Source organism: Deltaproteobacteria bacterium (assembly GCA_016930875.1).
GTDB lineage: Bacteria > Desulfobacterota > Desulfobacteria > Desulfobacterales.
Genome location: JAFGFW010000041.1, coordinates 1 through 47,153, shown reverse-complemented (window position 1 = coordinate 47,153; position 47,153 = coordinate 1). Strand labels below are relative to the sequence as shown.

The window sequence follows — 47,153 nt, the reverse complement described above, 5'->3', positions numbered from 1 at the left end:
TTTCTTCAAGCTCTTCCTTATCCTCCTCCCTTCTTTTCAATAAGACTCGCAAGGCGGTATTTACTTCCTCAAGATTGTTTGCCTTAACCCTCAATTCTGCGTCCTTTTCTCTCAGGGCCCCCTCCGCTCGCTTGCGCTTGGTGATCTCAACCCAGTTTGCCAGGTAATACTTGAAATCACCTTTACTACTTACCGGTGCGGAAGTTATCTCAACCCAGAATCGCTCCCCATTCTTCTTTTTGAAAAGCTCCTCGAGCCTCTGTGCTCCCTTGGCCATAGCTTCTTCCAAGTCCCGACTGGTTTTCTTAACTGTTTCTTCCGTCCACCAAGGGTATGGAGCTTTGGCCCCAATAAGCTCTGAAGAAGAAAAGCCCGTTAGCTTTTCCAGGGAAGGATTCAGATATTTTATCGAACTATCCGGATTGATAACTATTATAGGATGGGGAGAATGAGTCAGCAGGCTCGAACTGAACTGCTCACTCTCCCGCAGCGTCTCCTCCGCCTGCTTGCGCTGAATTATCATTTCTAACCGACCTGTAATTTCATTGATCAGACGTCTTTCTTCCTTGAGAAAAGGGCCTTCATAATCCTCTGGTCTTTCCTCCAGATAAAAGACCTCCAACGTCCCGATTTGTTTGCCGGTTACAAAGATTTCGTTGGACTGATTCCAAGTAGTTTCTTTGAAGTTAGATGTTTTGTACTCTTCATCGTCAAATATGATTCGTGAACAAGTAATCTCTGGATATTGCCAAGACGGGGGAATGAGATCAACTACACCCTGAAAAATCTCTCCTAACGAGATATCTGGTTTTTCAACAAGACTTGAAATACCATAGAGGCAATTCAGTTCCTTGACTCGCTCCCCAAGGTCATGTGTCTTCTGCCGAAGCGCCTCCTCGGTTCGCTTGCGCTCGTTGATGTCCGTTATGGTTCCGATAAAACCCGTTGTGTCTCCCTGAGAATTTAATATGGGAACGGCCTGCCCGATAGTCCAAGTTACATTGCCTTCACGATCAACGAAACGGTATTCTGATCTGAAATTTGTTCTGGCATTGGTGCTCTCATACCATTCATTGAACACTCGTTCTCGATCTTCAGGGTGTACACCATCTGCCCAACCTTCACCTGCCCCCTCTTCTGCGGACATGCTGGTGATTTTACATAGCATGTCATTCCAGTACTCGGTCTTTCCGTCGAGATCGGTGATGAATATCCCCACAGGCGAGATCTTTGATAATTGACGAAGCCGTTCTTCGCTCTGCCGCAACGCCTCCTCTGCCTGCTTGCGCTGGGTGATGTCTGTGAAGAAACCGACGTTGCATTTTCTTCCATCTATCAACATATTGGTTGCTTTGATGTTCCGCATACATTAATGTCCCATCTTTTCGCAGAAAAGGGATGCCTTGAGCTAACTCTGTTTCTCCTTTGCCTATGGCCTCGAATTCAGAAGTTACACGCTCCATATCTTCTTTGGGGTGAATATCAAGGATACTCAATCGTCCTATTTCCTTTTCAGTATAACCCAACATTCTACACATGGCTGGATTAGCATATTTGAACTGCTTTGTTTCAATGTCTGCAACCAGTAGTCCCTCAGCCGCACCTTCAAAGAGAGTCCGATACCTTTCTTCAGATTCTTTCAGCGTCTCCTCTGCCTGCTTGCGCTCGGTGATTTCGGCCTTCAATTGTTTGTTTGTGGCTTCCAGTTCTATAGTACGTTCCACGACACGCTGTTCTAGCGTGGCGTTGAGCTCTTTGATTTTGTCCTCAGCCTGCTTTTGTTCTGTGATATCAATGTTCGCGGAGTAATATCCGATTTGATGGCCTGCCTCATCCCGCACGACCGAGGCGAGCCCGCGGGAGATGAAGATTGATCCATCTTTCCTCTTGGCCTTGAACTCTCCCCTCCAAAAGCCAGACTTATTTAGTGCCTCTAAAACTGGGATAGCATCGTCTGGGTTTTGGAAGAAGTGCGGAACAGGGTTTCCTGTTGCCTCTTCCTTCGTCTCGTAGCCCCACATTTTCAAGAAGGTTAGGTTCACATAGTTGATCACACCTTCCTTATCTGCCGTGCTGTTGGCTGCAATAGACATATCAAAGACGATGCTCTTGAGGATCAACTCATTCTCCAGAAGCTTGCGCTCGCTGGCTTCTTTCTCCAGCTTCCTGACCCTTTGTTCCAATTCTTCATATGTTGGTTTCCTAGTCATGGGAAGATCCTCCAATCGCGCCCAAAAAACAGAAGGCCCCAAGCATTCGTATCTTGAACACGATGCATGGAGCTTTTGTCAGTCCCATTAAGAGAAGTCATCGTAAATACATCAGGGGGGCATAAGTAGATCATTAAGTTTCCATGAGCCGACGGTTGTTTTCTTCAGCATACTGTTCGCCTCTTTTTACGGCGTACCCCACTCCGGGCTGGGTCATCCCGAGACGCCTGGATAAGTCCGTAAACGCGTAGCAAATCACCTCACATTATGTCAAACTAATTATATTATCTCGGCTTTCTCCTTTGGCGACGCCGATAGGCAGTTAAGGGTTTGCCGCGTAGATCGTATGCAGTGACCACAAAAACGCTGTTTGGCTGTGGATCAGAAAGATATATGAGTCTGAAGTAACGTCCTCCGGAAGTTCTTCCAAATTGGCGCCAAGCGGTTTTACTGATTGAGATTCCAGTCGTAGTAGATGTACTCAAACTGAAGTGTTTCCCCCTTATCCTGGATGCATTGCCGAGCGTGTTCGTCGGCCATGTAGTCGTACAGGAAATCCAAAACGCCACGCTTGCCGCCGAAATCGGATTGGTACCAGCGGAAGATCTCGGAGAGAAGCACCTTGCCTTGTTCAGGGAGAACAATAACTTCAGAGGAATTGACGAAACTCTTGGCCGCATCGTCAAGCTGATCGTATATCGTTGCAGGCTCGTAGTACCTTATAGGGGCACACGACCGGGAGCCACACACCAGGGCAAAGTGAACGCGCGGGTCAAGTGGTTTCAGGATCCAGGCCTTGCGCGGGTCCCTTGGCCCGAATTGCTTGAGCACGTGAAACCAGGGCCGGGCATTGCCCCGCAGGATACCGTGTTCCATGTCATCGGCAGAAAAAAGGTGTCCCCCTATTGCGTATTTCAAGCGAGTGAATATTTGCGGGGCTTCCTTCACCGATTGCCTGATGCCCAGGGCGACGATGCCATCGACTATGATAGTGTTATAGAGATTCACCCAAAAGGCCAGTTTCCGCCTCCGCCCAACCAGTCGACGCAGGTCAAAGTCGCGGAGACCGTTGGTCAGTATCCGGTATTGCTGATACTCAGGGGACTTCCGGAGTGCGGGGTAGTCGATGCGGCTTCGAGTCGCGTCGTAGAATGCGTCCCGCAGGTCCCGGATGCTTTGCATCAAGGCGCCGGCGAGGTCTGGAGGGGAGATCCGGGGCATGTTCTCCCCGCTGTTCAGGATTAGATCCGAAGATAAGAACCCCCGTGCTTTGGCCGCTATTTGTCTCGATGCCCTCTCGCTTTCGTAGAAGTCGTGCACAAGATCGATAAACAGGGCGGCTGTCCAACCAAAGTCGTCACTCCCGTAACCTGTGCCATGGAAAGAGTCGAAGTACTCGTGGAAGCCGAATCGGAGAGGAAGCTGTAAGAGGTCCTTTTGGAGGGAGTCGGCCTTCAGGGTATATCCGTATCGACGCAGGCCATGAGCAAGCATCCAATTGATATTGATCCACACAGGTCCTCGCCAGTAGTTTGTGCGATCAAAACCCTGGCGTTGGGTGTCGTAGTTGGGCACAGTGAAACAGTTGCCCTGGTGGAGACCACAGAACGAGGCGGAGTCGAGATGCTTGCTGGTAGAGAAACTCCGCCTGCTCTTTGCTCGCTGCTCCTGCGAAGAGGGGCAGGAAGCCTGCGGCGGTGTCTACTTCAATGGGCGTGTCGGCCACAAGATCGTAGCAGTCGAATATGTTGTGCTCGGGACGCCAGAGCTTTTGGCGGATGGCGACGGCCGTCTTCTCCGCCCAGAATCGGGGCAGATCCGGAGATTCTCCGATAAGCGTTGCAATTTGGGCCAATGACTCATTTGCTCGACACAGTACTGAGTTGAAAAGAGGGTCTTGAACCAAAAAAGGACAAGACTCGCGGACCATGTCCTCATCGTAGTCACACCGACGAAAGAGGTCCACCAGGTAGACATAGCGGTCGTAGTCTTCGTCCGAGGGGCGCATCTTTGGGTCTACCCCGTGGTCCAGGTCCTTGCGTTGATATGGAGGCAAGGCGACCCGGTCTACCTCAATCCGCCTAAAGGGCGCATCCCAAGTGGGCGAGTTATCCACGCCCGACTCCCACGGGTGGCGGATGTACACAAGCCCTTCATCGTTCGGGTCCCGCTCCCGGTAAAGATAAGCATGGAGCGCCAACAGCTTGGGGTAGATGCGCTCCAGGAAGGGCAGCACCCCACGGGGGCGCCGGGCGTTTCGGTAGACCCTCTCCACTGCCACGGCGTGGATCGGTGGCATGGTGATACCTGAGGTGAGCTTGCCCGGGGGAGCGTGTGGAGATCGTTCGGTCTGCCAGAGGTCGGGCTCAGGAAAGTAGTGGCCAAGGGCGTCAGGGCTAAAGACGATCTGGGGCGCCATGCCGTTTTGCCACTGGGCGTCAAAGAGTGTTTCGATCTCCAACATCGCTCTAGGGGTGTCATAGTGAGAGCGACCCATGGCTATGAATGCCGAGTCCCAATTCCACTGGTGGGGGTACAGGGCGGGGGCTGGTTTTGTATACGAGCCTGTCCAATTCTGGTCCAGGATACGCCTGGCCTTTTCTACGTAGTTGGAGAAAACTCTGGACATGGTTCAGTTGAATTTCACCACGATTTCGTCAAAGGTTTTTCTCCACTTGGGCGGATACAGTTCTTTTGTCTCATCAAAGTAGCCAATGGCCAGCAGAAGGGGAACCCAGTAATTTTCTGGAATGTTAAACGCCTTACGTACACCGTCATGATCAAAACCGTCCATGGGATGGGTATCCAGTCCGAGACTTTTGGCCGCAAACATCAGAGCCATGGCGAAAAAGCCAGTGTTCTTGCACGCAAAGGCCTGTTGCTTTTCTTGGCTTGCGCCATAAAGGCCCTGACAGGCATTGACAAACCACTCGTGCTGATCCTCTGACATGCCGCCCGCCTTTACCATCTCCCTGAAATTCTTTTCCACTATTGTATGTCCCCCTTTCCAGCCGTCCCGGTCCGCCAGCACGATGAAGACAACAGGGGCCTCGGTAACCTTGGGTTGGTCCCAAGCGAGTTTTCTCAACCGCATTTTTTCTTCCGGATCATTGAGTATCATCACGTTCCACGGCTGAAGATTAAAGCTGGAAGGCGCCTTTGCTGCCATATCAACCAACTCTCTCAGGAGTTCATCGGAAACAGTCTTTTGGGAGTCGAAATAGTTGACAGCCCGCCTCTTGTTAACAACTTCTTTGAAGTCCATCATGTCCTCCTTTCATGCGTGTTCATCTTCTCCTTTAATCTTCTTAATGATTTTCGGGATAAAAAATGAGAAAGCGAACAGTCCCAGGGAAAAGAAAACCTTAAAAGAAAGTAATTCTGCCCAGTTGCCGGAGGCCCAAACCTCCTTGACCGTGCCTATGAAGAATGTAAAGATAAAAGTTCCGACAATAATGCCCAAACCTGTACCAAAGCAGTAGTCCCGGAAGCGCACCTTCGTCAATCCCATGCCAAAGTTCATTGGCGTAAAAGGGAAGTATACAAGGCGTAGGTAAAGGACCGTGGCAAATCCATTACGCTCAATGGCCTCGTCATACTTCATCAGTCTATCCCCAATCAAGGAGGCAGCAAACTCCCTTCCGAGGGTGCGGCCGATCCAGAAGGCGGCGGTGGCCCCTAACATGGCCCCAATCCATACATACAGAAATCCCCAGTAGGCCCCAAAAATAGCCGCGCCCAGGCCGGTCAACAAGGTTCCGGGCAAAAACAGACACACCCCCCCAGCATAGACAAGCATAAAGACCAAAGGCGCCCAAAACCCCGCTTGCCCTAGGAAACGCCCCAATGCCTCAGCTGTTAGATAGCCTTTTACGGGCGTAAATCGCACCAGGGCGATGGCTGCAATCATAAAGGCGGCAAAGATAGAGGCCTTTATGATGGCTCTCCCCCGGTTTTGCGTTTGTCCTTGAACGACTTTCTCCATGAATTTTCCCTCAGCCTTGTCTCAAGGTCTCGTGAAGTTTGCGCCTGAAAAAGACAAAGTCTGTGTTTTCCACGGTTCTCGGCCGTGGCAAGGACACAGGAATTTTTTCACGAATACGTCCTGGGGCTCGATCTACAAGCAGGATTCTGTCCGCCAGTTTGATGGCTTCGTCTACATCGTGTGTCACGAATAATATGGTCTGAGCCAGTTTCTCCCAAAGGGAAACAAGTAGATTGTGCATTTCTTCGCGGGTCTGAAGGTCCAAGGAGACAAAAGGCTCATCCATGAGTAAGACTGCGGGCTGAAGGATAAGGACCCGTGCCAAAGCCACTCTTTGCTTCATACCCCCGGAGATTTCCCGAGGAAGATATCCCTGAAAAGCGCTCAGTCCGGCGAGAGACAGGAAGCGGTCTACCTCTTTGTTGAGATACGCCTTGTCTTTGGTGCGACCTTGTAGGCCGAAGGCGATATTTTCCCGAACCGTCAGCCAAGGGAACAGGGCATCTTCTTGAAAGACAACGCACCGATCAGGACCTGGGCAATGCACTGCTTGATGATTCAAGAGAACCGTGCCGGAAGTAGGAGGCAAAAAGCCGGCAAGGATATTTAAAAGCGTGGTCTTGCCACATCCGCTACGTCCGAGGATACAGATCATCTCGCCGGCTCCGGCAATAAAGCTTATGTCGTCAAGGACTCTCACCGAGGCATGGTTGATTTCAAAATCCTTCGTCAAATTAATGACTTCAAGGAAAGGCTGCCCCGGACCGGCCCCCGGTTCTCCGGGTGTCCTTGCCGTTTTAGTGGTTATGACATTGTCTTGGCGCTTTTGAAACACAGTTTTAAGCCCCCAATCAAGAGTCGGTCACTCAACCGACCGATGACTGCAATAAGCATCATGCCCACCACGATCATATCGACCCGGCCAAGCATCCGTGCGTCCATAATAACCGCCCCCAGTCCATTGGGAACCCCGGTCAATTCGCCCAGCACCAGGTAGGCCCAGGAAATGCCCAGGCCAAGCCTGAGCCCTGTCACGATATGAGGCATGGCGCCGGGAAGCAATATCCTGAAAGTGCCGCGTAATCTTTTCACGCCCATCATGGCCCCTGCCTGCAATAGCAGCGGATTGATTTGCCGGGCCCCTGCAGCGGCATTCAGATAAATGGGGAAAAAGGCTGCCAGCGCTACCAGAAAAACGGTAGTGCTCGTCCCTATACCGAACCAGACCATGGCCAGGGGAAGCCATGTGATGCCAGGCACAGCCCTGAGCCCGTTGACCACATTGTTTAGCAGAGCGTTGACCAACGTGAGTCGCCCGGAGAGGATACCCAGGGGCAAGCCGAAGAGGATGGCAGAGGTGAATCCCACACTTACCCTGACTGCGCTGGCCGATGCGTCGGTCACGAACCGACCCGCATAAGGGGAACTGCCCAGATCATGGAACATGTAGCTATAGCACATTTTCATGATGTCCATGGGGTGAGGGATCAAATAGCCGGGGAAGATGCCGGTCTGGCTCATTGCGACCCAGACCAACACCAAGCCAACGGGAATCATCCACGGCAACAAGGCTCGAAACATCTTTGCTCTTCCTGAATATTTTTCCATGTGCTATCCCCGTCCCCGACCTCCGTAGTCGTTTAATCTTTTTCCAGATGTTCCTTGACCTTCCCGACAAAGGACAGGTTGAATAGTTTTCCGTAGTCAGGTTGTCGATCAATGACTCTCAAGGCCTGCATTCGTTCTCCCAGGGCGCGCGCCTTCTGAACAAAAGACATATCCATGCCCCACGCCAGTTCCATGTTGCTAGCGGCCTGCTCCAAAACTGTCAGAGGGGTCCCAAATGTGGATGCCTTCTTAAGCCACTCTTTTGAGTGGGCCTTGAGATAGTCGGTAGCCAGGGCGTGGGCCAGCACCAAATCATAGACTCGGCCCGGATCTCGATCAATAGTCTCCTGACGAACCAGCATGCCCGCATTGATCGTCCCGATGGACTCCCCGAAGTATGGATGAGACAGAATCTTGCCGTAGCCTTGTTGCACCGCAACCGACGGGAATGGTTCGCCAGACAGAAAGGCGTCGATCCCCCCGCGGGCCAAAGCGAGCCCCATGTCAAAAAAATCGACCCGGGTCAGATGTACATCTTTCTCCGGGGAGAGACCATTGCGGGTTAGTGTCTCTCTTAGAAGAATTTCGTGCATTGTACCGGGAACATAACCGATCTTCTTGCCGCGGAGATCCTTGACAGTCCTAACAGGGCCATCTTTCTTGACCACCAGGGCCGAACATTTGTTACACAGTGCCGCCACTACAACCACGGGCTCTCCCCTTGAAGCCGCATGGATGGCATGTGCCAATGTTGTCCCGCACATATCCAGACTGCCTGCCAGAAGGGCTACTTTCTGATCAGCCGGGTTTGTAAAAGAGTAGGTAGAGGCGTTGTAAGAGGGCGGCAAGAATTTGTCATAGTAAAAAGGCTGAATGGTCTGAGCCGTCTTCCAGGTTCCCACTTTGACGTTCTGGCACCTGCCTGGGGGGACATGAACAAATAGGAGCGACACAAGAAGGAGAAGTGGAATCCAGAGGCGTTGTCTTGACCTGTTCACATGCATCTTGCCCATTGACTGTACCTCCTGTCCTTTTTCTTATCTGCAAAACAATTGGACGGTAAATCCGGATCCCATCCCATTTCAATAAACATCTGCCGACAAGCCGCCAGGCTTTTCCCGCGACCTTCCCCTGTATCCGCTCTAGCGTCACGGGGGCTGGCTCCCACCTCGGGAAAAAACAAATTGGCCCCGGCAAGCAGCGAGGCGGAGTGAGGTTCGTGGGTACAGTGAGCCTTTGGAACGTCGCCCATGACCAACCGGCTCACGGCTACCATTCTGGCCATTTCCAGTTCGCTGATCATGCCTTCTTTTTCAAAAGGCGATCCGGGGAAGTTGATCCGCCGCATCACCCCGCTGTAAGTGGCGCCATATTGTCGTGCCAAGACCATGAGATAGGCAATTTCTCTAAAATCGTGTTCAGGACCCACGGGTTCTACGCAATTCATCCAAAGGAGTCCCACGTCTTTAAAAACAGTGATGGTACGAATACGTTTTTCGATCTTAAAGGGTGTGTCTCTGCCCTCACCCAACCGCACCGCATGATATGCTCCAACAAAGCCGGCCTTGAGGAGCGCTTCGCCTTCCCGATGACTTATGTCTCTTGTATTGGCTACCAGAGGTGTCGAGACCTCCTTATTCAATACGCTTCCAGTCTCCAGCAATCGGTTGAAACCATAGGTTCCTGTTGTCATAAGGTTCAAGGCATCGGCATGTTGAGATTCGGCCATTCTGGCCCATGTGACGACTTCTTCCCGGGTGAATTCAACGTTGCCGGTAAAGATGCCAGCCTCTTTGGCAAGGGAACAGAAACGACAGTTGAAGGGACAAGGCTCGGCATTGAGCCCGATATGAAAGTGGTTTTCGCCTTTTCCCTTGAATTGCTCACGGGATACGGCATTGGCCGTCTCCATGAGTGCGTAGACTTCTTTGCTATGCAACTCCAGGGATAGAAGCGCGACAGCTTCTTCATCGCTCAATCCTTCCAGTCCTGCACCCTTTTTCAGAATGTCTTCAATTTTCGGACTAATGCGCCAGGCCACTCGCAGGCTCCCTTTTCACTCAACCCCTTACCCCAGAAAACCAAAAAGAAACTTTAAGATACTTTTGACTCTAGGACTAAAAATCTTCCGGGCATAATATTTGCCGGCACTCTTTTTGTGTATTTCCGATAGAGTTGGATAGGCAAAAATCTGGGTCGCCAGGTCGGATAGTTTCATGCCCTTGTTTAGGGCAATGACCGACGAACCGATGAGTTCCCCGGCATGCAACCCCACGATCTGAACACCAATAATTTTATCAGATCCTGCTTCGGTGAGGATCTTGATCTTTCCCTGATATTCGCTTTCTGCCAACGCACGGTCCACCTCCTCAAAGGCTTCCACGTGGATATCGTAGGCAATGTCGTCGTTCTTGGCCCGTTGTTCATTGTAGCCAACGGAGGCAATTTCCGGGTCCGTAAAAATAACCCATGGGGTCATGTTGTAGTCAATCTTGCCTGGGATGTGCATGATGGCATTTCTCACGATAGCCGCCCCCTCGGCCCCGGCCATATGGGTAAAGGGGAATTTGCCGTTTACGTCTCCAGCGGCATAGATATGCTTCCGGCTTGTCTTCATGTGGAGATCTGTCTCGATCCCCTTGTTCGTATAGCTGACGCCTGCAGCTTCCAAATTTAAGCCTTCAACATTAACTCTTCTTCCTGTGGCCACCAGTATCTCATCACATTGAATGGCTTCTTCTTGTCCTTCTCTGTTCTCAATAACCATTACTTTGTGGTTCCCTTCTTGATGAACCTTTTTTACCTTTGAACTCATCCGAAGGGATATACCATCGTTAACCATCTGTTTGATAACGACTTCGGCCATATCGTAGTCTTCAACACTCAAGGGGTATTCGACTAAATCAATGAGAGTAACTGTACTCCCAAGTCTGGCAAAGGCGTGGGCCAGTTCCGCACCAATGGGACCTGCGCCAAGGACCACGAGTAGGGGGGGTAGCTCTTCCAGGGAGAAGGTCTCAACATTAGTAATAAAACCTATCTGTTGCAATCCTTCAATAGGAAAAACCATGGGGCTGCTTCCCGTAGCAATCGTGAAGCGGCTGCCGGACAACGTTTTTGCGTTTACCTTCACCTCGTGTTCGGACACAAACTCCGCACTCCCAAAAATCACGTCTACACCCAAGCTTTCAAATCGCTCCACAGAATCGTGTATCGCTGCCTTATCAATCACCTCTCTAACATGATTCATGACCGATTTCAGGTCGCAGGGGGGGACATCTACCTCCGGCAAGCCAAAGGCCTTCAAGTTTCTTGCATAGTGGTAGACCTTTGCCGTCTTTATCAGGGTTTTACTGGGGACACAGCCGTAGTACAGACAGTCTCCTCCTAGTTTATCTTTTTCGATCAAGGCTGTCTTTGCCCCAAGCTGAGCCGCTCCGGCCGCTACGGTTAAGCCTGCCGCACCTCCCCCAATAATGATCATGTCATAATCGTACTTTGACATCCGCTGTACCCCTCTTATGGATGAAAATTAAACATCCCGCCATGCACGGCTGTCACCTGTTAACCGGTCATCAGCCTCCTGGGGCCCCCATGTCCCTGCATTGTAAAAACGGAGCTTTTGTTCACGATCTTTACATCTTTCACAGGCATCCAGAATCGGCGAGAGAAAAGCCCAGCACTGCTCCACTCCGTCCTGCCGGACGAACAACATATGGTCCCCCAGCAGACAATCCGACATGACCTTTTCGTAAGCGTCCAAAAATAAGGCTTTTTTAACGGAACTGTAATGACAATCCATGGTCACCGGTTGCAGGCAAACTTTTGCACCAGGAAGCTTTGTCTGAAACGTCAAGGTGATTCTTTCGTAGTGCAACTGAATTAATACAGTAACGAACTCCCGTTGGTGGAGGGCCGTCACTGAACACATGTCCGAGATGGGCGTCACATCTCTTACACAATACCTCAGTCCTTTTCACAAAAAGGCTATTATCTGCCGCCGTTTTTATGTGACCCTCTGATATCGGCGCCTAAAAGCTGGGCCAACCTGTCCCGGAATCAAACTTTGCTTCTGAACTAAAGAGGTCCAAGCCACAACATACATACTGATATATTCCTTTCCCTTTAAAGTTGTGGTATTTTCCTGTGAAGGATCGTTCAGTTCCTTTTCTGCGAGTAATTCTGTATTGCTCAGGTGTCAGTATCCTCCTCCAGTCTTCATCGCTTTTCACTATCTTGTCAAGCGTGTTTGACTCCTTCTCAGCGGGAGGTTCAAGAATCTGTTCCGCCAACGTTTCTGTTTGCTTATCAGCAGTACAGAGAGCAATCACTACAATGATACCTATATACATTAGAAAAATGGGCAACCGGTTTGACATACAAATCCCCTTTTCTGCAGATAGAAAAATAGACATTTTAGTTGAGGACTTACTTTGGAAACCCAATACTGCGCTTTGATAAGTCAAGGCGCCGAGTTGGTTTGACATGGATGAGGTTTTGTCTCGGCAAAAAGATCCCGGCCAACAGCTCTCATCTAACCGGCAACCGCTCAACTTCCTTGACAGGCGATTAGCCACGCTTAGCTTAATTCATTGGGGATGGATAAATAGAATATATTCAGGCCGTTCCTATCGGGTGTCGGGATAATGGCGGGCCAAGGCCAGTGGAGGGACTCTCATGTAGTATCGAATCATTAGGGACCAATTCCTCAACGTTGTGAAAATCAAGTTTTCCCTTTCCCAGCGTCGGGCCGATGTCTGTACTGAGCTATGGGCCAGCCTGAAGCCTCCAACGCGGTTCAACCGACGAACGAGGTCCACGTCTTCCATGATGGACCAATCTTGAAATCCGCCCACTTGGAAGTAGGAGTCTCGTCGCACAAAGAGGGCTTGGTCTCCATATGGCAGCTTTAAAAGCCGCGATCGCAAGTTGGCCATGAATGCAATAAAATCTAAGACAGGTGTGGATCGGTGAATGCCCAGGGAAAAGGCGCCAAAAATGACGCCCGGATCATGCAATGCTTGATGAATGAGATGCGGATACTTTCCGGGCAGTTGTGTGTCTGCATGGAGAAAAACCAGCACGCTGCCATGTGATTGACGTGCCCCTGTGTCTTGCTGAAAGCCGCGACCTGCGCGCGCAACGAGAACGTGCGAGGTGTATTGACGGGCCACCTCAACAGTACCGTCCCTGCTGCCGCCGTCCACTACAATGATCTCGGCAGGTGGCCCCTTAAGGCTTTCGAGGGTGTTTCCCAATATCTGCGCTTCGTTCAGTGCAGGTATGATAATGGATAGCTTCATAAGGCCGTGAACTTAGGGCTCGCTCAAAAATAACTTCACATTTTGATGCGCCGACCTGCCTGCCGGCAGGCAGGTCCATCCCACTTGGCTGCGTTGCTCGTCGGTTAAATGGCTTGCTATTCGCCCTCCTCGCGCCTCGACTCCTGAAAATGTCAATGTATTTCTTCGCGAACCCTTAACCAACACATCTTGTGCCCATGAAGGAATGAACTCGCGTGTCGATGAGAAAGGATTTTCATTGATCCGAGCCTTGTGCGATCTGTTACGTACCTTCTTTGTATCAGAGGGTATACGTCTGCGGCAAGCCAAATTCTTCCTCATATGACCTTCTGTCTTTTTTCCGTCTTCCGGATTTCTCACGAGACACATTTTGCCTCCTATAGCCCCTTTTACCAAGATTACTACGAACAGATTGACAATCTTATGGAAAGCTATTATTTGGAAAGAACTAAAACTTTTCTCTATACACACTTTTTCTGGCCAAAGAAGTCCGCCGCAAGGAGGCTCCAAGCCTGTGGCTGATCTTGACACACGTCTGGATGAAATGATTGCTAGATTGAGAGAAGAGGGCTATCGTTTGACCCCTCAGAGGCTTGCTGTGCTGAGGATTCTGGCCGCTAGCCAGAAGCATCCCGGTGTGGAAGGGATTTACGAGCGCGTAAGAGGGGATTTTCCGATGACCAGCCTGGCCACTATATACAAGACTGTAACGTTGCTCAAAGAGATGGGACAGGTTATGGAACTCAGCTTTGGTGGTATGGGTTGCCGCTATGATGGGAGAAACCCACATCCGCACCCGCATCTCATATGCTTGCAGTGCAGAAACATCGTTGATGCGGATGTCGGCGACGTGACTGGACTGTGCGAAGAGGTATCAAAAAAAACGGGCTATCGGATCGTGAGCCATCGTCTCGACTTTTTCGGCATCTGCCGCAAGTGTCAGGAGAAGGAGTAGCTCGACATTTGGGCGCTCCTTTTTTTTTGCTTTTTGGGGAGAATAGTTATCCACTAACATTGTTTATTTTACAAGACGTATTATTAATAACTAAGAGTCTGCCAGAGGCGGCCGCTGAACCGATATTTTTCCAGGATACAGTGGCCTTGGGAAACGGTAACAAGCATCAAACACCATAGTCGTCACCTGCTGTTTCTGCGCTCAATCACCCTCTTTGGGGCGGACAGGGGCTTTGGCTGAGGTATCTGGTCACGATACAAAGGATCTCTGATTTTCTTGATCCGCAAGGGCGAAGAACCCTTGGAGGACGTAGCATGCCAAGCACTGCTCGTGTGTTTTTCCCTCGTAGTAATTTCCATCCTGATTGTTTGAATCTGGCTATGGAAAAGCCTATCAAGGGATCGCCGGATCAGGATGACGAGGAATTGGACAGTACTATTGTTGGGCAGGCCCCGGCTATGGCGCAAATAAAGCGCCACATTTTGCGCTTGGGCCAATGTGATTTGACCGTGCTCATCACCGGCGAGAGTGGGACAGGCAAAGAACTGGTAGCCCGTGCAATTCACAAGTGTTCGCCCCGTGCACAAAAACCCTTCATCAAGGTCAACAGTGCTGCATTGCCGACAGATCTTTTTGAAAGTGAATTGTTTGGATTTGAAAAAGGGGCCTTCACTGGGGCCTTCAAGAAAAAGCCGGGAAAGTTCCAACTGGCTCACTCAGGCACCATCCTTTTGGATGAGATCGGGGAAACTCACTTGCCTATGCAAGCCAAGCTGCTACAGGTGCTTGAGGATAACGAATTTTCACCTCTGGGGAGCACTACCAATACAAGAATAGATGCCCGCGTCCTGGCAACTACTAACGCCAACCTTGGTCAGATGCTTTCCCGGAGGCGCTTCAGATTGGACCTTTATTATCGCCTGAGCGTTGTCTCCATTCATATCCCGCCCCTAAGGGAACGCAGGGACGACATTAATTTGCTGTGCCACCACTTCCTGAGGAAATATGCGGCCCGCTATGGCACGGAGTATAAGCCTCTTTCCGACCAAGTCCGAAAGCAGTTTTATGAGTATTGGTGGCCTGGAAACGTTCGCGAACTGGAAAATGTTGTCCAAACCATCACTGCGCTCGGAAACGAGGAGATCTTTTATGAAAAGACCAGAAATCATGCTCCTTCAGGGGAACCGCGGAATGGGAGGGGACCTATGATGACTACAGGGGCTGTGACTGAGATCGCGGCCAAGCTGCTGACACAATACAGCTTAAAGGATGTCAGCAAGAAAGCTTCGCGCAAGGCCGAGAGGGATGCCATTGCTGATGTACTTTGCTACACTGACTGGAATCGCAGGAAAGCGGCAGCTTTGCTAAAAATTAGCTACAGAACCCTTCTTTACAAGATTAAAGAATGCGCAATTGAGGAAAGTAAGCATAATGACCCCGAAAGGGTAGCAGTAGAGCCGGGATCACCAGGTTGCCTTCGGCGACATGATTGTACCTGACAGTGATAGCTGCTTCGTTCAGTCTTCTGGATGTCTCACGAGACACATTCGTCTCATATTTGTCGATGAGACACTTTTGCTTCTTCCTCATGGCCTTACTTTGAGAGGAGACTCACAGGCCCATCTGCTTCGACATACATATAACTGCCTTTTATGAATAACGCTTGACCGATTTCCCTCCTCATGTCCTTTCAAAAGATCCAATGTTAATGATTTCCCCCGCTCACGCACTTCATAACATAACCTATGCCGCGGTGTGCAAAATAGATTGCAATATCAAGAGGTTAACTTTATTTTTCTGGTGGTGACACAGAGCGTCTCAATGGTGTCTCAGGTTTCGCGCACGAAGCTACTGCGTGTCAACCCGGTAAATGCCCGTTAACCATCTAATATAACAGTCGGTTTGCCCTATCATCTTGTCGAAATTTGATATGGCACAAATCTTGATAACTCAGGATCACAAAGATTCTTAGAGAGAGGTTCATTCGAAGGGGATAACATGATCAGGGCGTGTGATGAGAGCATTAAGAAGACGTTCAAACTGGTGAAAGACATGCTTGACATTGCAGATGAAGGGGACGCGGTACGCGAAGACAATGGTTGCGGCGTGCTCTACGGTGTTGTGAGGGATTCAGCCTACAAGATCAAGAAACTGGCAGAAGCAGAAAAGGAGGCCCACATAAGAAAGGGCTGGTGGAAAGAGTGAGAAAGGAGGAGTCAATGGGATTAGAGGAGATTCGAAACAACAGTGAAATCATCAGCGTGATAGATTGGGACATGACTCCTGAGGAGGCGGTTACCCTGTACCTTGAATGGGGCAACAACTGGGCACACGGCAAATATGTGATTAGATCGAAAAACGACGTATCTTACTATTTTGTGGTGAACACATGGGATGAACCCCCGAGGACTTACTTCATACGCCGCAATTCAGAAGATGCGGTTGAACTGGCTACCATCGATATGCCGGAAGCGCTTAGGGACCGCTTTCTGGAAACGGTTGGTCACAACAAAGGGGTTTACACTATAAACGACGAAGTCAAGGCCTGGTTGGAAAAGGAGCTATATGCCGAGAGTTCTAACGTTCATTGATGTGAATGTGACAAACTCAAAAACACAACAAAACTAAGGAGGCGCCAACATGACGGAAAGACTGCAAGTGTACAAGTGTGAAGTGTGTGGGAACATTGTGGAGGTGCTCCATGCGGGTAAGGGCGAGCTTGTGTGCTGCAAGCAGCCGATGAAGCTTTTTGTCGAAAATACCGTGGATGCAGCAAAGGAAAAACATGTGCCTGTGGTGGAAAAGACGGAAGAAGGCGTCAAGGTAAAAGTCGGCAGCGTTTCCCACCCCATGGAGGAGAAGCACTATATTGAGTGGATCGAGGTGATCGCTGACGGAAAGGCCTACCGTCAGTTCTTAAAGCCTGGAGAAACCCCAGAGGCGGTTTTTGATATCGATGCAGTCCAAGTCACAGCCCGCGAGTACTGCAACCTGCACGGTTTGTGGAAAGCATAGGAACCAGGCGGAGGCAAGTGATGCAAGGAATACTCATAGTCTATGCGACAAGGACAAGTAAAACAAAGGATATCGCGGAACTGATTGCGGAGGGAATCCGTTCTGCGGGTGCGGAGGCCACCGTTGTCAACGTCACCGAAGTAAAGAAAGAGGCAGATCTCGAGGGCTATGACGCGTACGTCTTTGGCTCTGCCACTTACCACGGCCAGATGATGGCCGGCATGAGAACCATGCTGTTTTTGGCTGAAAAGGCGAACCTGCAAGGGAAAGCGGGCGGTTCTTTTGGAGCCTATGGCTGGAGCGGCGAAGCGTCGGGTCGTATCTACGACACGATGAAAAACATCTTTGGAATGGACCTGGTAAGCGGACCACTGAGACTGAAATCCGCCTTGTTGCAAGGCGGGACAAAGATGGCCCAGGATTATGGACGCAAAATCGGGGAAAAGCTGGGCTCGTCTTAAATGCTGGTTTCAATTTACCTGGAGAAGGAGATTCCTTCGCTTCGCTTGCAATGACAAAAACCGACCTTACTGAGAACTAGGCGTAAGGTCACAAAAAAAGGAGGTAGAAAAAATGGCAAACGAACAAGAAAAATGGGTATGTGCCCACTGTGGCTACACAGCTTCAGGCAAATTTGTTGGGGATATCTGTCCTCAATGCAACCAGAATTACTGGAAATGTGGCAAGTGCGGGTTTCTGATTACGGCCACAACACCACCCGGTGTTTGTCCTAATTGTGGCGAGAAGTGTGATTTCTTAAACGTCTCTTGCTATACTCCGGAGTGCGGGGGGCCTGGCCACATTGATCCCAGGTTATAGACCAAGTGTGAATATGGAAACCTGAAGAAAAATTCCGTTTACCACGGCCTGGTTAACAAGGAGACGAGGTAAAAATCATGAAAAAAGCGTTCATCTGTCAGTTGGCAGCCGTTTTGATGTTTGTTTTAATGTTTGATTCTGGGCCGGTTGCGGCCGGGTCGACACCGAAAAAGGGCAGTGCTCTGCCGGAAATATGCCTGTCAGTACCGAAAGACCCAGGGCATAGAGAGTATCTGGGCCTTTCAGGTCAAGGTCTGTTTAGGATAGGACAAATTAAGGCAGAGGCGGTAATCATAGAGATCTTCAGTATGTATTGCCCCCATTGTCAGGGTGAAGCGCCCCGTGTAAACGAGCTGTATGAGTCAATAGAGAAAAGCTTGAACGCCAAAGGCAAACTCAAGTTGATAGGCATTGGCGCGGGCAATTCAGCCTTTGAAGTGGGTATATTCAAAGAGACATACAAAGTTCCGTTTCCGCTTTTTGCAGACGGCGATTTTTCCATTCACAAAAGCCTGGGAGAGGTCAGAACGCCGTACTTTTTCGGTGTGAAGATCAAGGACGACGGAACCTATGAGGTCTTTTATTCCAAACTCGGGGGTTTCAACAATGCCGATGAGTTTTTGCAAATGATGCTCAAATTGTCAGAATTAGATTAGGGGGTGTCCCATGAGAAATAAGAAAACTCTCCTTTTGCTATCTGGGCTTGCAGCAATATTCTGCTTGAGTACCAGCGCCTTTGGCCTTTCGGATGCATTCAAGAACAATATCTATAACCCGGGCATCATGAAGCCCACGGACAGTGTGTTGAAGGTCAAAGTGGGAGATCGTGCTCCTGACTTCACGCTTCCGGCCGTTTCTGGCGGAAAGGTTTCTCTTGGCCAGTATTTGGGGAAAAAGAATGTGGTTTTATCCTTTGTCCCCGCCGCATGGACCCCTGTCTGCTCGGATCAGTGGCCGGGTTACAATATCGTGAAACAGATTTTTGACAAGAACAATGCCATCCTGCTCGGCATCACAGTAGACAACATCCCCACCCTGTTTGCCTGGACCAACCAGATGGGTAAGTTATGGTTTGACATACTTTCTGACTTCTGGCCCCACGGTGCTGTGGCTGCCAGGTACGGGGTATTGCGCTCCGGTGGTGTTACGGAAAGAGCGCTCTTTGTCATCGATAAGAACGGTATTGTTCGATACATCGACGTGCACAATATCAACGAACGGCCTCGGCTCGAAGTGCTCGTCAACGAGCTGGAAAAGCTGGGAAAGTAGGTGCGATGCAAGGCGCAGGTACTAGCAAGTGTTCAGGGGGTTTTTTGATTCCACGAACAAGAACTGCTTGGAGGCTTTCTTTCGGAAAGGAGGTGGGAGACGAGACCGGATTGCAGGCGAAGTAAAGCCCTTCAGGCCGAAAGGCCGGAGGAATCCGTATAATGCGTTTCATTGTGCAAAGAACGCGAGGAAAGGAAAAGGTCTAAGTCATATAGGAGGATCAAAATGCCAAAGAAAAGATTTGTAGTAAGAGCCAGATGCCCGGCATGCGCCGGCTGTGGGACCATCGACAATATTAGCCCGGAAGTCATGCGCGAAAAGTTCATAGGCGATGAAAAAGAGATCGATATTCTATGCCCTCTCTGTGGGACCAAGCACAAGGGGACATTACACGAGGAGGAAGAAGAAGCTGGTTCCAAGTAAAGGGCGAAGAGCGGACACAGATGAGGCCTTTCTTCGCAGGACGCAGATTTTTGACTTCCAACGGGAAAGGCCTCTCGCCTCATCGGGAGATTGTGCAAGAAGAATATCAAGGGGCAGAGATCGAAGACTGTCCAAGAACAAGTAAAATTCCGTTATCTAACGGACTGTTGCGCTGCTTTAAAGGCGGAATACGGACAGGCAAAGGAGGTAAGGGATGCAAAAGCCTGTTAATATCTATACGCTTAGTACCTGCAGTCATTGTAAAGCCACAAAAAAATTCCTGAATGACTGCGCTGTAAAGTACGATTTCGTTGATGTGGATTTGCTTGATGGGGAAGAAAGGGCGGCTATTCTGGAAGACGTAAAGAGATGGAATCCGCGGTGTACCTTTCCTACAATCATCATTGGCGACAAAGTCGTTGTCGGATACAGAGAAGACGAGATCAAGGAGGCTTTGGGATTATGAACGACGTGGAAAGGCTATATGAGACGTTAAAGAAGGTTCAAGAGCCAAAAGGTTACTACTTTAACAAGGACAAAGAAAGGGTCTTCGAACTTCTTGAAGCTCTCCTTATCAACAAAAATCGCTATGGCTACATGTCCTGCCCTTGCAGGCTGGCCTCTGGTGACCGTGAACTGGATAAAGACATCTTGTGCCCCTGCGAGTACAGAGCCCCTGACGTAGAAGAGTATGGGAGCTGCTATTGCAACCTTTATGTTTCAAAGGCCTGGAATGAGGATAAGGTCCCTCGTGCACATGTGCCGGAGAGGAGGCCGGCGGAAAAAATCCCGTATTAATGCAAATGCACTACAATTTTCTACATCCTCATTGCGAGCCCAACGGGCGTGGCAATCTCAGTCTGCCTGTAAAGATGTGCCAGATGACTGGGACCTGCCCGGTCTGTGGCGCCTCAAAAGATGAGTTCGAAAAGGAAGAATAGAAAATAGGAGAGGGTCGCTATCGTGATTTATAGATTTAATGCAGATGAGGTTTTCCAGATAGCTATTGACATAGAGGAAAACGGCAAGCGCTTTTATGAAAAAGCCATGGATATCGTTGATAATTCTGATGTAAAGGCTGTTTTGCGCTCTCTTGCTAAAGATGAAGCGAAACACTTGAAGAGATTTGCCGAGCTAAAAGCCCAATTGCCCAAAATAGCCACTGAGGATACTGTTTGGGATCCTGAACATGAGATGAATCAATACCTAAAAATGATGGCTGATATGCATGTCTTCAGATCGGATTTGGATGTGGAAAAGAAATTATCTCAGGCCAAAAATCCTGAAGATATACTTAAGCTCGGCGTTCAATTTGAGAAGGATTCCATAATATTTTTTGTAACCATGCAAGATTTTACTGAAGAAAAGAAGGGACGTGAATTTATCGGTCAGTTGATTGATGAGGAGAAAGAGCACTTAAAAAAGCTTTCTCTGGAGCTTAGAAGGCTCAACGACTAGCAATAAATAACTGCATATGAGAATGACCAGGTCATTCTAAGTCAGCTTGAACTGATGCAGAAAGGGGAACTTGTCATGACTACGATCATGATAAAGGGGATGTCGTGCAATCACTGTGTCATGGCTGTTACCAAGGCCTTGAATGAAATTGATGGGATCAAAAACGTCAAAGTGGACCTTGCAAAAGGTGAGGCTGCTTTTGATGAGATAAAGCCCATTGACATGGACCTTTTGAGAAAAGACATCAAGAAGGCAGGATACGAAGTTGTCTAGCACAGCCACACCTCACATTCCCCAAACAACCATTAGCGTCGGGGGGATGACCTGTGCGGCGTGCGTCCGGCGTGTGGAATTGGCCTTAAAAGCGATTGACGGCGTCAAGGATTCGAGCGTCAACCTTTCCACTGCCAGGGCCACTGTCATTCACGAACCTGGCTGGACCGGCGTGGAAGCGCTAAGACGGGTGGTCTCTGATGCCGGCTACGAATTTTTGGGCCTGCTTGGTGAAAGTCCAGAGGACCCGGTTGAGGCTGCCCATAAAAGAGAACTCAAAGAACTGAAAGTCAAATTCAGTGTTGGCGTGGTCCTAAGCATCGTTATCTTCATGGCTTCCATGCAAGACTGGTTTCCGTGGCTCCGGTCGATTCCTAGACACATTATGCTTTTTTGCCTTTTTGTGCTCACGACGCCCGTCGTATTCTGGGTCGGGAGCCGGTTTTATATCGGCGCTATTAAGGCCGCTAAGCAAAAGACCACAGACATGAACACCCTGGTAGCTGTGGGGGCTTTTTCTGCTTACCTCTATTCTGCTTTGGTCACCTTTTTGCCGCAGCTTTTTATTGGCGCTGGGATAGCTCCACACGTGTACTTTGACGGGGCAGCCATGATCATAACCCTCATCCTTCTGGGGCGCCTGCTGGAGGCCAAGGCCAAAGGAAAAACCTCCATGGCTATCAAAAGGCTGATGGGGCTTAAGCCAAAGACCGCGCGAATTATCCGGGATGGCAAGGAAATCGACATTCCTATTGAGGCCGTGATAAAAGGAGACCTGATCTTGGTACGGCCCGGTGAAAAGATCCCCACAGATGGGGTGATTGTTTCAGGATCATCTTCAATCGACGAATCCATGCTCACCGGAGAAAGCATTCCCGTGGCCAAAGAGGCGGGAGGCGATGTGTTTGCAGCTACCCTGAACAAGAGCGGGAGCTTCACCTTCAGGGCAACCAAAGTAGGAGCCGAGACAGCCCTTGCCCAAATCATCCGGCTGGTCGAAGAGGCTCAGGGGTCCAAGGCCCCCATTCAGCGGGTGGCAGACAAAGTGGCATCCATCTTTGTGCCTGTAGTTTTCGGTGTAGCAATGCTGACTTTCCTGGTCTGGTACTTTTTCGTACCCGAGCCGATCTTCAGCCGCGCCTTGCTTAATTTTGTCTCGGTCCTGATCATTGCCTGCCCATGTGCCATGGGCCTGGCAACACCTACCGCAGTGATGGTCGGAACGGGATTGGGGGCTGAAAATGGCATTTTGATCAAAGGCGGAGAAAGCCTGGAGAGGGCCTATAAACTAACCACCATTGTTTTTGACAAGACCGGCACCCTGACTAGGGGAGAACCGGAGGTTACGGACATATTGACCGAAGGAGACACAGAACAACACGATATCTTGAAAGTGGCTGTTTCTATTGAGGCCGTTTCTGAACACCCCCTGGCCCAGGCCATCATTGAAAAAGGCCGCCAGGAAGGATTGGAGCCTGAACGAGCGGAGGATTTTCAGGCCCTATCAGGCCTTGGGGCCAGGGCAGTCGTAAATGGCAAAAAATGCCTTCTGGGCAACCTGCGGCTCATGGAAAAAGAGGCCGTAGCAATGAACGGTTTCAACGAGAAGGCAAAAAGGGTTGCCAGTGATGGCAAGACGTGTGTTTTTGTGGCCGAGGCAGGCCGTGTTCTTGGCCTTATTGCCCTTTCAGACATACCCAAGGCGTCTGCACGGGCAACCGTTTCCAGGCTAAAGGAGATGGGTTTGAATGTCGCCATGATCACCGGAGATAATGAAAAAACAGCCCGAGCCGTTGCTGATGTAGTCGGCATCGATCAGATACTCGCCGAGGTGCTTCCAGGTGATAAGGCCGATGAGATAAGACGCCTGCAGGGCAAGGGTCAGGTCGTCGCTATGGTGGGAGACGGTATTAACGATGGGCCGGCTCTCACAACGGCCGACATCGGGATCGCCATCGGCGCCGGGACAGATGTAGCCATGGAAGCCAGCGATATCACCCTGATGAGAGATGATTTGCGATCGGTTCCTTCAGCCATCAAGCTTTCGTTTCAGACCATGAGAGTAATCAAACAGAACCTTTTCTGGGCATTCTTTTACAACACCCTGGGGATTCCCATTGCAGCCGGGGCATTGTATCCGTTCTTTGGGATCCTCTTGAATCCTGTCTTTGCAGCGGCCGCCATGGCCATGAGCTCGGTTTCTGTTGTGAGCAATTCATTGCGACTGCGTAAATTCCAGCTTGGGTAGAAAGGAGGTTAGAGATTATGGATCGGTATGTGTGTTCAGTCTGTGGGTATGTGTATGATCCGGTAGAGGGAGACCCGGACAATGGGATCGAGCCGGGAACGAAGTTTGAAGGCTTGCCGGATGATTGGACCTGTCCTGTGTGCGGGGCAGAAAAGGACCAGTTTGAAAAGGAAGGCTAGTCAACAAGCAAAAACCAGAAAAAGCTGAAAACAATCACGCCTCTTCCTAAGGCGCATGCCGCAAAACACGAAATCATATTTTTTTTGTTGGTTGCGGCGTTCGCCTTGGAAAGGGGGGTGCCCTCGTGATGAATTGTCTCTTTTTCGGTTCCGGCTTGTCCGGCTTACGGAGGAAATTGTCATGCCAGAAGAGGTAAAGATCTATACGACCCCGACGTGACCCTATTGCAAGAGAGCAAAGGAGTTCCTTTCGCAAAAGGGAATTGCGTTCACGGCCTATGACGTGACTAAGGACAAGGAAGCGCTGGCAGAAATGCGAAAAATATCCGGCGGCGCCCTCAGGGTGCCCGTGATAGCGGTGTGCAATGAAGTGATGGTGGGCTTTGACCAGACGCGTCTTGAACAGGCCGTGAGTTGCCTTAGCCAGAGCTCAGAGATCTAATAGTGTCGAGGAGACTATGGCAAGCGTAACCATTTATTTTACAGATGGATGCCCGTTTTGTGCCAAGGCAAAATCGTTCCTGGCAGAAAGAGGAATCAGTTATGAAGAAATTGAGGCCCGGCCAGGATCAAAAGCCTGGGAGAAGATGAGAGAAAAAACGGGCAGCAGTTCGGTCCCGCAGATCCTGATCGGGGATGAACCAGTAGGTGGATACAGTGATCTGGTTCATCTCGAAGCCACTGGTGAGTTGGATCAGAGACTGGGGGAGACTCTGGAAGGGCCGCTTTCTTGCCTCTATGATGTGATCATTATCGGTGGGGGACCGGCCGGACTGAGCGCTGCGATTTATGCGGCCAGAAAGATCCTCAAAACCCTCCTTGTGAGCAAAGACATTGGGGGCCAGGTAGCCTGGACCTACGATGTGGATAACTACCTTGGTTTTAGCCACATAGAGACGGTCGACCTTATCGCCAAGTTTGATGAACATGTTCAAAAGTACGGTGTAGAAGAGCTCGTAGGGGCTGAGGTGAAAGCCATAGAGCTGTTTGGAAAAATAAAGAACGTCATCACAAGTGCTGGGAAGACATATTTTACCAAGACGGTGATCATTGCCACCGGAAAGAGTCCCAGGCCGCTCAATGTACCGGGGGAAAAAGAATTGATCGGTATGGGGGTGACTTATTGCTCTACCTGCGATGCGCCATTATTTGCAGACCTTGATGTGGCAGTGGCGGGCGGTGGAAATTCGGCTCTTGAAGCTGTTATCGATCTGGTGAAGGTGGCCCGGAAGGTGTACATGGTCTCTTTTACGCCGTTAACTGGTGACCAGCTACTCCAGGACAAGGTTATAGCTTCGCCGAAGGTAGAGATTTTCACCGAATACGAGTTTCTCCGGATTGTGGGTAAATCGGCCGTTGAGGCCATTGAGATAGCGTCATTGAAAACCCGTGAGGTTAAAAAACGCGATGTGCAGGGAATCATCATAGAAATTGGGCTGCAGCCCAATTCCGAGTTGGTCCTGGATACCTTGAAGACGAATCGTATTGGAGAGATTGCGATAGATTCCAGGTGCCGTACAGGAGTCGCTGGGGTTTTTGCCTGCGGGGATGTGACGGATGTACCATTTAAACAAGTCATTGTGGCTGCCGGCGAAGGGGCCAAGGCTGCCCTGGCAGCCTCTGATTATCTCGTGACTCAGAGGTAGGGAGAAGAAATGAAACCAATAGAAATCGCAGAAGACATTTACTGGTTAGGCGTTATTGACTGGAATATCCGGAACATGCATGGTTATTCCACGCCCTATGGAACTACATACAATGCCTTTTTGATCGTGGACGAAAAGATTGCCCTGATTGACGCTGTGAAAAAAGAGTTTGCCGATGAATTGATCGATGGCATCAGTCAAATTGTCGAGCCAAAAAAGATCGAGTGTGTCATCAGCAACCACACGGAAATGGACCATTCAGGGGGCTTGCCAAGGGTGATGCACAGGCTAGGGGAGGACAAACCGCTGTATTGTTCAAAGATGGGTTTGAAGAATCTCTCCCGTCATTTCCGGCAGAAATGGAATTACCAGCCTGTGGAAAACGGAGGAGAATTGACCCTGGGAAAAAGGACCCTCACCTTTATGGAGACCCGAATGCTCCACTGGCCGGACAGCATGTTTACGTATGTTAAAGAAGACAAGATTCTCTTTTCCAGTGATGCATTCGGACAGCACTACGCAGGACTTGAAAGGTTTGACGACCAGGTTGGTGATGCCATCATGCCCCATGCCAAGAAATACTTTGCCAATATCTTACTCCTTTATTCCCCTCTAATTCTCAAATTAGTGGGCAAGGTTCAGGAGATGGGTCTATCCCTGGACATGATTTGCCCTGACCACGGTATCATTTGGCGGCATGACCCTTCAAGGATCATTAATGCCTACGTGGAATGGAGCACTCAGACACCTAGAAGAAAGGCAGTGGTCGTCTATGATAGCATGTGGCACAGCACTGAAACCATGGCAGAAGCGATTGTGGATGCGCTTGGCCAGGAAGGTGTGGATGCCAGACCCATGCACTTGAGACACTGTGACCGGAGCGACATTATGACAGAGGTCCTTGATGCGGGGGCAGTCATCGTCGGTTCCCCGACCCTAAACAACGGCCTTTTTCCTACTGTCAGTGATTTTCTTACCTACATGAAGGGCCTGAAGCCGAAAAACAAGATTGGGGCCGCCTTTGGTTCCTACGGCTGGAGCGGCGAGGCAGTCAAACTGATTAACAAGAAACTGGACGCGATGAAGTTCGAACTAATCGATCCGGGGGTGCAGATAAAATACGTCCCGAATGATCAAGGCATCGACGCGTGCCATCAGCTTGGCAAGAAGATAGCCCAGGCCCTTCCCAATTAAGGAGTGAGACAGGTAGTGAAGGTTCCAGTCATTGATCTGGGTGAATGCGTTTACTGTGAGGCCTGTTTGGAGCTGTGCCCCAGCGTATTTAGACGCAATGATGCGGGGTATATAGAGGTCGTTGACTTGGAGAAATATCCGGAGGAAGAGGTGGGGGAGGCCATTAAGAACTGCCCGGCTGACTGCATAGCCTGCTGGGAAGTGTCCTAGAACAAGGAGGTGTTTCGATGAAAAAGGTTGCCCTGTTTGCCTTTAATGGCGATGCCATGTGCTTTATCCATGTTCTGTTGAATGCCGTCGACATGAACGATAAAGGGTATGACGTCAAGATTATCGTTGAGGGTTCTGCCACCAAGCTGATCCCTGAACTGGGCAAGGATAATCACCCAATGTACCGCCTGTATGAGAAGGCCAAGGGTTTAGACCTGATTGATGGGGCTTGCAAGGCATGCTCCAACAAGATGGGCACCCTGGAAGGCGCAAAGGCCCAGGGGTTGAGGCTCTTAGACGAAATGTCCGGACATCCCAGCATGGCCCGGTACCTGGAAGAAGGTTTTGAGGTTATTACATTTTGAGAGGGCATTGGTTGAGTAGGTAAGTAGTATCTGAACGAAAACCTCTGGTTCCGAGCTGTCATTGCGAGGAGCGAGGAACGAACGACGAAGCAATCCCGTTATTTTCAGGAGATTGCTTCGGTCGTACCTCCCTCGCAATGACAGGAAAACTGTAATGCAGGGAGTTTTCGAAAGGAGGTAGCAAAATGGCTTATGAAGCAAAAGACTACAGCAGCCTGATCGGCATTAAAGGGTTCAGTGAAGCCTTGCTCAAGAATCATTTTACCCTCTATCAAGGCTATGTGGCGAATACCAACAAAGTCATGGGGTTGCTTGATGAGATGCTGAAAGCGGACAAAACAGGGACCCCGGGGTATGCTGAGCTGAAAAGACGCCTGGGCTGGGAGTTCAATGGTATGCGCCTCCATGAATACTATTTTGACAATCTAGGAGGACACGGCAGCCTTGACACAGGAGGAAAGCTTGCACACGAGATTAACGAAAATTTCGCTAACTATGCAAGCTGGCAGAAGGACTTCAAAGCGATCGGCGCAATGAGAGGCATTGGCTGGACAGTGCTCTATCAGGATTCTGTGACTCGCCGGCTGATCAACCTGTGGATTAATGAGCACGATGTGGGCCACCCTGCAGGTTGCAGACCTATTTTGGTGCTCGACGTCTTTGAACATGCCTTTATGTTAGACTATGGCCTCAAACGAGCCGATTATATCGATGCCTTTTTCAACAACATCGACTGGAACGAGGCGGGTAAGCGCCTGCTATAATTAAACGTCTCGGAATTTTTACAACCTATCGAACTTATAGGAGTTTTGTGAGGTCTGAGCTCTTGCCTCGCACTGGAATGATGGACACGAAGTGAAGCTTGCGCTCATGATGGAATGTTGGAATGATGGACACGAAGTGTAATGTTTTCAAGCCGTCAGGCGCAACCTGCGCGCTATGTTGTTTGTAAAAAGAAGTTTGCCATTAAAAGGTTTTACGTAAGCCATACACCCACCCTAACGACGATTTCTTTCAGCCCGGGGAACTTTACCGAAGGGTGATGACGGACGAGGATAGGGATCACTTGACCGGGAATATTGCAAACCACTTGGGCAATGCGAAAAAACGCATCCAGATGCGCCAGACAGTCGTCTTCTATAAGGCAGACCCTGAGTACGGCCGGCGGGTGGCCGAAGGGTTGGGACTGGATAAGAAGGAGGTTGAACGTTTGGCAGATATGTCTCAAGGGGAACGGGCCAACGCAACAGACCAAGGAACCTACGGCGATTCGAAATAGAGAAAAGCTCGTACCCAGGTGGTTACAGCTTTTCCCGGAGTGGCCTGTGAAGTGCGACCAGAATGGTTGGCAGTGGAAAGACTTTAGAAATTGTAGACATATTCTCGGGGGCTTCCAAAGCTAGCCATCTGGTCGGCCTAAGACCTGTTCCTTGATAAAAAATCCTATGTTTCAGCCATCAATCCGGTTTTCGCTCTCGAGATAATCAAAAGCAAGAAGTTAAAAAAGATTGCCGAGGAGGTTGCGGTAAAATTACAGAAGGTTATCGAGAAGATTGCAAAACGTGAATACTAAATAGAGCTATGGATACACTGGCATTTAGGTTACGAGTTTTTATTCTACTGTTGTTCATTATTATTATTGTCGGCACCTTCGGCTTCATGTTCATTGAAAGCTTATCACCAGCAGACGCCTTTTATTTTAGCATTGTCACCATCACCACGGTCGGGTACGGAGACATCCATCCGGCAACCCAGCTTGGTAAAATCCTAGCCGTTGTGTTGATTATTACCGGTGTAGGCACCTTCCTAGGGGTAGTTGCCAACGCTACAGAGATGTTGCTGAATAGGAGAGAGAAAAAGATCAGAGAGCAGAAATTGAACATGGTAGTCGGCATGTTTTTCAGCGAATTAGGCACCAAAATCCTATCTTATTTTACCGGATACGACCCCCAAGTGGATGTCATTAGAAAAAAACTCATTGTCAAAAGTGATTGGTCTGAAGAAGATTTTCTAGATGTAAAAGCCCTTCTTGACAAGTACCAATATGAGGTAGATCCGCAAAAGCTCAGACTGCAAGATTTGAAAAGTCTGCTCGAGCAAAATGGTTACTTCCTACTCACCTTGTGGGAAAATCCCAATTTGCTTGAGCAAGAAGCCTTTACGGAAACTCTTAGGGCAATTCTTCATATGAAGGAAGAACTCCTCCCCAGATGGTCCACGTTGGCCATCAGATGGCGATGGCTAACGAGAAGATTCGCGCTGATATGGTACACACCAACCACGGCTTTCGCGTTACCACAGCCGATGGTAAGAGCTACCGTGGGCGCTGCGTCATCTACTGTGCGGGTAAGGCCGCCGCCTTGGCGTGCCGGGAGAGCACCGGCTTATCGGCCACGGCATTGCGTTTTGCGCCACCTGTGACGCTCCACTTTACCGTGACAAGCGCGTCGCGGTGGCAGGAGGTGGCAACTCCGCTTTCACGGCCGCACGGGACATGCTCCATTATGCGCGAGAAATTCACATCATCAACATCATGGAAGACTTCCAGGCCGACCCGATTCTAATGGATGAAGTCAAACAGGCGCCACATGTCAAACTGCATCCGGCCATGCAGGTCGTGGCGATGCTCTATCTTTGGTTCGTGTAGGCGTACGTAACCAATGGTGGTGTCTCAAAGGGAATTAGCAGCATTCCAAAATTGCTTGGTTAGCTGGCTTCTCACTTCATAAAAAACGCTTAAAGACAAAAGGGGGGAAAATGGAAAAGAAACCAGAAATAACTGAATCAACGGCAACACAGTTTGTCCTGGTCAGAGACAAAGCCGGAAACGAGTTCATATGCAAGGTTGGTGACCTAAAGGACCCATCTGCTGTTTCTGAAGAGGAAAAAAGGAAATGTATTGAGAATGTCAGGGAGTATTGGGATTCCGTGTAACTGGACCGCGGCAGAGCTTCAGGGGAAAAAGGAGGCACGGCAAAAGGAAAGGAGGTAGTCTATGGAAGTAGTACCCTGGAGGCCCTTTAGGGAGCTGGGTACCGTTCGCAGGGAGATGGACGAACTTTGGAATAGGTTTTTCGGCGAAACCCGTTTTCCGAGAGTTTTTGCACGGGAATGGGTGCCGTCCGTAGATATTTCGGAAACAAAAGAAAATTTTGTAGCCGCAGTGGAGTTGCCTGGTTAAGTGGTCGTACATCGCACAAGCCAGCCTCTGGTGGGACAGATTGACCTCAAGTTTGCGGAAAAGGGTCTTCTCTGGATGGGCACTGGCTAACAGGATGTGAGTTCAGTAAGAAAGAGGAGGTGCTACGATGAAGAAGTGCATGTTTGCTATGCTGATGGTATTTCTTTTCGCCCAGACGGCCCTTGGGGCCAATGGCCGAATCAGCGAAGAGACCGGGACTTGTATTGAATGCCACACCTCGGAGCATCCGGGAATTGTGGCGAACTGGCAGAAGGGCCGCATGGCCAGGGTCACCCCCAGGGCAGCAAGGAGTATGATTTTAAAGAAGCGGCGGGTTTCGTTCGATGATGTGCCCAACAAACTGGCGCGTGTTGTCGTCGGGTGTGCAGAGTGTCACACCTTGAACCCCGAAAGGCATCAGGACACCTTTGAACACAACGGCTACCAGGTCCATGTGGTGGTGACCCCTGAGGATTGTGCTACCTGTCATCCCGTGGAAGCGGGACAATATCACAAAAACATCATGTCTCGTGCCTATGGAAACCTTCAGAACAATCCGGTGTACCGTGCCCTGGTAGACTCGGTGAACGGCATCCAGTCCTTTAGGGACATGAAGACGACCCAAAAGGCTCCGGATGCTGAGACTGATGCCGATTCTTGTTTTTACTGCCACGGTACGGTTGTTGAGGTTAAAGGTACAATGGCAAGAGACACGGCCCACGGTGAAATGTCGTTTCCTGTTCTTTCCGGCTTGCCCAATCAGGGCGTTGGGCGGATCAATCCTGACGGGAGTATGGGGTCTTGTGCTTCTTGTCATACACGACATCAATTTTCAATTGAAATGGCCAGAAAGCCTTATACCTGCTCTGAATGTCATAAGGGTCCTGATGTGCCGGCATATAAGGTGTATTCGGTTAGCAAACATGGAAACATCTATTCCGGCCTCGGGAAGGCTTGGAATTACAAGCCGGTTCCCTGGACCGTGGGAAAAGACTTCACGGCCCCCACCTGTGCCACCTGCCATGCGAGCCTCGTAGTTTCTGAAGAAGGCGAAGTACTGGCAGAGCGGACCCACCAGATGAATGATCGGCTCTCTTGGCGGATATTCGGGTTGATTTACGCCCATGCCCATCCCGACTCGCCGGATACTACGATTATCAAAAACAAGGCTGGATTGCCTTTGCCAACGGAGTTGACCGGAGAGCCTGTGACTCCCTTTTTGATCAACGCAAAGGAGCAGGCCAAGAGAAAAAAGACCATGCAGGGCGTTTGTGCTGCTTGCCACAGCCAAGGGTGGGTGGACGGACAGTTTGCCCGCCTTGAGAACACAATCAAGATTACGAACGAGATGACGCTGACCGCCACCAAGGTTCTCCTTTCGGCGTGGGAAAAGGGGGCCGCCAAAGGCCTTGCGCAGAAGGACAGCATCTTTAATGAGGCTATTGAGAAAAAATGGGTAGAACAGTGGCTCTTCTTTGCCAATTCAACCCGTTTTGCCTCTGCCATGGCCGGAGCCGACTATGGTGTTTTCGCCGATGGACGGTGGTATATGTCAAAAAACATTCAGGAGATGGTAGATTGGCTGGAATTTAAGGTGAAAAAATGGTGAGTTGGCGAAAGTGAAAACGAAAGTTTTGGATGGCGAACATGAACAAAGTAATATTTCTTATTTTGGTAACAGGCCTGTTATCTTCTGTGGCTCTGGCAGTCGATCAACAGGAACGCATCATTGCAAGCCGTTCGGTTGTCAAAGAGTTTGGGGGTGAACTCAAGAGCGAGTTGAAAAAGGTTATGCAAAGCGGTGGCCCTATTCAGGCTATTGACGTCTGCAAAAGGATTGCGCCGGAAATAGGTGCCCGCGTTTCAGAGGGGACAGGCTGGCTCGTCGGGCATAGAGCGCTCAAGGTACACAATCCGGCCAACACCCCAGATGCGTGGGAGCGAAGGGTACTGGAAGATTTTGAAAAACGTAGGGCCTCTGGGGAAAACCCCAAAAAGAAGGCATGACGTAGGAGCACTTGGCTAATGAGAATTGCTATTTTGATAAACCATAAACACGTTCAAGGGAGGTAAGCTATGTCAGAGAATGAAACAAGAATGGATCGCAGGAATTTCATGAAGATAGCTGCGTTGGCCGCCGGTGGCGCCAGCTTTGCGGCAGGATTGCCTTTCGCCCATGCACGTCAGACAACTGAAGAGCCTGATAGCCCTATCTATGCAGCACTGAACATGTCAAAAGTGTCCAACAACGAAGAAAGTTTCCGGTTGATGAAAAAGGTTGGGCCAAAAGTGTGTATCACAACGGCCACCCACCCGGGTTTTGTTGGTTTCCAGGCCAACATCCAGACCGGAATTCTCCCTCTTGCTGGTCGATTCGGTGGAGGAAAAGTCCACATGGAAAAGGAACTCAACCCTATTCGCAACTATCAGTATACCATGTGGAAGAGGTGGCAGGACCACGACGACTTTCATCAAAAGCAGTTTGACCGAGTCTTTGAACTGTGCGGGCGCTGTTTGTCCATGGTCATTGAGGGTCCATGGGAGCCGGTTTACAGGATCGTCAAAGCCAAGATGGCACCCATAAGGTCTATGGGCCAGATCACCGATCTTGCCACAGACATGCAGCAGCAAAAGGAATTCATCCGTTTTGCTACACCCCGTCGTTGTGTGGCCATGGCGGAGCATACCGTCAGACCTGGCAGAGAAAAGGCTTTTGAGGAGGGCGCTATTGCCACCATGGAGGCCGTGTCGGATTCGACCGGTTTTTTGGGATATATGATCCTTAAACAGATGGGCGTTTGCGCTCTGGGGAGCTTCATGATGGATCCGAAATCGATGGCACAATCCTTACAGACTTTGGGTGCAAATCCACCGAAAGATCCCAAGCCCTTATTCAAAACGCCTGAAGCCATGCCCAGCCCTCCGGAGTATTTGATTCACAGCGAATGGGATGCGGTCGAGATGGCACAGTTAGGTTTTGCCAAGGTGTTGGTCAACCACAGGATCAGAAAAATTCACGATGATGGGGTGATGGCGCACCTCATGAGAGGTCCTTACATCATGTTTTTCCAGCCCATAATGGAAGAACCAGGCTGGCGGTCCATGGTTGTCTAGGTGCGGCGGGATGGTCTCAAGTTAGCGTAAGGGGACGGCTCAAATGATACGTATGATGGAAGGCAAAGGCTGGAGCCCGTACCTAGCTGGGGCGCTGAGTGGCATGGTGTTCATCCTGTCTGTGTGGTTTGCAGGCAAGGTCATTGGCGCGTCAACCAGTTTTGTACGCTCGGCAGGCATGATCGAAAAGCGCTTCAATGCCGAGCGGGTAGCCAGGATGGATTATTTTGTCAAAAAGGTGCCAAAGATCGACTGGCAGTGGATGTTTGTAGCAGGAATTTTTGTCGGATCTTTGATTGCGTCGACAACCAGTGGTAGTTTCCAATGGAAGGCCCTGCCCGATATGTGGGAGGCGCGTTTTGGTCCGAGCCGGATCAAGCGAGGCCTTTGCGCCTTTACAGGTGGACTTGTAGCCATATTTGGAGCGCGTCTGGCCGGTGGCTGACCGAGCGGCCATGGGCTGGGCGGCTCGCTTCAGCTAGCAGTGAGTGGATACGTTGGCTTGATTTGCTTTTTTGTAGGTGGCATCATCGTTGCTCGTGCCCTTTATGGGAGAGGTGATCGCACATGAGAATACTGACTTACGGGCTGATAGCTGGCATTCTCTTTGGCTTTTTACTGCAAAAAGCCGGCGTCATCCGGTACGACAAGCAGCTTGGTGCAATGCGTCTTATGGATATGACTATCGTCAAGTTCATGCTCTCGAGCATCCTGGTTAGCATGGTAGGGGTTTACATACTTTTCGATCTTGGGTTAGCCAAACTTTCTGTCAAGCCTACCATCTTAGGAGGCAATATTGTTGGTGGACTCATCTTTGGGGGTGGCTGGGGATTGTTGGGCTATTGTCCCGGGACCGCGGTTGGTGCTCTAGGTGAAGGTCGATGGGATGGACTATGGGGTATCCTGGGAATGCTGGCCGGAGCAGCGCTCTTTGCAGAGGTGTATCCGAGCCTGAAGAAAACGGTCTTAACATGGGCAGATTTTGGCAAGATCACTGTGCCCGAGATACTCAGTCTGAACCACTGGGTCATTATCCCTATCTTTATTATGGGAGGACTAGCCCTTTTTCGATGGTTTGAGAAAAAAGGGCTTTGATTTTGGCCAGATAATGAACTGGTATCAACTTGACATCAAGAAAACATTTCGAGAACTGAGCGTCTCAGACGCAGGGCTCACGGAGAAAGAAGCCAGAGAGCGTTTTGCGCAGTACGGCCCGAACAAACTTGCCGAAGAAGAGAAGGTAAATAGACTACGAATTCTTATAGGCCAATTCGCAAGCCCGCTGATCTATATCCTGCTCATTGCTGCAATCGTGACAGCCATTTTTCGTGAGTATGTTGATACGGGTGTGATTGTGTCCGTTGTATTGCTGAATGCACTCATCGGTTATCTCCAGGAATATAAAGCAGAAGAAAGCGTCAAGGCCCTGCAAAAGATGGTGGTTCTCAAGGCACGGGTTCTCAGGAATGGCATGGAAAAGGAAATTCACAGCGAGGAACTGGTACCGGGGGACATTGTGTTGCTTACGTCCGGGCTCAAGGTGCCGGCGGACCTCAGGCTATTTAGTTCAAAAGAGTTGAGGATTGACGAGGCCATGCTCACAGGCGAATCCATCCCGGCCGAAAAGATGGTCGATGCACTCGATGAAAAAAACTTGACCCCAGGGGACCAAAGGAACATAGCCTTTATGGGTACTGTTGTAGTGAGCGGCAGGGCCAAAGGCCTTGTTGTGGAGAGCGGAGAAAGAACTGTCCTCGGGCAGATTGCCCGCGAAGTAAAGGAACTGTCGGTTACCAAGACACCCATTCAGGAGAAAATAGCAAGATTCGCAAAACTTATAGGTCTCATAGTCTCGGGTAGCGCCGTAGCGATATTCACAGTAGGGTTTATCCTGGGCGAAAAGACATCGGAGATGTTCATGACAGCTGTGGCAGCATCTGTTGCTGCCATCCCAGAGGGACTTCCCATTGTTGTGACTATCACCATGGCTGTAGGGATAAACAGGATGGCAAGGAGAAACGCCATCATCAGAAAGGTCCCTGCGGTCGAGACACTCGGTAGCACCACAGTCATATGCTCGGACAAGACAGGAACCCTTACAAAGAATGAGATGACTGTGAAGTTGATGTGTGATGGTGAACGCATATATGAGGTAACAGGAAACGGCTATGAACCGAAAGGAGAGTTTCTCCACGAAGGGCACATTGTTGATACTACAGCATCAAGCAACCTCCGTATGCTTCTCACGATAGGCCTGCTTTGCAATGAATCTGATATTTACGAAGAAGAGGGACAGTACAAGGTGGATGGCGATCCGACCGAGGGGGCCTTAATCGTATCTGCCATCAAGGGTGGTTTGAACCCAGAAGACGAACTGAAGCATTATCCACGTCTGGCCATGATTCCGTTTGAATCCGAACGGGGCTACATGGCCACCCTCCACAAGGACGGTGATAAGAAATTCATTTATGTAAAGGGCGCTCCGGAGCAGGTTATGAGTCTCTGCACAAAGTGTGCTGTGGGCCCAGGGTCCATAACCAAGCGGGTATTAGACCGAACAAGCCATTTTGGTACTGAGGCAATGAGGGTTCTTGCCATGGCCTACAAGGAGGCGCCAGATGATCTTATTGAATTGACTCACGATCATGTGGAGGGATACCTTACGCTTGCAGGTCTTCAGGGGATGATAGATCCGCCAAAGGCGGAAGCCGTTGATGCGGTGAAAGGGTGTCAAGACGCAGGCATCAGGGTGGTGATGATCACAGGCGATAATTCCGATACGGCCTCTGCCATTGGTAGGAGGCTGGGCATAACCATGGAGGGATTTGAGGTTTTAACAGGAAAAGAGCTGGAGGGAATGAGCGACGAACATCTCTTCGAGAGCGTCCAGAACGTTTCCGTCTTCGCGCGGGTTTCGCCGCAGCATAAATTAAGAGTGGTGCAGCAACTGATGAGGCACTGCGAGGTGGTCGCTGCCACGGGCGATGGTGTAAACGATGCACCAGCCTTGAAGGCCGCTCACATCGGTGTGGCAATGGGACGGTCAGGAACGGATGTGGCAAAAGAGGCTGCAGACATGCTGGTCATGGACGATAACTTTGCAAGCATCTTTAACGCAGTCGAAGAAGGGAGGGTCGTTTTTGAAAATATCAGAAAGGTCATTTTATTTCTCATCCCCACGGGTTTTGCCGCTATCCTCTCCATACTTGCCACGATGTTTCTTGGCGTACCCATCCCTTACGTGCCTGCCCAGCTTCTCTGGATCAACCTAGTGACCAACGGTCTCCAGGACGTGGCCCTTGCTTTTGAGCCGGGTGAAAAAGATATCATCAAGAAACCGCCCAGGCACCCCAGAGAAGGGATCATATCAAGGGCCATGATCGAGCGGAGTCTCCTTGTCGCCTTTGTGATATCCGCGGGCGTTGTGTACAACTACATTACAGCATTGAAGGGAGGGGCACCTCTTGAAGAGGCAAGAACCATGGCTGTAACAACCATGGTTTTCTTTCAGTTTTTCCAGGCATGGAACTCCCGGTCCGGACTGCAGTCTGTTTTCCGGATGAACGTATTCAGCAACCCATTTTTGCTTTACTCTTTGCTGGCTGCCCTCTTTGCGCAAGTGGCTCTGATACACGTCCCTACCCTTCAATGGATCTTCAGAACGGTACCTTTGACAGGTGGTGAGTGGCTGCAGACAGGCATCATTGCTATAACGGTTATCATTGCTGTTGAAGTAGATAAAGCGATTAGAAGATCAAGAAAGGGGGTTGAGACGCTGGACCGGACAGATTTCGGCGTATGTGATTTACCGGAATGATTTTGAGGAGCAAAGATTTTTTCAGCGTTGACAAAGAGTATGGTCGAAGAAAGGAGTTTGAGGAAAGGAGGAAAATTCGAGGTTATTACATTCTGATCAACTCGCAAAAAGTCGTCACTCCGGTGAAAGCCGGAGTCCAGAGCCTTTGTCACTAGCTGAATAAACTGGATTCCGGCTTTCGCCGGAATGACAGTCCGCCGGAGGCGGATTTCGACTTTTTACGAGTCCATCACATTCTAACGACTTAACAATTCAACTGCTCAACTATTTGACTACTCAACCGTCTGAAAATGACGGATGACAGGTGACAAATGGCAAGCGACTAATGGCCTATTCATGGGAGGTGATTTGATGGAAGATATGGACATTGGCTGTGGGAAACCAATGGGTGCAGCGGTTGGTGAGTCCGTAAAGGAGGAAGTTCATGAAAAAGACGAGGGAAAGACAAAGGGGGTAGCGATGACAGTAGCCAAAATAGGGGCCAAGGCTCCGGATTTTCAAGCTCCGGCATTTCACAAAGGCAAGTTCATACAGATGAAACTCTCAGACTATCTGGGAAAGTGGGTGGTCTTGTGCTTTTACCCTGGGGATTTTACGTTTGTCTGACCCACAGAGTTGGCGGCAGTTGCCACCAAATATAAGGAGCTGAAAAAACTGGGCGTTGAGTTGCTGGCGGCCAGCGTGGACAGTCATTTTGTGCACAAGATATGGCAGGAGGAAGAGCTCTCCAAGATGGTGAAAGGCGGAGTTCCCTTTCCTATGATCTCAGATGCTGCGGGAAAGATCGGTTCCGTCTACGGGGTTTATGACGAGGCCGCTGGCGTGAACGTCCGTGGCCGCTTTATTATTGATCCAGATGGGGTCATTCAGGCTGTTGAGATACTGGCCCCGCCAGTGGGTCGGAACGTGAGCGAGTTGATTCGACAAATCCAGGCCTTTCAACTGATCCGAAAGACCAAGGGTGCAGAAGCCACCCCATCGGGCTGGCAACCGGGCAGACCAACACTCAAACCCGGGCCCGACCTTGTGGGCAAGGTCTGGGAGGTGTGGACGACGGATCTGGCCTTCTGATGCCAATGAGAAAAATATGACGGTTTCCGCCAGGACACTGCTTTTTCTGGCGGAAGCTGTAAACGGAGTCTTTCTATGGCAAAATGTGTCCCAGGAATTAAGCTCTCGAGTGTCATCAGTTTATGTGTGTTGTTGAGCCTCGGGCACCCGCTGCTGGCTGCCCGGACTGAGATACCTGACACGCCCCTGACGTTGGGCGAAGCCATCAAGATGGGGCTCGCCAATAATCCACAGATAGCAGCGGTCAAGTCCAAGGTAGATGCCTCGATGGCGAGAGTTTCCCAGGCCCGTTCGGGTTTCTTTCCCAGGGTGGATATCAGTGAGTCTTTCAGCCGAATTACCAACCCTATGTGGGCCTTCGGTACCAAGCTCAACCAGGAAGTCATAACATCACGGGATTTTGACCCGCAAACGCTTAATGACCCGGAAGCGATAAACAATTTTGCAACCACGTTATCTGTCACCTTACCTCTTTACGACCGTGGGCAAAACTGGATCGGGTTGAGCCAAGCCAAGCTGAATCAAAAGGCCATCTCCCGGTTTGAGGATCGCATTCGTCAACAGGTCATTGTAGGTGTTGTAGTCTCCTATACGGCTGTTCTTCTTGCCCAGGAAAACCTGCGTGTGGTGGAGCAGACACTGGAGACGGCCAGGGCCCATTTCAAGATGGTAAGTTCACGTTTTCAGAGCGGGCTTGTAGTGAAAAGCGATCTGCTCCGGGCCGAGGTGCGCATTGCCGAACTTGAACAGGAGCGATTGGAAGCCGAGAGCCAGGTGGAGGTTGCCCGCGCGGCACTTAATGCGGCCATGGGGGTTGAGATTCGTCGCTCTTTTTACCTGGTAACCGAACTGGAGCGGGGGACGGAGCCACCAGGTTCTTTGGAAGTCTGGATCAGCAAATCCTTAGAGAATCGCCCGGACTTACAAGAGATACAATTTCAAGAATTGATGGCAGAGGAACAGGTTAAGAAGGCCAAAGCAGCACACCTTCCGGGCGTATATCTATCGGGAAGCTATGAGATCAATTCAGAAGATTTCAGTGAAACGGTCAATAATTACACCCTTGGCGCAGTGATGCGCTTCAATCTGTTCAGCGGGTTTGGCCTGCAGTCAAAAGTAAATGAGGCCGCAGCAAAGTTGCGCCAGACACAGGCTATGGCCCGGCTACTGGAACTCGGTGTCAGGGTGGAGACCAGGCAGGCCTTCTTCATGGCACAGAGCGCCTATCAGCGCATTGGGGTTGCCCGGGCAGCAGTGGCCCAAGCAGAGGAAGGATTACGTATCGTGCGTAACCGTTATGAGAGCGGCCTTTTTACCATTGTTAATCTGCTTGATGCCGAGGTGGCACTGCAACAGGCCCGTACCAATTACTTCCGGTCACTGCATGATTTCGAAGTGGGCATAGCCCGGTTGAATTTGGCCGCCGGGATAATAGATGAGGATTTTCGGTAAAGGTCAAAGCTGAAGGCTGAAAGCTGAAAGGAAAAAAGAGAATGTAGACAACGATTGCCCTGTCTTTACTTTGAGCCTTCAGCTTTGACCTTTCAGCCCATGCACACGACTAACTCGACCATAATGGAGCATGTCATGAAGCATCGATTCCTATCTCTCTTTGCCCTTTTCATACTTCTTTTCTCACTCGGATGCGGTGAGAAAACAGAACCGGGAACCACCTCGGAGTCACCTCCGGTGGTGAAAGATGTAGCTGTGGCAACCGCACGAATGACCGACCAGCCCCTCATTTATGGAGCCGTCGGTACGGTGCAGGCTGGCATTAAAAGTAATTTGGCCAGCAAGCTTTTGGGCACAATAGAGGCCGTTCAGGTCCGGGAAGGCGACCGCGTGAAAAAGGGAGATACCCTTCTCCTTATCGACGAGCGTCAGGTGAATGCCGGGCTCCGCAGAGCTGAAGCGAGTCTGTCTGAAGCCAGGAAGGGCTTGGCTGCAGCCAAATCTAACAGTGAAGTTGCCTGGGCTTCAGAAAAGCTCGCCCTTGCCACCTATGAACGATATTTGAACCTAAAGAGAGACGATTCCGTGAGCATGCAGGAATTTGATGAGGTTGAGGCCCGCTACCGCCAGGCAAAAGCGGGCCTCGGTCAGGCAGAGGCCATGGTGGGGGCAGCCGCTGCAAGAGTGACACAGGCTGAGGCCGCCGTGGCCACAGCCTGTGTCAGCAAAAAGGATGCTGTGATTATTGCTCCCCACGATGGTATCATCACTGGGAAAATGGTTGACAAAGGTGATCTCGCAAAACCCGGGACCCCGCTGCTGACCTTAGAGACCACCCGTGGCTTTTGTATAGATGTGGTACTACCAGAGACATATATTGGCTACGCGGAGCCGGGGCAGAAGGTATCAGTGAGAGTGCCCGCACTTAAGACCGGACCTCTGGAGGGAAGTGTGTGTACCATGGTGCCCAGTGCAGACGCCAGAAGCCGCTCCTTTATTGTCAAGATTAGGCTGCCCATAGATCGAAAGGTCACATCCGGTCTCTTCGCACGGGCAGAAATCCCAGTGGGCCGTAACAAGAAGCTTCTGATAGCCCAAAAGGGAGTAGTTAGGCGCGGACAACTCACCGGCATCTACGTGGTGGACACTGAAGGGATAGCACATTTCCGTCTCATTCGTCTTGGAAAGACCTTCGGTGATTCTGTAGAAGTCCTGTCAGGACTCAAGGATGGAGACCGTTACGTTAAAAACCTACATTCGAGACTTGAGGACGGGGCCCGCGTGGAGACAACACCATGAAGCATGACATGGGGGCAGCAGGAAAAATCGCGAGGTTTTTCATAGATTCCAAGCTCACCCCTCTAATCATTGTAGCCTCCATCATCTTGGGCATGGCTGCTGTTTATGCCCTCCCCAGGGAGGAAGAGCCCCAGATCATTGTCCCGATGATTGATATATTCGCGCAGATGCCGGGGGCAAGCGCAAAAGAAGTAGAAGAGCGTGTCACCAAGCCCATGGAAAAACTGGTGTGGGAGATTCCCGGGGTGGAGTATATCTATTCCACCTCAAGCCCTGGGATGTCCATGGCGGTGGTCCGTTTTTTTGTAGGAGAAAACGAGGAACACGCCATCGTCAGGCTCCAGTCAAAACTGCTGGCCAATTCCGACCGGATCCCTTGTTGCGCCACCCCACCCCTGGTCAAGCCACGCTATATCGACGACGTTCCCATCCTTGCCATGACCTTTTGGGGAGAAGATGTAGACCATTACACGTTACGCAGGGTTGTAGCCGAGGTGGAAGATCTGGTAAAGCGCGAGGACAATGCCTCCATCACCAAGATCATTGGCGGTTACCGAAGACAGGTGGCAGTGCGCCTCGATCCGGTGCGTCTCGCAGCATTCCACCTGACCCCCGGCGCCATCGTTGACATGTTGTGTGCTGCCAACCAGGAATCGGAGATCGGAAGCTTCCCATCAATGGACGGCGAAATCCTGGTGCATACACGCGGCTACTTGACTGATGTAGAGGATGTGAGCCGGGTGGTGGTGGCGATCTATGAGGGCAGGCCCGTCTACTTAGGAGATGTAGCAACCATCGAGGACGGTCCTGAAGAGCCGGACCAATATGTCTTTCTTGGAACAGGACCTGCGGCCCCGGATAAGGGTAAGGGTATTGTTGCGGCTCCCTCGCCCCAGGGTGTCTATCCTGCCGCAACCCTTACCGTTGCCAAGCGAAAGGGGGTCAACGCCATTACTGTGGCCGAAAAGATCTTGCGCCGGGTAGAAGAGAGCCGGGGCGTGGTCATCCCTGAAAACATACACATGACAGTGACACGCCATTACGGCGAGACGGCCAAGGAAAAGTCTGACGAGCTTCTGCTTCATATGTTCATTGCGGTTTTCTCAGTCACGCTCCTGATATGGTTCGCCCTTGGCCTTCGTGAATCAGGTGTGGTGGCCCTGGCCATTCCGGTGACTCTGGCTCTGACCCTTACTGTTTTTTATCTTTATGGCTATACGCTGAATCGTATCACCTTGTTTGCCCTGATCTTTTCCATAGGTATTCTTGTGGATGATGCAATCGTTGTGGTGGAAAATGTGGTTCGCCACTTTCGTCTTTCCGAAAACAAGGATCGCCCCTTTCTGGAAGTGGCTATTGAGGCAGTGGATGAGGTGGGAAATCCTACCATTCTTGCAACCCTTGCCGTGATTGCCGCCATTCTGCCTATGGCCTTTGTGGGCGGCCTTATGGGACCCTACATGCGGCCTATTCCCATGGGCGCCTCGGCTGCCATGGTCTTTTCCATCTTGGTGGCCTTTGTTGTTACACCGTGGGCATCCGTTCGTTTCTTGAAGCACAAAGAAAATGGCGATCCCAAAGAGCATGGCGAAAGGGAGGACTGGTCGGTGAAGCTCTATCGCCGGATCATGACCCCTCTTATTGAAGCGCCTCTCTGGCGTTGGCTTTTTTTGATGGGCGTCGTGGCGCTGCTTGTGGCTTCCTGCGCCCTCATCGGATTGGGCTGGGTGCGTGTCAAGATGCTTCCCTTTGATAATAAGAGCGAGTGTCAGGTGATTATTGATATGCCGGAATCCGCCACGTTAGAGGAGACATCGGCAGCAGCCCTAGAGATGGGCAATTTCTTGAAGACCGTGAACGAGGTCGTGGATTATGAAATCTATATCGGCACTGCCTCGCCCTTTAACTTCAACGGCCTGGTACGCCACTACTATCTGCGGCAAGGCTCAAACGTTGCTGACATCCAGGTGAATCTCGTACACAAGCACCACCGCAAGGCCCAAAGCCACGATATTGCAAAGCGGGTGCGGCCAGGCCTAAAACGGATTGCCGACAGGTTTGGGGCCCGCGTCAAAGTGGCCGAGGTCCCCCCTGGACCTCCGGTGCTATCCACCCTGGTGGCAGAGATCTACGGCCCGGACTATGAGCGCCAGCGCGAAATTGCCAGAGAAGTGATGAAAATCTTTGAAGAGACCCCTGGGGTAGTGGACACGGACTGGTACATGGAAGATAGGCAAACCCGTGTCGATTTTGTCCTTGATAAGGAAAAGGCGGCCCTCCACGGAATCAGCGCCGCCCAGATCAACCAGGCCCTTAAGCTGGCCCTGAAGGGGATGTCGGTGGGTCTGCTCCATCAGCCCCGTGAGAAAGAGGACGTGCCTATAGTGCTCCGCCTGCCACTGGCCGATCGGGCCGGAATCGAGCGATTGGAGGCCATGAAGGTCTCCTCTGCTGATGGCCACCTGGTGGCCCTTTCCGACCTCGTATCTCCCCATGAAACGGATCTGGACCGCAGCATCTATCATAAAAACCTGATGCCGGTTGTCTACGTTACCGGTGATGTAGCTGGGGTCAAGGAGAGTCCGGTGTATGCCATTTTGGAGATGCGCAAGAAGATTGATGCCATCTCCCTGCCAGAGGGATATGGAATCGTCCAGCATACGGCCCACATCCCAGACAGCAACAAACGAATAGCCATGAAATGGGACGGCGAATGGCACATCACCTATGAGGTATTCCGCGATCTGGGTATCGCCTTCGGGGTGGTCCTGGTGCTCATCTTTGTCCTTGTGGTGGGATGGTTCCAGTCCCTTAGTACGCCGCTGGTCATCATGGCGGCAATCCCTTTCTCTCTGATAGGGATCCTGCCTGCCCATGGTCTTATGGGCGCATTCTTTACGGCAACTTCCATGATCGGTTTCATCGCAGGCGCCGGCATTGTAGTGCGAAACTCCATTATCCTGGTGGACTTCATCGAGCTGCGCCTCAAACAGGGCATGCCGCTGGACAAGGCTGTCATCGATGCCGGAGCCGTCCGGTTCCGTCCCATGATGCTCACGGCTGCGGCCGTTGTTGTGGCCGCCTCGGTCATACTCTTTGACCCGATCTTCCAGGGCCTTGCCATATCGCTCATGGCCGGAGAAGTGGCATCACTTCTGCTTTCACGGATGACTGTGCCCGTACTATATTATCTGGACAAGCGATGGGAGTTTGGGCAGAGACGGTTGAGTGGTCGAATGGTTGAGTAGTTGAGTCGTTTGTCAATCGTCCTGGAGGTGTCGAAAACTGATCTGGCCTTTTAACGGTTGCAGGAGACGCGATGAGTACTGAAAAACAGAGCTACCGGGATCTGAAACGAAAGGCCTTGGCCGTGCTCCGATCGGACAATTTTGGCCAGAGACTAAACGAGCTGTGCCATCTGCCTGCCCGCCAGGTGATCAACCCACTTTTTTCGTTTCTTCTCAGCAATGATGAGCAAATTAAATGGCGGGCCATCACAGCCATGGGTGCAGTCGTGGCAAATCTTGCTGACGAAGATATGGAATCGGCCCGTGTGATCATGCGCCGCCTTATGTGGAGCTTAAATGATGAATCCGGGGGCATCGGTTGGGGCGCTCCCGAGGCCATGGGTGAGATCATTGCTTCTCATGAAGGTCTTGCAAAGGAATATGCAGCGGTCCTGATCTCTTACGTCTGGGAAGAGGGAAATTTCCTGGAGTACGAGATGTTGCAGAGAGGCGCTGTGTGGGGCGTTGGAAGGGTGGCCCAGGCGAGACCCGAGTTGGTGCAAGATGCCCGCCACTATCTCCTGCCACATCTGACATCTGCAGACGCTACACTCAGAGGTCTTACGGCTTGGACAATGGGTTTGCTTGGAGCTGAGGCCGCCCGCTGTCAGCTTGAAGCGCTTTTGGGAGACAATGCAGAGATCTTTTTGTATTTGGATCGCTCCTTGGTGTGCCGTCGGGTGAGTCATTTGGCCAAAAAAGCCTTGGACGGCATAGATGGAAAGGGAGAATTGTTGCCATGAAAAGACAAGTCAAGATCATCTGGAACATACGACCGAAGAAATTGAAGAGCTTTCTCAAGAGCGATGAAACCTCAATCACTGTCAAGTTCATCTGTTGCATACAAGATTTCTCGCTACGCTCGAAATGACAAAATGTTAGACCCTACACTTAAAGATCTTGACGATGACCTAAAAGTGATATATAGGTATTTAAATACCTGAATACGCAAATATAGAATGAATTGCCTATGTCAAACGTAATACGAATATCCGAAGCTGCTTCCGTGGCCATGCATGCAATGGTTTTTCTTGCCAGCGAATCGGGTCGGGTGGTGCCGAGCAAGGAGATTGCCTCCATGCTCGGAAGCTCGGAAGCTCACCTCGCTAAGATCCTGCAGCGGCTGGCCAAGGCAGGATTGGTCAGCTCCACGCGAGGCCCCAAAGGCGGCTTTGTCCTTAAACGGCCTGCCAGGGAGATCAGCCTGCTGGAAGTCTACGAAGCTATTGAAGGTCAGCTTGAGGAGACGAAGTGTCTTCTTGGCCGGCCTATTTGTCACGGAGGGAAGTGCATCTTCGGAGATCTGCTCAAGCAAATCGATCAGCGGACCAAGAGATACCTTACAAAAAACAAACTTTCGCATTTGGCAAGCGTGTTTAAGGGATGACATCATGGCCAAAACTATGTGCCCAGGGCAAGACACCATGTTTTGGACGCCTGGAGATATTTTTGAGATACCCTGTGCAGAGTGCGGTTTTTTCGTGGAGTTTTTCAAAGACGACGCTAAACGTCGCTGTCCACGCTGTGGTCACCAGATACGAAACCCCAAACTCAACGTTGGCTGCGCCCAGTGGTGCGAGCACGCCATAGATTGCCTCGGATTCGATCCAAAGGAATCCGTGCGATTGACTGACAAAGAGGAAAAGGCCTTGAAAAGAAAATGTTAACTGATTCCGGCAGGCGGTTGGCCCGTGAGGTCTTGTTTGGGCAGGAAAGGTGAAGACAAAGATTATTGAAATCAAGGAGGACAATCATGCCTGATAGACCAAAAGGAGCTATCATTCAACGAGACAAGAAGACCTATGGAGTCGTACCCAGAATGCCCTTGGGCATTGTGACGCCCGGTACGTTGGAAACCATAGCCAACGTAGTGCGCAAATATGAGATCCCCATCATCAAGATTACATCAGCCCAACGCATGGCATTGGTTGGAATGAAACCGGAAGTCGTTGATGATGTCTGGCGAGATCTGGGCATAGACGTGGGACCGGCCGTCGAATTGTGCGTTCATTATGTACAAGCTTGTCCTGGGAATAGTTTGTGTAAGTTAGGTGTGCAGGACTCGCTGGGATTGGGAGGTAAACTGGAAAACCTTTTCGTGGGCATGGATCTACCTGCAAAGGCCAAAATCGGCATATCAGGCTGTTCCATGAACTGTGGCGAGAGCTACATGCGAGACTTTGGCGCCTTTGGCAAGAAGTCAGGATGGACAGTGATCTTCGGGGGTAATGCTGCGCGTAAGCCCCGAATTGGAGATGTGATTGCGGAAGACCTGACCAACGAGGAGGTGATCGAATTAGCCAGGAAATGTTTTGAGTACTATGCGGCCAACGGTAAGAAGAAGGAAAGAACCGCTCGATTCATCGAGCGCATTAGCATTGAGGAATTCAAGAAGGCAGTTCTTTGATGCTTTTTTTCATCCATTTATCATCATGCCTGGTGTATTGGTCCGTTCCATGTGAAATTCGGATTTCCGGTCAATCTCGGTTATCAGGAGGTGCGTTATGAAGAAAAAGTTGTCCGTCTTACTAGGGTGCCTAATTGCCACCATGTGTTTCACGAGCTTGGCAATGGGAGCTGAAGATGCCTGTATCACCTGTCACAAGAAGATTTCTCCGGGACAGGTAGCTGACTGGGAGTCCAGCAGGCACAGCAAGGAAGAGGTGACGTGTTCCGTGTGCCATGGTGACAAGCACAAAGGAGCAAAAGACGCCGATCTTGCAGAGCTTCCCGATGAAAGCGTGTGCGCCGAGTGCCACGAGGACCAGTTTG

General features: G+C 50.6%; 55 protein-coding genes and 1 pseudogene. 42 read left to right on the top strand and 14 right to left on the bottom strand.

Annotated features, from left to right (window positions below; translation table 11 throughout):
• The 14 genes and pseudogenes from JW883_04265 to JW883_04200 form a co-directional block, all read right to left on the bottom strand.
• Positions 1–1,267 (bottom strand): PAS domain S-box protein (locus tag JW883_04265; GenBank protein MBN1841483.1); only part of this gene is annotated, 1,267 nt, incomplete at its 3' end.
• Positions 1,170–2,210: a PAS domain S-box protein gene (locus tag JW883_04260; GenBank protein ID MBN1841482.1), complete on the bottom strand. Its 1,041-nt coding sequence runs from the start codon at positions 2,208–2,210 to the stop codon at positions 1,170–1,172. The genes JW883_04265 and JW883_04260, both read right to left, overlap by 98 nt.
• 447 nt (positions 2,211–2,657) lie before the next feature.
• The gene (locus JW883_04255; GenBank protein MBN1841481.1) at positions 2,658–3,785 is read right to left on the bottom strand and encodes a DUF547 domain-containing protein; all 1,128 of its coding nucleotides are present in this window, start codon (positions 3,783–3,785) and stop codon (positions 2,658–2,660) included.
• The gene (locus JW883_04250) at positions 3,751–4,839 is read right to left on the bottom strand and encodes a glycoside hydrolase (GenBank protein MBN1841480.1); all 1,089 of its coding nucleotides are present in this window, start codon (positions 4,837–4,839) and stop codon (positions 3,751–3,753) included. The genes JW883_04255 and JW883_04250 overlap by 35 nt, the downstream gene beginning before the upstream one ends.
• A 3-nt stretch (positions 4,840–4,842) precedes the next feature.
• Entirely contained in the window at positions 4,843–5,475 is a 633-nt protein-coding gene (locus tag JW883_04245) for a nitroreductase family protein (protein MBN1841479.1), read from the bottom strand.
• Between the two features lie 12 nt (positions 5,476–5,487).
• Positions 5,488–6,195, bottom strand: coding sequence for a TVP38/TMEM64 family protein (locus tag JW883_04240; GenBank protein MBN1841478.1), 708 nt, complete (start codon positions 6,193–6,195; stop codon positions 5,488–5,490).
• 10 nt (positions 6,196–6,205) lie between these two features.
• On the bottom strand, positions 6,206–7,003 hold the full coding sequence (locus tag JW883_04235) for an ABC transporter ATP-binding protein (GenBank protein ID MBN1841477.1): 798 nt from the start codon (positions 7,001–7,003) through the stop codon (positions 6,206–6,208).
• On the bottom strand, positions 7,000–7,803 hold the full coding sequence (locus tag JW883_04230; GenBank protein ID MBN1841476.1) for an ABC transporter permease: 804 nt from the start codon (positions 7,801–7,803) through the stop codon (positions 7,000–7,002). Before JW883_04230 ends, JW883_04235 begins: the two co-directional genes overlap by 4 nt.
• A 32-nt stretch (positions 7,804–7,835) precedes the next feature.
• Positions 7,836–8,807: an ABC transporter substrate-binding protein gene (locus JW883_04225; GenBank protein ID MBN1841475.1), complete on the bottom strand. Its 972-nt coding sequence runs from the start codon at positions 8,805–8,807 to the stop codon at positions 7,836–7,838.
• Positions 8,798–9,844, bottom strand: coding sequence for a radical SAM protein (locus tag JW883_04220; GenBank protein MBN1841474.1), 1,047 nt, complete (start codon positions 9,842–9,844; stop codon positions 8,798–8,800). Before JW883_04220 ends, JW883_04225 begins: the two co-directional genes overlap by 10 nt.
• 27 nt (positions 9,845–9,871) lie before the next feature.
• Positions 9,872–11,308 (bottom strand): FAD-dependent oxidoreductase, encoded by a 1,437-nt coding sequence (locus JW883_04215; protein ID MBN1841473.1) that lies wholly within the window; start codon positions 11,306–11,308, stop codon positions 9,872–9,874.
• 27 nt (positions 11,309–11,335) lie between these two features.
• Positions 11,336–11,686: a hypothetical protein gene (locus JW883_04210; GenBank protein MBN1841472.1), complete on the bottom strand. Its 351-nt coding sequence runs from the start codon at positions 11,684–11,686 to the stop codon at positions 11,336–11,338.
• Positions 11,580–12,182: pseudogene (gene msrB / locus JW883_04205) on the bottom strand (peptide-methionine (R)-S-oxide reductase MsrB). The gene JW883_04210 and the pseudogene msrB overlap by 107 nt, the downstream one beginning before the upstream one ends.
• A 249-nt stretch (positions 12,183–12,431) precedes the next feature.
• On the bottom strand, positions 12,432–13,106 hold the full coding sequence (locus tag JW883_04200) for a TIGR04283 family arsenosugar biosynthesis glycosyltransferase (protein MBN1841471.1): 675 nt from the start codon (positions 13,104–13,106) through the stop codon (positions 12,432–12,434).
• 544 nt (positions 13,107–13,650) lie between these two features.
• Here JW883_04200 and JW883_04195 point away from each other — a divergent pair.
• The 42 genes from JW883_04195 to JW883_03990 all read left to right on the top strand — a co-directional run.
• Entirely contained in the window at positions 13,651–14,061 is a 411-nt protein-coding gene (locus tag JW883_04195) for a transcriptional repressor (protein ID MBN1841470.1), read from the top strand.
• A 314-nt stretch (positions 14,062–14,375) separates the two neighbouring features.
• The gene (locus tag JW883_04190; protein MBN1841469.1) at positions 14,376–15,560 is read left to right on the top strand and encodes a sigma 54-interacting transcriptional regulator; all 1,185 of its coding nucleotides are present in this window, start codon (positions 14,376–14,378) and stop codon (positions 15,558–15,560) included.
• A gap of 502 nt (positions 15,561–16,062) precedes the next feature.
• A complete protein-coding gene (locus JW883_04185) occupies positions 16,063–16,266 on the top strand; it encodes a hypothetical protein (GenBank protein ID MBN1841468.1) in 204 nt (67 codons plus the stop codon).
• 14 nt (positions 16,267–16,280) lie between these two features.
• A complete protein-coding gene (locus JW883_04180) occupies positions 16,281–16,652 on the top strand; it encodes a hypothetical protein (protein MBN1841467.1) in 372 nt (123 codons plus the stop codon).
• Between the two features lie 49 nt (positions 16,653–16,701).
• A complete protein-coding gene (locus JW883_04175) occupies positions 16,702–17,076 on the top strand; it encodes a desulfoferrodoxin (protein ID MBN1841466.1) in 375 nt (124 codons plus the stop codon).
• 20 nt (positions 17,077–17,096) lie between these two features.
• The gene (locus tag JW883_04170; protein MBN1841465.1) at positions 17,097–17,537 is read left to right on the top strand and encodes an FprA family A-type flavoprotein; all 441 of its coding nucleotides are present in this window, start codon (positions 17,097–17,099) and stop codon (positions 17,535–17,537) included.
• A gap of 112 nt (positions 17,538–17,649) precedes the next feature.
• Entirely contained in the window at positions 17,650–17,895 is a 246-nt protein-coding gene (locus JW883_04165; protein MBN1841464.1) for a hypothetical protein, read from the top strand.
• A 128-nt stretch (positions 17,896–18,023) separates the two neighbouring features.
• On the top strand, positions 18,024–18,551 hold the full coding sequence (locus JW883_04160; protein ID MBN1841463.1) for a redoxin domain-containing protein: 528 nt from the start codon (positions 18,024–18,026) through the stop codon (positions 18,549–18,551).
• Between the two features lie 10 nt (positions 18,552–18,561).
• Positions 18,562–19,164 (top strand): peroxiredoxin, encoded by a 603-nt coding sequence (locus tag JW883_04155; protein MBN1841462.1) that lies wholly within the window; start codon positions 18,562–18,564, stop codon positions 19,162–19,164.
• 225 nt (positions 19,165–19,389) lie between these two features.
• Positions 19,390–19,587, top strand: coding sequence for a hypothetical protein (locus tag JW883_04150; GenBank protein MBN1841461.1), 198 nt, complete (start codon positions 19,390–19,392; stop codon positions 19,585–19,587).
• 214 nt (positions 19,588–19,801) lie between these two features.
• Positions 19,802–20,053 (top strand): glutaredoxin family protein, encoded by a 252-nt coding sequence (locus JW883_04145; protein MBN1841460.1) that lies wholly within the window; start codon positions 19,802–19,804, stop codon positions 20,051–20,053.
• Positions 20,050–20,385, top strand: a complete 336-nt coding sequence (locus JW883_04140) for a ferredoxin:thioredoxin reductase (protein MBN1841459.1) — start codon at positions 20,050–20,052, stop codon at positions 20,383–20,385. Before JW883_04145 ends, JW883_04140 begins: the two co-directional genes overlap by 4 nt.
• A gap of 165 nt (positions 20,386–20,550) precedes the next feature.
• The gene (locus tag JW883_04135; protein ID MBN1841458.1) at positions 20,551–21,045 is read left to right on the top strand and encodes a ferritin family protein; all 495 of its coding nucleotides are present in this window, start codon (positions 20,551–20,553) and stop codon (positions 21,043–21,045) included.
• Between the two features lie 75 nt (positions 21,046–21,120).
• Positions 21,121–21,318 (top strand): heavy-metal-associated domain-containing protein, encoded by a 198-nt coding sequence (locus tag JW883_04130; GenBank protein ID MBN1841457.1) that lies wholly within the window; start codon positions 21,121–21,123, stop codon positions 21,316–21,318.
• 46 nt (positions 21,319–21,364) lie between these two features.
• Positions 21,365–23,566, top strand: coding sequence for a copper-translocating P-type ATPase (locus JW883_04125; protein ID MBN1841456.1), 2,202 nt, complete (start codon positions 21,365–21,367; stop codon positions 23,564–23,566).
• 17 nt (positions 23,567–23,583) lie between these two features.
• Entirely contained in the window at positions 23,584–23,745 is a 162-nt protein-coding gene (locus tag JW883_04120) for a rubredoxin (GenBank protein ID MBN1841455.1), read from the top strand.
• 262 nt (positions 23,746–24,007) lie between these two features.
• Entirely contained in the window at positions 24,008–24,187 is a 180-nt protein-coding gene (locus tag JW883_04115) for a hypothetical protein (protein MBN1841454.1), read from the top strand.
• Positions 24,188–24,332: 145 nt separating this feature from the next.
• Positions 24,333–25,391, top strand: a complete 1,059-nt coding sequence (locus JW883_04110) for an FAD-dependent oxidoreductase (GenBank protein ID MBN1841453.1) — start codon at positions 24,333–24,335, stop codon at positions 25,389–25,391.
• A 9-nt stretch (positions 25,392–25,400) separates the two neighbouring features.
• A complete protein-coding gene (locus JW883_04105; protein MBN1841452.1) occupies positions 25,401–26,585 on the top strand; it encodes an FprA family A-type flavoprotein in 1,185 nt (394 codons plus the stop codon).
• Positions 26,586–26,600: 15 nt separating this feature from the next.
• A complete protein-coding gene (locus JW883_04100; GenBank protein ID MBN1841451.1) occupies positions 26,601–26,795 on the top strand; it encodes a ferredoxin in 195 nt (64 codons plus the stop codon).
• A gap of 17 nt (positions 26,796–26,812) precedes the next feature.
• Positions 26,813–27,160, top strand: a complete 348-nt coding sequence (locus JW883_04095) for a DsrE family protein (GenBank protein MBN1841450.1) — start codon at positions 26,813–26,815, stop codon at positions 27,158–27,160.
• 185 nt (positions 27,161–27,345) lie between these two features.
• Positions 27,346–27,924 carry a Fe-Mn family superoxide dismutase gene (locus JW883_04090; GenBank protein ID MBN1841449.1) on the top strand — a complete coding sequence of 193 codons (579 nt, stop codon included), beginning with the start codon at positions 27,346–27,348 and terminating at the stop codon, positions 27,922–27,924.
• A 278-nt stretch (positions 27,925–28,202) separates the two neighbouring features.
• Positions 28,203–28,439, top strand: a complete 237-nt coding sequence (locus JW883_04085) for a hypothetical protein (GenBank protein MBN1841448.1) — start codon at positions 28,203–28,205, stop codon at positions 28,437–28,439.
• Between the two features lie 302 nt (positions 28,440–28,741).
• Positions 28,742–29,581, top strand: a complete 840-nt coding sequence (locus JW883_04080; GenBank protein ID MBN1841447.1) for a two pore domain potassium channel family protein — start codon at positions 28,742–28,744, stop codon at positions 29,579–29,581.
• Positions 29,582–29,654: 73 nt separating this feature from the next.
• A complete protein-coding gene (locus JW883_04075) occupies positions 29,655–29,807 on the top strand; it encodes a hypothetical protein (protein ID MBN1841446.1) in 153 nt (50 codons plus the stop codon).
• Positions 29,808–29,917: 110 nt separating this feature from the next.
• Complete coding sequence (locus tag JW883_04070) at positions 29,918–30,094, top strand: hypothetical protein (protein ID MBN1841445.1); 177 nt, start codon at positions 29,918–29,920, stop codon at positions 30,092–30,094.
• 61 nt (positions 30,095–30,155) lie between these two features.
• A complete protein-coding gene (locus JW883_04065) occupies positions 30,156–30,341 on the top strand; it encodes a hypothetical protein (GenBank protein MBN1841444.1) in 186 nt (61 codons plus the stop codon).
• 139 nt (positions 30,342–30,480) lie between these two features.
• Entirely contained in the window at positions 30,481–31,950 is a 1,470-nt protein-coding gene (locus JW883_04060) for a hydroxylamine oxidase (protein MBN1841443.1), read from the top strand.
• A gap of 38 nt (positions 31,951–31,988) precedes the next feature.
• Complete coding sequence (locus tag JW883_04055) at positions 31,989–32,348, top strand: DUF3365 domain-containing protein (protein ID MBN1841442.1); 360 nt, start codon at positions 31,989–31,991, stop codon at positions 32,346–32,348.
• A 69-nt stretch (positions 32,349–32,417) separates the two neighbouring features.
• On the top strand, positions 32,418–33,455 hold the full coding sequence (locus tag JW883_04050; protein ID MBN1841441.1) for a sulfur oxygenase reductase family protein: 1,038 nt from the start codon (positions 32,418–32,420) through the stop codon (positions 33,453–33,455).
• A gap of 52 nt (positions 33,456–33,507) precedes the next feature.
• Positions 33,508–34,026, top strand: coding sequence for a YeeE/YedE family protein (locus tag JW883_04045; GenBank protein ID MBN1841440.1), 519 nt, complete (start codon positions 33,508–33,510; stop codon positions 34,024–34,026).
• Positions 34,023–34,550 (top strand): YeeE/YedE family protein, encoded by a 528-nt coding sequence (locus tag JW883_04040; protein ID MBN1841439.1) that lies wholly within the window; start codon positions 34,023–34,025, stop codon positions 34,548–34,550. Before JW883_04045 ends, JW883_04040 begins: the two co-directional genes overlap by 4 nt.
• A gap of 13 nt (positions 34,551–34,563) precedes the next feature.
• A complete protein-coding gene (locus tag JW883_04035; GenBank protein ID MBN1841438.1) occupies positions 34,564–37,272 on the top strand; it encodes an HAD-IC family P-type ATPase in 2,709 nt (902 codons plus the stop codon).
• Positions 37,273–37,623: 351 nt separating this feature from the next.
• Positions 37,624–38,343, top strand: coding sequence for a peroxiredoxin (locus JW883_04030; GenBank protein ID MBN1841437.1), 720 nt, complete (start codon positions 37,624–37,626; stop codon positions 38,341–38,343).
• 75 nt (positions 38,344–38,418) lie between these two features.
• Positions 38,419–39,795: a TolC family protein gene (locus JW883_04025; protein ID MBN1841436.1), complete on the top strand. Its 1,377-nt coding sequence runs from the start codon at positions 38,419–38,421 to the stop codon at positions 39,793–39,795.
• A gap of 135 nt (positions 39,796–39,930) precedes the next feature.
• Positions 39,931–41,094, top strand: coding sequence for an efflux RND transporter periplasmic adaptor subunit (locus JW883_04020; protein ID MBN1841435.1), 1,164 nt, complete (start codon positions 39,931–39,933; stop codon positions 41,092–41,094).
• Positions 41,091–44,342, top strand: coding sequence for an efflux RND transporter permease subunit (locus tag JW883_04015; GenBank protein ID MBN1841434.1), 3,252 nt, complete (start codon positions 41,091–41,093; stop codon positions 44,340–44,342). The genes JW883_04020 and JW883_04015 overlap by 4 nt, the downstream gene beginning before the upstream one ends.
• Positions 44,343–44,413: 71 nt before the next feature.
• Positions 44,414–45,124 (top strand): HEAT repeat domain-containing protein, encoded by a 711-nt coding sequence (locus tag JW883_04010; GenBank protein ID MBN1841433.1) that lies wholly within the window; start codon positions 44,414–44,416, stop codon positions 45,122–45,124.
• A gap of 227 nt (positions 45,125–45,351) precedes the next feature.
• On the top strand, positions 45,352–45,768 hold the full coding sequence (locus tag JW883_04005; GenBank protein ID MBN1841432.1) for an Rrf2 family transcriptional regulator: 417 nt from the start codon (positions 45,352–45,354) through the stop codon (positions 45,766–45,768).
• A 4-nt stretch (positions 45,769–45,772) separates the two neighbouring features.
• Positions 45,773–46,048: a hypothetical protein gene (locus JW883_04000; GenBank protein MBN1841431.1), complete on the top strand. Its 276-nt coding sequence runs from the start codon at positions 45,773–45,775 to the stop codon at positions 46,046–46,048.
• A gap of 86 nt (positions 46,049–46,134) precedes the next feature.
• Positions 46,135–46,788: an NAD(P)/FAD-dependent oxidoreductase gene (locus JW883_03995; protein ID MBN1841430.1), complete on the top strand. Its 654-nt coding sequence runs from the start codon at positions 46,135–46,137 to the stop codon at positions 46,786–46,788.
• A gap of 97 nt (positions 46,789–46,885) precedes the next feature.
• On the top strand, positions 46,886–47,153 hold a 268-nt coding region (locus JW883_03990), incomplete at its 3' end, for a cytochrome C (protein MBN1841429.1).

Excerpts from the sequence above, each read along its gene's own strand:
- JW883_04125 (MBN1841456.1), top strand. The coding sequence starts at position 21,365 with ATGACCTGTGCGGCGTGCGTCCGGCGTGTGGAATTGGCCTTAAAAGCG.
- JW883_04200 (MBN1841471.1), bottom strand. The coding sequence starts at position 13,106 with ATGAAGCTATCCATTATCATACCTGCACTGAACGAAGCGCAGATATTG.
- JW883_04160 (MBN1841463.1), top strand. The coding sequence starts at position 18,024 with ATGTTTGATTCTGGGCCGGTTGCGGCCGGGTCGACACCGAAAAAGGGC.
- JW883_04070 (MBN1841445.1), top strand. The coding sequence starts at position 29,918 with ATGGAAAAGAAACCAGAAATAACTGAATCAACGGCAACACAGTTTGTC.
- JW883_04240 (MBN1841478.1), bottom strand. The coding sequence starts at position 6,195 with ATGGAGAAAGTCGTTCAAGGACAAACGCAAAACCGGGGGAGAGCCATC.
- JW883_04165 (MBN1841464.1), top strand. The coding sequence starts at position 17,650 with ATGGCAAACGAACAAGAAAAATGGGTATGTGCCCACTGTGGCTACACA.
- JW883_04055 (MBN1841442.1), top strand. The coding sequence starts at position 31,989 with ATGAACAAAGTAATATTTCTTATTTTGGTAACAGGCCTGTTATCTTCT.
- JW883_04095 (MBN1841450.1), top strand. The coding sequence starts at position 26,813 with ATGAAAAAGGTTGCCCTGTTTGCCTTTAATGGCGATGCCATGTGCTTT.
- JW883_04010 (MBN1841433.1), top strand. The coding sequence starts at position 44,414 with ATGAGTACTGAAAAACAGAGCTACCGGGATCTGAAACGAAAGGCCTTG.
- JW883_03995 (MBN1841430.1), top strand. The coding sequence starts at position 46,135 with ATGCCTGATAGACCAAAAGGAGCTATCATTCAACGAGACAAGAAGACC.
- JW883_04215 (MBN1841473.1), bottom strand. The coding sequence starts at position 11,308 with ATGTCAAAGTACGATTATGACATGATCATTATTGGGGGAGGTGCGGCA.
- JW883_04025 (MBN1841436.1), top strand. The coding sequence starts at position 38,419 with ATGGCAAAATGTGTCCCAGGAATTAAGCTCTCGAGTGTCATCAGTTTA.
- JW883_04065 (MBN1841444.1), top strand. The coding sequence starts at position 30,156 with ATGGAAGTAGTACCCTGGAGGCCCTTTAGGGAGCTGGGTACCGTTCGC.
- JW883_04085 (MBN1841448.1), top strand. The coding sequence starts at position 28,203 with ATGACGGACGAGGATAGGGATCACTTGACCGGGAATATTGCAAACCAC.
- JW883_04180 (MBN1841467.1), top strand. The coding sequence starts at position 16,281 with ATGGGATTAGAGGAGATTCGAAACAACAGTGAAATCATCAGCGTGATA.
- JW883_04035 (MBN1841438.1), top strand. The coding sequence starts at position 34,564 with ATGAACTGGTATCAACTTGACATCAAGAAAACATTTCGAGAACTGAGC.
- JW883_04245 (MBN1841479.1), bottom strand. The coding sequence starts at position 5,475 with ATGGACTTCAAAGAAGTTGTTAACAAGAGGCGGGCTGTCAACTATTTC.
- JW883_04260 (MBN1841482.1), bottom strand. The coding sequence starts at position 2,210 with ATGACTAGGAAACCAACATATGAAGAATTGGAACAAAGGGTCAGGAAG.
- JW883_04020 (MBN1841435.1), top strand. The coding sequence starts at position 39,931 with ATGAAGCATCGATTCCTATCTCTCTTTGCCCTTTTCATACTTCTTTTC.
- JW883_04250 (MBN1841480.1), bottom strand. The coding sequence starts at position 4,839 with ATGTCCAGAGTTTTCTCCAACTACGTAGAAAAGGCCAGGCGTATCCTG.
- JW883_04140 (MBN1841459.1), top strand. The coding sequence starts at position 20,050 with ATGAACGACGTGGAAAGGCTATATGAGACGTTAAAGAAGGTTCAAGAG.
- JW883_04175 (MBN1841466.1), top strand. The coding sequence starts at position 16,702 with ATGACGGAAAGACTGCAAGTGTACAAGTGTGAAGTGTGTGGGAACATT.
- JW883_04050 (MBN1841441.1), top strand. The coding sequence starts at position 32,418 with ATGTCAGAGAATGAAACAAGAATGGATCGCAGGAATTTCATGAAGATA.
- JW883_04015 (MBN1841434.1), top strand. The coding sequence starts at position 41,091 with ATGAAGCATGACATGGGGGCAGCAGGAAAAATCGCGAGGTTTTTCATA.
- JW883_04225 (MBN1841475.1), bottom strand. The coding sequence starts at position 8,807 with ATGCATGTGAACAGGTCAAGACAACGCCTCTGGATTCCACTTCTCCTT.
- JW883_04190 (MBN1841469.1), top strand. The coding sequence starts at position 14,376 with ATGCCAAGCACTGCTCGTGTGTTTTTCCCTCGTAGTAATTTCCATCCT.
- JW883_04000 (MBN1841431.1), top strand. The coding sequence starts at position 45,773 with ATGGCCAAAACTATGTGCCCAGGGCAAGACACCATGTTTTGGACGCCT.
- JW883_04060 (MBN1841443.1), top strand. The coding sequence starts at position 30,481 with ATGTTTGCTATGCTGATGGTATTTCTTTTCGCCCAGACGGCCCTTGGG.
- JW883_04150 (MBN1841461.1), top strand. The coding sequence starts at position 19,390 with ATGCCAAAGAAAAGATTTGTAGTAAGAGCCAGATGCCCGGCATGCGCC.
- JW883_04145 (MBN1841460.1), top strand. The coding sequence starts at position 19,802 with ATGCAAAAGCCTGTTAATATCTATACGCTTAGTACCTGCAGTCATTGT.
- JW883_04130 (MBN1841457.1), top strand. The coding sequence starts at position 21,121 with ATGACTACGATCATGATAAAGGGGATGTCGTGCAATCACTGTGTCATG.
- JW883_04170 (MBN1841465.1), top strand. The coding sequence starts at position 17,097 with ATGCAAGGAATACTCATAGTCTATGCGACAAGGACAAGTAAAACAAAG.
- JW883_04230 (MBN1841476.1), bottom strand. The coding sequence starts at position 7,803 with ATGGAAAAATATTCAGGAAGAGCAAAGATGTTTCGAGCCTTGTTGCCG.
- JW883_04195 (MBN1841470.1), top strand. The coding sequence starts at position 13,651 with ATGATTGCTAGATTGAGAGAAGAGGGCTATCGTTTGACCCCTCAGAGG.
- JW883_04080 (MBN1841447.1), top strand. The coding sequence starts at position 28,742 with ATGGATACACTGGCATTTAGGTTACGAGTTTTTATTCTACTGTTGTTC.
- JW883_04120 (MBN1841455.1), top strand. The coding sequence starts at position 23,584 with ATGGATCGGTATGTGTGTTCAGTCTGTGGGTATGTGTATGATCCGGTA.
- JW883_04155 (MBN1841462.1), top strand. The coding sequence starts at position 18,562 with ATGAGAAATAAGAAAACTCTCCTTTTGCTATCTGGGCTTGCAGCAATA.
- JW883_04040 (MBN1841439.1), top strand. The coding sequence starts at position 34,023 with ATGAGAATACTGACTTACGGGCTGATAGCTGGCATTCTCTTTGGCTTT.
- JW883_04090 (MBN1841449.1), top strand. The coding sequence starts at position 27,346 with ATGGCTTATGAAGCAAAAGACTACAGCAGCCTGATCGGCATTAAAGGG.
- JW883_04075 (MBN1841446.1), top strand. The coding sequence starts at position 29,655 with ATGCTCCATTATGCGCGAGAAATTCACATCATCAACATCATGGAAGAC.
- JW883_04110 (MBN1841453.1), top strand. The coding sequence starts at position 24,333 with ATGAGAGAAAAAACGGGCAGCAGTTCGGTCCCGCAGATCCTGATCGGG.
- JW883_04105 (MBN1841452.1), top strand. The coding sequence starts at position 25,401 with ATGAAACCAATAGAAATCGCAGAAGACATTTACTGGTTAGGCGTTATT.
- JW883_04005 (MBN1841432.1), top strand. The coding sequence starts at position 45,352 with ATGTCAAACGTAATACGAATATCCGAAGCTGCTTCCGTGGCCATGCAT.